Annotated in this window: 61 protein-coding genes (1 of these 61 cut by a window edge); 46 read left to right on the forward strand and 15 right to left on the reverse strand. The window is 44.0% G+C overall.

Annotation, left to right across the window (positions count from 1 at the left end):
* Positions 1 to 602 precede the first annotated feature (602 nt).
* Positions 603 to 830 carry a hypothetical protein gene (locus tag FTU90_RS08180; protein WP_074383544.1) on the forward strand — a complete coding sequence of 76 codons (228 nt, stop codon included), beginning with the start codon at positions 603 to 605 and terminating at the stop codon, positions 828 to 830.
* 34 nt (positions 831 to 864) lie between these two features.
* Here the strand turns inward: FTU90_RS08180 and bioB are convergent, their stop codons facing one another.
* The 3 genes from bioB to queG all read right to left on the reverse strand — a co-directional run bounded on the left by bioB (position 865) and on the right by queG (position 3415).
* Positions 865 to 1866 (reverse strand): biotin synthase BioB, encoded by a 1002-nt coding sequence (bioB, locus tag FTU90_RS08185; RefSeq protein WP_180072291.1) that lies wholly within the window; start codon positions 1864 to 1866, stop codon positions 865 to 867.
* A 144-nt stretch (positions 1867 to 2010) separates the two neighbouring features.
* Positions 2011 to 2211, reverse strand: coding sequence for a hypothetical protein (locus tag FTU90_RS08190; RefSeq protein ID WP_180072294.1), 201 nt, complete (start codon positions 2209 to 2211; stop codon positions 2011 to 2013).
* Positions 2212 to 2320: 109 nt separating this feature from the next.
* Complete coding sequence (gene queG / locus FTU90_RS08195; RefSeq protein ID WP_180072344.1) at positions 2321 to 3415, reverse strand: tRNA epoxyqueuosine(34) reductase QueG; 1095 nt, start codon at positions 3413 to 3415, stop codon at positions 2321 to 2323.
* A 23-nt stretch (positions 3416 to 3438) separates the two neighbouring features.
* On the opposite strand from queG, the gene FTU90_RS08200 reads away from it, so the two are divergent.
* Positions 3439 to 4920: an NAD(P)H-hydrate dehydratase gene (locus tag FTU90_RS08200; RefSeq protein ID WP_180072296.1), complete on the forward strand. Its 1482-nt coding sequence runs from the start codon at positions 3439 to 3441 to the stop codon at positions 4918 to 4920.
* A 277-nt stretch (positions 4921 to 5197) separates the two neighbouring features.
* Here FTU90_RS08200 and ruvC read toward each other — a convergent pair whose 3' ends face one another.
* The gene (gene ruvC, locus FTU90_RS08205; RefSeq protein WP_004278925.1) at positions 5198 to 5743 is read right to left on the reverse strand and encodes a crossover junction endodeoxyribonuclease RuvC; all 546 of its coding nucleotides are present in this window, start codon (positions 5741 to 5743) and stop codon (positions 5198 to 5200) included.
* 125 nt (positions 5744 to 5868) lie between these two features.
* Here ruvC and FTU90_RS08210 point away from each other — a divergent pair, with 125 nt between their 5' ends.
* Together FTU90_RS08210 and FTU90_RS08215 are read left to right on the forward strand one after the other, a co-directional pair.
* Positions 5869 to 6435 carry an FxsA family protein gene (locus tag FTU90_RS08210; RefSeq protein WP_005170309.1) on the forward strand — a complete coding sequence of 189 codons (567 nt, stop codon included), beginning with the start codon at positions 5869 to 5871 and terminating at the stop codon, positions 6433 to 6435.
* 126 nt (positions 6436 to 6561) lie between these two features.
* Positions 6562 to 7200, forward strand: coding sequence for a LysE family transporter (locus FTU90_RS08215; RefSeq protein WP_180072298.1), 639 nt, complete (start codon positions 6562 to 6564; stop codon positions 7198 to 7200).
* Here the strand turns inward: FTU90_RS08215 and FTU90_RS08220 are convergent.
* The 3 genes from FTU90_RS08220 to ahpF all read right to left on the reverse strand — a co-directional run bounded on the left by FTU90_RS08220 (position 7184) and on the right by ahpF (position 9616).
* The gene (locus FTU90_RS08220; RefSeq protein WP_005170312.1) at positions 7184 to 7384 is read right to left on the reverse strand and encodes a hypothetical protein; all 201 of its coding nucleotides are present in this window, start codon (positions 7382 to 7384) and stop codon (positions 7184 to 7186) included. The genes FTU90_RS08215 and FTU90_RS08220 overlap by 17 nt on opposite strands.
* Before the next feature lie 146 nt (positions 7385 to 7530).
* Positions 7531 to 7779 (reverse strand): hypothetical protein, encoded by a 249-nt coding sequence (locus FTU90_RS08225; RefSeq protein WP_005097376.1) that lies wholly within the window; start codon positions 7777 to 7779, stop codon positions 7531 to 7533.
* Between the two features lie 271 nt (positions 7780 to 8050).
* Positions 8051 to 9616, reverse strand: coding sequence for an alkyl hydroperoxide reductase subunit F (gene ahpF / locus FTU90_RS08230; protein WP_100357747.1), 1566 nt, complete (start codon positions 9614 to 9616; stop codon positions 8051 to 8053).
* A gap of 234 nt (positions 9617 to 9850) precedes the next feature.
* Between ahpF and FTU90_RS08235 the strand changes: the two genes are divergently transcribed.
* Positions 9851 to 10069 (forward strand): DUF1653 domain-containing protein, encoded by a 219-nt coding sequence (locus FTU90_RS08235; RefSeq protein WP_005097373.1) that lies wholly within the window; start codon positions 9851 to 9853, stop codon positions 10067 to 10069.
* Between the two features lie 23 nt (positions 10070 to 10092).
* Complete coding sequence (locus FTU90_RS08240; RefSeq protein ID WP_180072300.1) at positions 10093 to 10698, forward strand: O-methyltransferase; 606 nt, start codon at positions 10093 to 10095, stop codon at positions 10696 to 10698.
* Here FTU90_RS08240 and FTU90_RS08245 read toward each other — a convergent pair.
* Together FTU90_RS08245 and ahpC are read right to left on the reverse strand one after the other, a co-directional pair.
* Positions 10695 to 10901, reverse strand: coding sequence for a KTSC domain-containing protein (locus FTU90_RS08245; RefSeq protein WP_159516031.1), 207 nt, complete (start codon positions 10899 to 10901; stop codon positions 10695 to 10697). The two genes, FTU90_RS08240 and FTU90_RS08245, sit on opposite strands and share 4 nt — an antisense overlap.
* Before the next feature lie 305 nt (positions 10902 to 11206).
* Positions 11207 to 11770, reverse strand: coding sequence for an alkyl hydroperoxide reductase subunit C (ahpC, locus tag FTU90_RS08250; protein ID WP_005097370.1), 564 nt, complete (start codon positions 11768 to 11770; stop codon positions 11207 to 11209).
* A gap of 489 nt (positions 11771 to 12259) precedes the next feature.
* Here ahpC and hrpA point away from each other — a divergent pair, with 489 nt between their 5' ends.
* The 6 genes from hrpA to FTU90_RS08280 all read left to right on the forward strand — a co-directional run bounded on the left by hrpA (position 12260) and on the right by FTU90_RS08280 (position 22482).
* Positions 12260 to 16210, forward strand: coding sequence for an ATP-dependent RNA helicase HrpA (gene hrpA, locus FTU90_RS08255; RefSeq protein WP_180072302.1), 3951 nt, complete (start codon positions 12260 to 12262; stop codon positions 16208 to 16210).
* 30 nt (positions 16211 to 16240) lie between these two features.
* Positions 16241 to 17350 carry a beta-ketoacyl-ACP synthase III gene (locus tag FTU90_RS08260; RefSeq protein ID WP_005170328.1) on the forward strand — a complete coding sequence of 370 codons (1110 nt, stop codon included), beginning with the start codon at positions 16241 to 16243 and terminating at the stop codon, positions 17348 to 17350.
* A 26-nt stretch (positions 17351 to 17376) separates the two neighbouring features.
* Positions 17377 to 18153 carry a 1-acyl-sn-glycerol-3-phosphate acyltransferase gene (locus FTU90_RS08265; RefSeq protein ID WP_159138341.1) on the forward strand — a complete coding sequence of 259 codons (777 nt, stop codon included), beginning with the start codon at positions 17377 to 17379 and terminating at the stop codon, positions 18151 to 18153.
* Between the two features lie 160 nt (positions 18154 to 18313).
* A complete protein-coding gene (locus FTU90_RS08270; RefSeq protein ID WP_180072304.1) occupies positions 18314 to 20320 on the forward strand; it encodes a hypothetical protein in 2007 nt (668 codons plus the stop codon).
* Positions 20321 to 20409: 89 nt separating this feature from the next.
* Positions 20410 to 22125, forward strand: a complete 1716-nt coding sequence (locus FTU90_RS08275) for an AAA family ATPase (protein ID WP_159138339.1) — start codon at positions 20410 to 20412, stop codon at positions 22123 to 22125.
* 30 nt (positions 22126 to 22155) lie between these two features.
* A complete protein-coding gene (locus tag FTU90_RS08280; protein ID WP_005097359.1) occupies positions 22156 to 22482 on the forward strand; it encodes a gamma-glutamylcyclotransferase family protein in 327 nt (108 codons plus the stop codon).
* A gap of 272 nt (positions 22483 to 22754) precedes the next feature.
* On the opposite strand, the gene FTU90_RS08285 is transcribed toward FTU90_RS08280, so the two are convergent.
* A complete protein-coding gene (locus tag FTU90_RS08285) occupies positions 22755 to 23207 on the reverse strand; it encodes a DUF441 domain-containing protein (RefSeq protein ID WP_005097358.1) in 453 nt (150 codons plus the stop codon).
* Positions 23208 to 23346: 139 nt separating this feature from the next.
* Here FTU90_RS08285 and FTU90_RS08290 point away from each other — a divergent pair, with 139 nt between their 5' ends.
* Complete coding sequence (locus FTU90_RS08290) at positions 23347 to 24057, forward strand: pseudouridine synthase (protein ID WP_005097357.1); 711 nt, start codon at positions 23347 to 23349, stop codon at positions 24055 to 24057.
* 39 nt (positions 24058 to 24096) lie between these two features.
* On the opposite strand, the gene FTU90_RS08295 is transcribed toward FTU90_RS08290, so the two are convergent.
* From FTU90_RS08295 to FTU90_RS08305, 3 genes are all read right to left on the reverse strand, one after another.
* Positions 24097 to 24540 (reverse strand): N-acetyltransferase, encoded by a 444-nt coding sequence (locus FTU90_RS08295; protein WP_159516028.1) that lies wholly within the window; start codon positions 24538 to 24540, stop codon positions 24097 to 24099.
* A 97-nt stretch (positions 24541 to 24637) separates the two neighbouring features.
* Positions 24638 to 24985: a type II toxin-antitoxin system RelB/DinJ family antitoxin gene (locus FTU90_RS08300; RefSeq protein WP_005097354.1), complete on the reverse strand. Its 348-nt coding sequence runs from the start codon at positions 24983 to 24985 to the stop codon at positions 24638 to 24640.
* A 114-nt stretch (positions 24986 to 25099) separates the two neighbouring features.
* Complete coding sequence (locus FTU90_RS08305) at positions 25100 to 26008, reverse strand: pseudouridine synthase (protein WP_005097353.1); 909 nt, start codon at positions 26006 to 26008, stop codon at positions 25100 to 25102.
* A gap of 125 nt (positions 26009 to 26133) precedes the next feature.
* On the opposite strand from FTU90_RS08305, the gene tsaE reads away from it, so the two are divergent.
* The 4 genes from tsaE to hfq all read left to right on the forward strand — a co-directional run bounded on the left by tsaE (position 26134) and on the right by hfq (position 30157).
* The gene (gene tsaE, locus FTU90_RS08310) at positions 26134 to 26613 is read left to right on the forward strand and encodes a tRNA (adenosine(37)-N6)-threonylcarbamoyltransferase complex ATPase subunit type 1 TsaE (RefSeq protein WP_005097351.1); all 480 of its coding nucleotides are present in this window, start codon (positions 26134 to 26136) and stop codon (positions 26611 to 26613) included.
* Positions 26603 to 28579 carry a DNA mismatch repair endonuclease MutL gene (mutL, locus tag FTU90_RS08315; protein WP_005170358.1) on the forward strand — a complete coding sequence of 659 codons (1977 nt, stop codon included), beginning with the start codon at positions 26603 to 26605 and terminating at the stop codon, positions 28577 to 28579. Before tsaE ends, mutL begins: the two co-directional genes overlap by 11 nt.
* 6 nt (positions 28580 to 28585) lie before the next feature.
* A complete protein-coding gene (miaA, locus tag FTU90_RS08320; protein ID WP_005097348.1) occupies positions 28586 to 29530 on the forward strand; it encodes a tRNA (adenosine(37)-N6)-dimethylallyltransferase MiaA in 945 nt (314 codons plus the stop codon).
* Between the two features lie 93 nt (positions 29531 to 29623).
* Positions 29624 to 30157: an RNA chaperone Hfq gene (gene hfq, locus FTU90_RS08325; RefSeq protein ID WP_074383259.1), complete on the forward strand. Its 534-nt coding sequence runs from the start codon at positions 29624 to 29626 to the stop codon at positions 30155 to 30157.
* Positions 30158 to 30276: 119 nt separating this feature from the next.
* On the opposite strand, the gene FTU90_RS08330 is transcribed toward hfq, so the two are convergent.
* Both FTU90_RS08330 and FTU90_RS08335 read right to left on the reverse strand, forming a co-directional pair.
* Positions 30277 to 31584: a peptidylprolyl isomerase gene (locus tag FTU90_RS08330; protein ID WP_180001292.1), complete on the reverse strand. Its 1308-nt coding sequence runs from the start codon at positions 31582 to 31584 to the stop codon at positions 30277 to 30279.
* The gene (locus FTU90_RS08335; protein ID WP_180072306.1) at positions 31584 to 34037 is read right to left on the reverse strand and encodes an LPS-assembly protein LptD; all 2454 of its coding nucleotides are present in this window, start codon (positions 34035 to 34037) and stop codon (positions 31584 to 31586) included. Before FTU90_RS08335 ends, FTU90_RS08330 begins: the two co-directional genes overlap by 1 nt.
* A 121-nt stretch (positions 34038 to 34158) precedes the next feature.
* Between FTU90_RS08335 and FTU90_RS08340 the strand changes: the two genes are divergently transcribed.
* The 29 genes from FTU90_RS08340 to FTU90_RS08480 all read left to right on the forward strand — a co-directional run.
* Complete coding sequence (locus FTU90_RS08340) at positions 34159 to 35172, forward strand: aminoglycoside phosphotransferase family protein (RefSeq protein ID WP_005170371.1); 1014 nt, start codon at positions 34159 to 34161, stop codon at positions 35170 to 35172.
* A complete protein-coding gene (murU, locus tag FTU90_RS08345) occupies positions 35173 to 35862 on the forward strand; it encodes an N-acetylmuramate alpha-1-phosphate uridylyltransferase MurU (protein ID WP_180072308.1) in 690 nt (229 codons plus the stop codon).
* A gap of 85 nt (positions 35863 to 35947) precedes the next feature.
* Complete coding sequence (rsmG, locus tag FTU90_RS08350; protein ID WP_180072310.1) at positions 35948 to 36580, forward strand: 16S rRNA (guanine(527)-N(7))-methyltransferase RsmG; 633 nt, start codon at positions 35948 to 35950, stop codon at positions 36578 to 36580.
* Positions 36581 to 36605: 25 nt separating this feature from the next.
* Entirely contained in the window at positions 36606 to 37388 is a 783-nt protein-coding gene (locus FTU90_RS08355; protein ID WP_005170377.1) for a ParA family protein, read from the forward strand.
* Positions 37385 to 38272, forward strand: coding sequence for a ParB/RepB/Spo0J family partition protein (locus FTU90_RS08360; RefSeq protein WP_005097335.1), 888 nt, complete (start codon positions 37385 to 37387; stop codon positions 38270 to 38272). The genes FTU90_RS08355 and FTU90_RS08360 overlap by 4 nt, the downstream gene beginning before the upstream one ends.
* Positions 38273 to 38305: 33 nt before the next feature.
* The gene (locus tag FTU90_RS08365; RefSeq protein ID WP_005097334.1) at positions 38306 to 38944 is read left to right on the forward strand and encodes a MotA/TolQ/ExbB proton channel family protein; all 639 of its coding nucleotides are present in this window, start codon (positions 38306 to 38308) and stop codon (positions 38942 to 38944) included.
* 10 nt (positions 38945 to 38954) lie between these two features.
* A complete protein-coding gene (locus FTU90_RS08370) occupies positions 38955 to 39377 on the forward strand; it encodes a biopolymer transporter ExbD (protein WP_004278885.1) in 423 nt (140 codons plus the stop codon).
* The gene (msbA, locus tag FTU90_RS08375) at positions 39377 to 41104 is read left to right on the forward strand and encodes a lipid A export permease/ATP-binding protein MsbA (RefSeq protein WP_159138335.1); all 1728 of its coding nucleotides are present in this window, start codon (positions 39377 to 39379) and stop codon (positions 41102 to 41104) included. The genes FTU90_RS08370 and msbA overlap by 1 nt, the downstream gene beginning before the upstream one ends.
* 3 nt (positions 41105 to 41107) lie before the next feature.
* The gene (gene lpxK / locus FTU90_RS08380; RefSeq protein WP_180049101.1) at positions 41108 to 42112 is read left to right on the forward strand and encodes a tetraacyldisaccharide 4'-kinase; all 1005 of its coding nucleotides are present in this window, start codon (positions 41108 to 41110) and stop codon (positions 42110 to 42112) included.
* Positions 42113 to 42124: 12 nt separating this feature from the next.
* Complete coding sequence (kdsB, locus tag FTU90_RS08385; RefSeq protein WP_180040967.1) at positions 42125 to 42886, forward strand: 3-deoxy-manno-octulosonate cytidylyltransferase; 762 nt, start codon at positions 42125 to 42127, stop codon at positions 42884 to 42886.
* 14 nt (positions 42887 to 42900) lie between these two features.
* Positions 42901 to 43881: a DNA polymerase III subunit delta' C-terminal domain-containing protein gene (locus FTU90_RS08390; RefSeq protein WP_100358126.1), complete on the forward strand. Its 981-nt coding sequence runs from the start codon at positions 42901 to 42903 to the stop codon at positions 43879 to 43881.
* A gap of 15 nt (positions 43882 to 43896) precedes the next feature.
* Positions 43897 to 44238, forward strand: coding sequence for a PilZ domain-containing protein (locus tag FTU90_RS08395; protein WP_005170399.1), 342 nt, complete (start codon positions 43897 to 43899; stop codon positions 44236 to 44238).
* A 27-nt stretch (positions 44239 to 44265) separates the two neighbouring features.
* Positions 44266 to 45039 (forward strand): TatD family hydrolase, encoded by a 774-nt coding sequence (locus FTU90_RS08400; RefSeq protein ID WP_100535277.1) that lies wholly within the window; start codon positions 44266 to 44268, stop codon positions 45037 to 45039.
* Between the two features lie 40 nt (positions 45040 to 45079).
* Positions 45080 to 45694, forward strand: coding sequence for a TetR/AcrR family transcriptional regulator (locus tag FTU90_RS08405; RefSeq protein WP_004645466.1), 615 nt, complete (start codon positions 45080 to 45082; stop codon positions 45692 to 45694).
* A gap of 14 nt (positions 45695 to 45708) precedes the next feature.
* The gene (locus tag FTU90_RS08410) at positions 45709 to 46260 is read left to right on the forward strand and encodes a type II secretion system protein (RefSeq protein WP_100329620.1); all 552 of its coding nucleotides are present in this window, start codon (positions 45709 to 45711) and stop codon (positions 46258 to 46260) included.
* Positions 46250 to 46768, forward strand: a complete 519-nt coding sequence (gene gspI, locus FTU90_RS08415; protein WP_257222400.1) for a type II secretion system minor pseudopilin GspI — start codon at positions 46250 to 46252, stop codon at positions 46766 to 46768. The genes FTU90_RS08410 and gspI overlap by 11 nt, the downstream gene beginning before the upstream one ends.
* Positions 46765 to 47400, forward strand: coding sequence for a type II secretion system minor pseudopilin GspJ (gene gspJ / locus FTU90_RS08420; RefSeq protein WP_180072312.1), 636 nt, complete (start codon positions 46765 to 46767; stop codon positions 47398 to 47400). Before gspI ends, gspJ begins: the two co-directional genes overlap by 4 nt.
* 12 nt (positions 47401 to 47412) lie before the next feature.
* Positions 47413 to 48381 (forward strand): type II secretion system minor pseudopilin GspK, encoded by a 969-nt coding sequence (gspK, locus tag FTU90_RS08425; protein ID WP_005097322.1) that lies wholly within the window; start codon positions 47413 to 47415, stop codon positions 48379 to 48381.
* A gap of 153 nt (positions 48382 to 48534) precedes the next feature.
* Positions 48535 to 49131, forward strand: a complete 597-nt coding sequence (locus FTU90_RS08430) for a 6-carboxytetrahydropterin synthase (protein WP_005097321.1) — start codon at positions 48535 to 48537, stop codon at positions 49129 to 49131.
* A gap of 46 nt (positions 49132 to 49177) precedes the next feature.
* Positions 49178 to 49891 carry a uracil-DNA glycosylase gene (gene ung, locus FTU90_RS08435; protein WP_005097319.1) on the forward strand — a complete coding sequence of 238 codons (714 nt, stop codon included), beginning with the start codon at positions 49178 to 49180 and terminating at the stop codon, positions 49889 to 49891.
* Positions 49888 to 51009, forward strand: coding sequence for an enoyl-CoA hydratase/isomerase family protein (locus FTU90_RS08440; RefSeq protein ID WP_005097318.1), 1122 nt, complete (start codon positions 49888 to 49890; stop codon positions 51007 to 51009). The genes ung and FTU90_RS08440 overlap by 4 nt, the downstream gene beginning before the upstream one ends.
* Before the next feature lie 7 nt (positions 51010 to 51016).
* Entirely contained in the window at positions 51017 to 51532 is a 516-nt protein-coding gene (gene tadA / locus FTU90_RS08445) for a tRNA adenosine(34) deaminase TadA (RefSeq protein ID WP_100358124.1), read from the forward strand.
* A 55-nt stretch (positions 51533 to 51587) separates the two neighbouring features.
* Positions 51588 to 52019: an SRPBCC family protein gene (locus FTU90_RS08450; RefSeq protein WP_005097315.1), complete on the forward strand. Its 432-nt coding sequence runs from the start codon at positions 51588 to 51590 to the stop codon at positions 52017 to 52019.
* A 17-nt stretch (positions 52020 to 52036) separates the two neighbouring features.
* Entirely contained in the window at positions 52037 to 52720 is a 684-nt protein-coding gene (gene cmk / locus FTU90_RS08455; protein ID WP_005170422.1) for a (d)CMP kinase, read from the forward strand.
* 110 nt (positions 52721 to 52830) lie between these two features.
* A complete protein-coding gene (gene rpsA / locus FTU90_RS08460; RefSeq protein WP_005097313.1) occupies positions 52831 to 54510 on the forward strand; it encodes a 30S ribosomal protein S1 in 1680 nt (559 codons plus the stop codon).
* 163 nt (positions 54511 to 54673) lie between these two features.
* Positions 54674 to 54979 (forward strand): integration host factor subunit beta, encoded by a 306-nt coding sequence (locus tag FTU90_RS08465; RefSeq protein WP_005097312.1) that lies wholly within the window; start codon positions 54674 to 54676, stop codon positions 54977 to 54979.
* 23 nt (positions 54980 to 55002) lie between these two features.
* On the forward strand, positions 55003 to 55362 hold the full coding sequence (locus tag FTU90_RS08470) for a lipopolysaccharide assembly protein LapA domain-containing protein (RefSeq protein ID WP_074383247.1): 360 nt from the start codon (positions 55003 to 55005) through the stop codon (positions 55360 to 55362).
* Positions 55363 to 55398: 36 nt separating this feature from the next.
* Positions 55399 to 56079, forward strand: a complete 681-nt coding sequence (pyrF, locus tag FTU90_RS08475; RefSeq protein ID WP_005097309.1) for an orotidine-5'-phosphate decarboxylase — start codon at positions 55399 to 55401, stop codon at positions 56077 to 56079.
* A gap of 405 nt (positions 56080 to 56484) precedes the next feature.
* Positions 56485 to 56704, forward strand: partial view of a hypothetical protein gene (locus FTU90_RS08480; RefSeq protein ID WP_180072314.1) — the 5' portion only. The gene runs 17 nt beyond the window's last position; 220 of the gene's 237 nt are visible here — the first part of the coding sequence; its start codon is at positions 56485 to 56487; its stop codon lies beyond the right edge, outside the window.

A 56704-nucleotide genomic window follows, 5' to 3' on the forward strand; every position in this document is an offset into this window, starting at 1 on the left:
TGTACATAGTGCACTAGGTTATGTATCACCTTTTGATTTTGAAGCAATGTACTATGATAAGATTAACCCGTTAGGTCAGGTGGCCTAACTTAAATAAAAAACTCTCCGACAAACCCGGTACGGTTCAATAGATGAGTTTTATGAGCCATTCTTGAGGATTTTTTATCTAGAAGAATTTTACCTCAGGAAAAAAGTTTATATTTATGAATGGACTGTGATGCACTTCAAAAAATATCAGGAAATAAGATGAAAAGTAGATGAAATGCATTTTACAACTGAGAAAATTATGCTAATAAATAAGAGATGATTTTTTAGTCAGAAATCATGATGTTTCAGGAAGGAATATCTTAAGAAGCGTATTAAAAAAATGATTAAACAGGAGTTTCAAGATGCTTCAGCTATTAAGAAAATTATTTTGCTTGCATATCTATGAGTACGAGCAAATGCAGGAAATCGGGGAACACAGGGAGTGTCGTAAGTGTGGGATCAATAAGGACTGATGTTTTACAAAAAAAAGTGAGCGAGGGCTCACTTTTTTTATGCTTATACTTGGCTAATTTCCGTTAAAATTAGAGTGAAATTCCAAGCTGATGATCGGGCATATGAGCAAAAATTTTCATGCAGATACCTATATCGTAGACAGCAATCTGGCAGATACGCTGCATTGGCTTAGTCTGCATCAAGACAGTTATGAGTCTTTTAGCTATGATGCAATCACTCAGGAGTTGGTGGTGCATCATGCCAATGGAATGGATCAAATCAGAGTTGGAGATTATCTGAATGCCCGCTATGGCATACTGATTACTGCACATAACTTTTCAGCGACTTAATTCACTCCTATGACTTAATTCACTCCTATATTGCTTAGCCTGCCATCGCATCGGTCGCCAATGCACGTACACTTGGTTTAGGCTGCTCTGCAACCAGACCTAATTTCTCAAATAGCTGCTGGTCACGACCTTGGGCAGTATTTGGGGTGGTCAAAAGTTTTTCACCCGAGAAAATGGAATTGGCACCGGCCATAAATGCCAGAGCCTGATCTGAATCGGTTAACGATTCACGGCCCGCAGAGAGGCGGATGTAGCTTTTTGGCATCAAGAGGCGCGCCACTGCAATGGTACGAATCCATTCAATGACATCCAGTTTTTCTACATCTGCCATTGGTGTGCCTTCAATTGGAACCAGCATATTGATCGGGACAGATTCAGGGTGAATGACCAGCGTGGCAAGTTCATATAATAAACCAATCCGGTCATTACGGCTTTCGCCCAGTCCGACAATACCGCCACTACATACTTTTAAACCGGCTTGACGCACATAATCCAAAGTATCGAGACGGTCATCAAAGCTTCGGGTGCTGATAATATGTGAATAATATTCACGAGAAGTATCCAGATTGTGGTTGTAGTAATCCAGACCGGCATCTTTCAAACGTTCTGCTTGGGATGCATTCAACATGCCCAGTGTCATACAGGTTTCCAGACCGAGTGCTTTAACTTCCTGCACCATTTCCAGAACATAAGGCATATCGCGCTCATGCGGGTTACGCCATGCAGCGCCCATACAGAAACGAGAGCTTCCAGAAGCCAGTGCCTGTTTAGCCTCCTGAATGACTTTATCGACCGCGATACGTTTTTCAGCTTCTAGCTTGGAATCATAATGCGCAGATTGTGAACAGTATTTGCAGTCTTCAGGGCATTTGCCTGTTTTGATCGAGAGGAGGGTGCTGACCTGAACTGTATTGGCAGTGAAGTGCTCACGATGAACCTGTTGCGCCTGAAACAATAAATCCATTAAAGGCTGCTGATACAGTGCCTGTATTTCTTCACGTGACCAATCATTGCGTACTGCATTACTCGTGTTCATATATCTGTCCTTGTTTGTGCTTATTTATCATTCACCTCATCTTAATAAAAATGTGTGTCTGCCTCACTAGCAAAATATGACCTTCTATAACAAACAAAGCCCACACGGGGTGGACTTTGTCATTATATTTAATCCTGAAATTTTTTATTTACGATGACCCCCATGAATATTCTGATTTTGCAGATCGTCACGATGCTGCTTGTTCAGCACTCGTTCATCCTGCTCATGCTGATTGTTCTTAGGAGAATCGATTGGCCCATGTTGGGGCTGCTGCTGTTGTTGCTTCTGCTGTTTAAGCTGATCTAGCTGTTCGTGCTGTTGCTGCTTTTTATCTTGCTCTTGCATCTTCAATCCCTCTCGTCATTTTTTCATCTCTTTCTTTATGACATAAAGTGATCAAATATTGTGTAAGCCTTATAAGAGATCGAGTGAGCCGAAGTAATAAATTGAAAATTTATGCTGTTTTGGTCAACTGTTCCTGAATCGCCCAATCAATATGCACCTGCACAATCTCGTCATGTAACGCCCGTTGATGTTGTAAAGCGTGAACAATCTTTTCATCAAAAGGTGCATTGCCCAGACCAATGGCGATATTGCGCATGAAGCTTTGATAACCTGTACGGCGCATTGGACTGCCTTCGGTCGCACTTAAGAAGGTGGTTTCATCCCATTGCCATAAATCTAGCAAGCTGACCTGATCCAGACCATGTCGTGGATGAAAATCTTCTACGGAAGTCGTTCGAGCGAAGCTATTCCAGGGGCAAATTAACTGGCAATCATCACAACCAAAAACCCGGTTACCAATTCCGCGGCGCAAATCTTCTGGAATAATACCTTTATATTCAATGGTTAAGTAGGCTATGCATCGCCGTGCATCCAGCATATAGGGCTCGACAATGGCCTGAGTTGGACAGATGTCGATACAGGCCGTACAGGAACCACAATGTTTACTGGCAGGCGCATCAAAAGGGAGGTCCAGAGAAGTAAATAGCTCTCCAAGCACAAAGAAAGAACCAGACTTTTTATGAATCAGCAGGGTATGTTTACCTGTCCAGCCCATGCCAGCACTTTCAGCCAGTGATTTTTCAAAAATGGGTGCAGAATCGGCAAAAGGGCGTGATTCAAAATCGCCAACTTTTTCCCGGATTTTTGTCGCCAAGGTTTTGAGCCGACCGCGCATGATCTTGTGGTAATCCCGACCACGGGCATAACGCGCAATAATCGCGGAATTGGGTGCATACGGAACGTAACGTGGCTTTGGAGTCTCGACCAGATAATCCATACGCACGCAGATAATGCTGCGCGTGCCGGGGACAAGTAAGGCAGGATTGGCACGTTTTTCCAGATTTTCTTCCAGAAATTTCATGTCGCCATGATAGCCACGATCCAGATATTCCTGTAAGCGCGCTAATTCTGCTTGAGCATCTGGTTTGGCAATGACACAATCAGAAAACCCCAATTCTAGCGCCTGCGCTTTAATCCAGGCTTTTAGCTCGGCTGGATCTTGTTGATAGACTTGAATTTGTGCGTAAGAATCGGGAATTGTCATAAACCAAAGACAGGGAATAAAAAATGCAGCAACAAGTTTACCATAGCCCTGTTTATCATAGCCAAAGTATTCAAGCATGGGAGCAGCGTTGGTTTCAGCAGCAAAATAGTTCCTATGGTTTGATGCAGCAGGTGGCTTGGTCAGTCACACAGCGTCTGAGTGTGCTATTTAAAGAAAAAAATATACAGAAAATAGCGGTGTGTTGTGGTCAGGGCAATAATGCTGGCGATGGTTATCTGATTGCAAAATATTTAAAACAGGCCGGTTTCGATGTAGATATTTATGCGGCTGAAAAAGGTCAATCAGTGGACTTGGCCAAAGCTTGGCAAGAAGCGCTGGATGCTGGATTGAAAGTAGGGCCGCATTTTCAGTTTAAGCATGAATATGACGCTTATATCGATGCCTTATTTGGCATTGGTTTAAATCGTGAGCTGGATGCGAACTGGCAATCCATCATCCAATTGATCAATGACCAGAAAGGTCTCAAAATCGCGGTTGATATACCGAGTGGACTGCATGCCAATACCGGTCAGCCTTTGCCTATTGCGGTTAAAGCGGATTTTACGTATACGGTTTTGGGCTTAAAGGCAGGACTGTTTACCGGACAAGCTAAGGAATATGCCGCTAAGGTTGAACTGATTTCTGCCATTCCAGTTGATGCCGAACTGCAACCAGTTGCCAAACTTTCCTCACAGCAGATTAAATTACCGAAACGTGAAGCCTTTGGTCATAAAGGCAGTTATGGTCATGTGCTGGTGGTGGGGGGGCATGCTGAAATGGGCGGAGCAGTGATTATGGCAGCAGAAGCGGCATTTGCTGCCGGAGCAGGTAAGGTCACCATTGTCTGTGATGCGAAACACCATACCGCCATTTTGTCTCGTGCGCCGAATATTATGCTGCGTGATATTAATGCTCTCAACATAGAGCAGCGCACAGCCTTAATTCAGCAGGTCGATGCAGTCTGTTTTGGTATGGGCATGGGACGTGATCAATGGGCAAAAGAGCAATATCAGGCATGGTTTGATTTAATTCGAAATTCAGACTTAGACATTGTTTTAGATGCAGATGCATTGTGGTTTTTAGCCAAACAGCCGCAACAATTAAATTCTAAAACTTACAGTACACCGCATCCGGGTGAAGCGGCAACTTTACTTGATTGTAAAACCTTGGACATTGAAACAGATCGGATTCAAGCGATTCATGCCTTAAGGCAGAAGTATGGTGGGCAATGGGTGCTGAAAGGTTCAGGCAGTCTGATTCTGGAACAACAGCTGTATATTTGCACTGCCGGGAATGCGGGTATGGGAACAGGCGGCATGGGGGATGTGCTGGCCGGGATGATTGCCAGTCTAAAGGCACAATTTGCTCAATCCATTCATTTGCATGAAATTGTGACGCTGCATGCACTGGCAGGGGATGAACTGGCCAAAAACGGCGAACGTGGTTTGCAGGCGCAGGACATGAAACATGCAATTTATCAGGTGGTTAATCGTGAAGGCGGCTAATCTGTCTGCAATCAAGCTGAAAATTTCAGGCCAAGTGCGAGGTGTGGGTTAGCGCTACTGGTTTGCTGAGCAGGCTGTGGCACTCGATTTAAAAGGCTAGGTGAAAAATTTAAGTAGTGGCGAAGTGGAGGCTGTTATTGTTGGCGCAGATTCACCGCTTCAGGAAATCATTGCACAAAGTTGACAAGGGCCTGCTTGTGCAATCGGACAAGCAATTATTCCAGAGCCTCTGCAATCCGATTTAGGTATTCAAGGCTTTAAAATACGGCGCTAAACATTAACGACGACGGCTGCTGACCCGACTGCGGCCACGTGCCATGCCGCCCAAAGCATTGAGTACCGCCATTTTACTCATACTACCTGAGGCATGTGCATGACAAATGGCAGCCGCCAGTGCATCGGCGGCATCCTGTTGCGGTTTGATGCTGAGTTTTAAAATATTCATCACCATCATCTGTACCTGCTCTTTATCGGCAGCGCCATAACCCACTACAGACTGCTTGATCTGGCGCGCCGTATATTCAGCAACTTTTAAATCCAGATTGACCAGCGCGGCAACAGCAGCACCACGGGCCTGACCCAGTTTCAAGGCAGAGTCCGGGTTTTGTGCCATAAAGACCTGTTCTACCGCGGCTTCTGTTGGTCCATAAAATTTTACAATCCGCTCTACACCGGCAAAAATTCGTTTTAAACGTTCAGGCATTTCCGTGGTTTCGGTGCGGATCGTACCGGCATCGACAAAAGTCAGTTTGGAGCCGTCTTTTTCGATAATTCCGTAACCGGTTAAACGAGAACCGGGGTCAATCCCAATAATTAATGACATGCCTGCACTTTAAAAATAGAATAATGCCCATATTGTTACATAAGCGTATCAAAAAAGCTTGATCCTGATGAAGCAGTTGATTACATCATCCTATTATTTATTTTACTGAGATTAGATTAATTTTCATGAAATTATTTCTTATTATCCTTGCAGGCTTAATCCTAGAAGTATTTGTCTGGATTGGCGTGGGTGACCTCGTCGGGAGCATGTGGTACGTATTTTTCTGGTTTGTGGCTGCATTTTTTATTGGTATGAACCTGATCCGTAAATATTCGGCCGGTGTGATGCCACAGATGCAGCAAATGCAAATGGGGCAGATGAATGCAGATCCTGCATTAACAGGAAATTTACCTAAAATTTTAGCAGGCTTCTTCCTGCTTCTTCCTGGCTTAATTAGCGATGTACTGGCGGTATTAATGCTGATTCCAGCCGTGCAGCAGGTATTTAAAGCTGCCATGATGAAGGCGATGATGAAACGTCAGCAGGCCATGATGGAAAAAATGATGGGTGGCATGATGGGCGATATGGGGGGTGCGCAAGGCCAGAACCCCTTTGCCGAGATGATGCGTCAAATGCAGGATATGCAAAACCAGCAAGCAGGTCGTGGTGATTCAACCATCATTGATGGTGAAGCGCGTGAAGTGAAGCCTGAAGCGAAAAAAATTGAAATGAAAGATATCAATCCAAAATAAGATATCCATCTGCAAAGTTCAAAAGGTTATATTTAAGCCGAATCTGATGATTCGGTTTTTTATTGGAATATTCTCATTAGTTTGAACAAACGTTATAATCATTTTTTATAATTTAACGCTATTTTAATGTCTCTGCTTTTTACCATCTGCCTTCTGCATTTTGTTGCTCAACTAAGTCCTGGCCCTGATATTCTACTGATCGCCAAAAGTGCTGCATCTACCACACGCCAAAATGCCCTGAAAATTATTGCAGGTATTTCGGCCGGTATTGTCGTGTGGGTGGTACTGACACTGGCCGGATTTACCGTTTTAATCGAGCAGTTTCCATGGGTCCAGCAGGTCTTGATGCTGCTCGGTGGAATATTCCTGGCAAAAATGGGCTGGGCAATGCTCAAGGGTGGTGTGCACAGTTTTAAGAATAAACATCAGCCCGAAGATGATTCCAATGAACTGGCACAACCCGAAAATTACTTTATGTTGGGTCTATGGACCAACCTCTCTAATCCTAAAACGCTGATCTATTTTAGCAGCGTATTTTCACTGGCACTGAGTTCATCAGCCTCGGAATATCTGAAAGCACAACTCGCGGTGATTATTCCCTTGCAGACTTTTATCACTTTCGCTTTACTCATGTTGCTGATTTCACAGCCGAAAATTAAAGCTCTGTATCAGCGTTCAGGGAGTTATATTGATATCGTTTCAGGCGGGCTATTTTTACTCTTTGCGTTATGGTTATGGTATGACGCGCTTATTTTGATGAATTAACTGGATGATCATCCAAAGTGGATTCGGTGGGTTTAAGTGAAGAAGACACTAAATTTTCTTGTGTTTTAATCGCTGTTTGATAGCGGTTGGGTCTTAAGCTGGTTTCGGTATTTTCAGAACCCTGATAGCTAAGGCTACGGTTGGCACGCTCGCGTAATCCACCTTTTTTAATTAACTGAACCATTGCATATCTCCCATTCCAAGAATTGCTATTGTAAATCAAATCTGGCAGCTATGAAGCTGTTTTTCTGCATAGCGATATTGGTATTAAAGCACCATAAAAAAAGACCTGTTTTTCGGAACAGGTCTCTCAATCAGAGCTAAATAAAATTAACGAAGGCCTTTATTTTCTTCTTGTAAAACATCGAGTATAGAGTGTTGTACGGGAACTTCTTGTTGTTGTGATTGCACATAGACGTGCACCACTTTAAATACGATCGCTGTAGCAAGACAGGCCACCAGACACAAAATCCAGAAGCCAAAAGGACTGCGAATATGATGCGAACCGCAATCTGGACATGATTTTTCTGTAGATTCCACTACTTTTTCGCAGCAGGCACATTGATATTGGTAGTGCATTGTTCTTCTCCCAGGATGTTATCCTTTTTTATTCTTCGATCATGAAAGATGATTTATCACCCTATCATAGGAGAGCTTTCACAGGCTTGCAATACGAGATTATCGACAGTTACAGACCATCTATACAGAATCAAAATTAATGACATGCTTATGGCAAGATTAGCAAGAAGATGAATGGACGCAGTGCTTATAAAATATACTGAATCTAAACCGGTAGTTATTGAAAAATAAAGCCCGCTTCAAGCGGGCTTTATTAGGGTTTTGTTAAGGATTACTGACCTGAACGGATGATATAATCAAATGCAGACAGTGATGCTTTCGCACCTTCACCGGTCGCAATGATGATCTGCTTGTACGGCACGGTGGTACAGTCACCGGCAGCAAATACACCTTTCACATTGGTTTCGTTACGCTCATTAATCAGGATCTCGCCACGATTTGACAATTCAACCGCTGTTGCTTTTAAGAAATCGGTATTCGGCAACAAACCAATCTGTACGAAGATACCAGCCAATTCAACAGTGTGCTCTTCATCTGTTACACGGTCTTTGTATTTCAGTGCAGTCACTTGTGAACCGTCACCCACCACTTCAGTCGACAAAGCATTTTTAATCACCGTGGTGTTTGGCAAGCTTGTTAATTTGTCTTGCAATACCTGATCCGCACGCAGTTTGCTATCAAACTCAACCAAAGTCACATGCTCTACAATCCCTGCAAGGTCAATCGCAGCTTCTACACCAGAGTTACCCCCACCGATTACCGCAACACGTTTGCCTTTGAACAATGGACCATCACAGTGTGGGCAGTAGGCCACACCACGGGTTTTGTATTCCTGCTCACCCGGAACGTTCATTTCTCTCCAGCGTGCACCTGTAGACAGGATGACGGTTTTCGATTCCAGTTTGGCACCATTTTCTAAAGTGACTTCAACCAAGCCATTTGCAGTCTCAGAAGCACCTTTGATGTTGGATACACGTTGCAGGTTCATGATGTCGACACCGTATTCACGTACATGTGCTTCCATTTCAGCAGCAAACTTGGGTCCTTGGGTTTTTTGAATCGATGTATAGTTTTCGATGTCCATGGTGTCCATGACCTGACCGCCCATGCGCTCAGCTACGATACCGGTTTTAATGCCTTTACGTGCAGCATAGATGGCAGAGGTATTCCCGGCAGGGCCACCACCAATCACCAGCACATCAAAGGCGTCTTTAGCATTGAGCTTTTCAGCCTCTTTTGCTGCAGAGTTGGTGTCCAGTTTTGCCACGATTTCTTCCAAAGTCATACGACCTTGACCGATATGCTGGTTGTCCTGGAACACCATCGGCACCGCCATGATTTTGCGTTCTTCCACTTCATCCTGAAAGAATGCCCCATCAATCATAGTAGCTGTTGTGCCCGGGTTGTAAATTGCAATCAGGTTTAAGGCTTGAACCACATCCGGACAGTTATGGCAGCTGAGTGATACAAATACATCAAAATCAGATTTGATTCCTAAGCCTTTAATCGACTCTAAAACTTCAGCAGATACTTTCGGTGCATAACCAGAGCTTTGCAGTAAAGCCAGAATCAGTGAGGTGAATTCATGCCCCATTGGCAGACCTGCGAAGTAGACCCGTGGTTCTTCACCTGCTTTGGCAATACCAAAGCTTGGTGCACGTTGGTTTGTACCGTCAAAGCGTGCAGTGACTAAATCAGATAATGCAGCCACTTCCTCAACCAGTTCTTTGATTTTTGCAGATTTGTCGGAATCATTTAAAGTCGCCACCAGTTCAATCGGGCTTTCCAGACGTTCGAGTAGTGTTTTTAATTGAGCTGAAGTATTTTGGTCTAACATGGCTAACGTCTCCAAAGGAATAAATATTTATTTGATAAAGCGATATTAGTGCATAAATCAAAATAGGTAAAACAGTTTGTTTTTATAGTATCGATCGGAATTACTGATTTATTGAAAAATGCATCATTAATTTCAGATTTTTATATGGCGTTAGAATAAGAATTTTCAAGTAATTTAACTTGATATTTGCTTAATTCAGTTAGTATTAGGCATCTATAACAGGAGGGCTGAATCATGGAATTACAGCGCGGAATTTATCAGCATTATAAAGGGCAGCTTTATCAGGTATTACATGTCGCCACGCACAGTGAAACTGAAGAAAAGCTGGTGGTTTATCAATGTCTCTATGGGGATTATTCGATTTGGGTGCGCCCTTTAACAATGTTCACTGAAACCATTACCACCAACGATGATCGTGAAGTGGAACGCTTTAAATTAATTCAGGCGCTTTAAGCTAAAAGGCTCAGGGAGAGGCTATGCTAAATCCAGATGAATTTGAAAAATTCATGCATGAATTATATGAAAAATTTCATATGCATGATCTCAAGCAGACAGATCGACTGCAACGATATCGCAATATAGAACCAGAATCAGGTCGATTTTTATCCACGTTGATTCGTGCCCAGCAAGCCAAAGATATTTTGGAAATTGGTACATCCACAGGCTATTCGACTTTATGGCTAGCTGAAGCTGCTCAGCATACCCAAGCAGTGATAACCACACTGGAAATAGATAAAGCACGTGTCACTCAAGCGAAACACTATGCAAATACATTGGGTTTTGAACATCTTATTGATTTTCAAGTGATGGATGCGCAGCAATATCTAGAAGCTTCACAGCAACAGTTTGATTTTATTTTAATGGATGCTGAGCGCGATGCCTATCTAGGCTATTGGAAGCATTTGGCTCGATTACTCAAGCCAAAATGTGGGATGCTTGTGGTGGATAATGTCATTTCACATGCAGCAGAAGTGGAAGAGTTTATTCATCTGATTCAGCAAGATCAGCGTTTTATCATCAGCACTGTACCGATCGGTGCGGGTCTGCTGATGGTCGGATATCGTGAATCGCATGAGTTTTAATCCATACAGACTTTATTGAAATGTAAATTATATTCAAGATATTTATGTACGAAAGCAGCTTTATCGTCACGTCTGAGCAGGTTGTCATAAATAAATTCGGGTACAGGATGATAGAGTTCCGTATGGCCATTACTATAAACGATTTTCAGGTGGCGGCTTGAGGGATTATATTTCCATGAAATCACTGTAAGCAGTTTTTGCATATGCGTTCCTCCACTGAATATTTATTTTCTTATCATTTGAACTTATGCCATGCCGTGCTGTAGATGTATAGCTATATTGTAAGAATGGGCAGAGGATTGTAAGAAAATAGCTGCAGCGAGAAATTAAAACTTATTCAGCGCAGTTTGATAGATCGCAAAGAAATAGACGATTCAAGCAATTTCGGGATAAATACACACACTCAATCTGCGTGTAAACATTACTTCTAAAATAAATCAAATCAAAAGTTATAAAAAAACCACGCTAAAGAGCGTGGTTTTTTTGAGTCAGTTTAATCTAATTAAAATTAGATTTTACCCACTAGGTCGATTGAAGGAGCAAGAGTTGCATCGCCTTCTTTCCATTTAGCTGGGCAAACTTCGCCTGGGTGAGCATGTACATACTGAGCTGCTTTAACTTTACGAAGAAGTTCTTGAGCATCACGACCGATACCGCCGGCGTTGATTTCAACGATTTGGATTTTACCTTCTGGATCGATGACGAAAGTACCACGATCAGCAAGGCCGTCAGCTTCGATTAATACGTCAAAGTTTTTAGCAAGCGTCCAGTTTGCATCACCAACCATTACATACTGGATTTTTTTGATTTCTTCTGAAGAATCGTGCCAAGCTTTGTGTGTGAAATGTGTGTCAGTAGAAACTGAGTAGATTTCAACGCCTAATTTTTGGAATTCAGCGTAGTTGTCAGCAAGGTCACCCAGTTCAGTTGGGCAAACGAAAGTGAAGTCAGCTGGGTAGAAGAATACTACAGACCATTTGCCTTTAAGGTCAGCTTCAGTTACTTCAATAAATTGGCCATTTTGGAATGCAGTTGCTTTAAATGGTTTAACTTCAGTATTAATTAAGCTCATCATTGTCTCCATGATTGAGGTTTGTTTTGAATTTCAATTAGCTTATAGAAATTTACTTTATTGGTGAAATGGTATTTTTACATTACAAAAATCGGAAAAACCGAATCATGTAAAAATTCTCCATTTTCACAAAATAGCTTTGTTCATTGAGCAGCATCAAGATGATGGCTTCATGACAAAATTATCTCTTTTTCCTCGTGCTAACAAACATGATGCTGAAACTGAAAAATTCAAGGGCAAATCAGGAAAAAAATCCTGTTTTCCTCAAAATACTCTCGATATCAATTTAAAAATTAGGTTTATGCTTAAACTTAATCATGTGGACAGGTGAGAGTAGCGGGGTAATTTGCTCGATTTACTACGCCGAATTAAGGGAAATGAGACGAGTAAAGCCAATTTGTCCGGCACTTAACAGAACTACGACTATCTGAAAGCTAATGAACCAAGTAAAATAAACTTTTCCGGTTTTTTGATGTGGGTGTTTTCTCTGTGCAGAGTCATTTAAATGTAGATCAATGGATAATGGCGCGTGACCGTCACCGTTTAAATCGACTGAAGAAGGGGAAAGATGCCAATGCCAAGCAGTATCAGGAACTATTTGAAAAATCCAATCTGAAAGTGCGGCAGCGGCTGGAACGTCTTCCAGACATCAAGCTGAATCAAGATTTGCCCGTTACCCAATACGCTGACAAGCTGATAGCCGCGATTCAAAAGCATCAGGTCATTATTGTGGCTGGCGAAACCGGTTCTGGTAAAACCACACAATTACCGCAAATTGCCATGCTGGCTGGACGCGGCCTGACTGGTCTGATTGGACATACCCAGCCACGCCGACTGGCGGCTCGAAGCGTATCACAGCGTATTGCTGAAGAAGTTGGCGAAAAACTCGGGGAATCAATTTCCTTTAAAGTGCGTTTTACTGAACAGGGTTCCCAAGATTCAATTGTACGCTTGATGACTGACGGTATTCTGCTTGCCGAACTGACGCATGACCGCTACCTAAGCAAATATGACACCATTATTATTGATGAAGCACATGAACGTTCGCTGAATATCGACTTCATTATGGGCTATCTGAAGCAGTTACTGCCGCGTCGTCCAGACCTGAAAGTCATCATTACTTCAGCAACCCTGGATGTAAACCGTTTTAGCAGTTACTTTAATGGTGCGCCAATTTTTGAAGTGGAAGGCCGCAGCTTCCCGGTTGAGCTGCGTTATCGCCCGATCTCGGAAATGAGCATTGGCGGTAGTGATGATGACGAGTTTGATGACTTTGAAGAAAATCTGCCTCGCGCTGTGGTCAAAGCAGTCGAAGAATGCTTTCAGGATGCACAGGAAAAAGGCCATCCTGAACACGCCGATATCCTGATTTTTGCCAGTACGGAGCAGGAAATTCGTGAGTTACAGGAAACCCTGATCAAACACGGGCCACGCCATACTGAAGTATTAACTTTATATGCGCGTCTGGCGCTGGCCGAACAGCAGAAAATCTTTAATCCTTCTGGGGGCGGGCGACGTATTATTATTGCCACCAACGTCGCGGAAACGGCTTTAACCGTTCCGAATATCCGGTATGTGATTGATAGCGGTTTTGCCCGTATTTCGCGTTATAACTATCGTTCACGGGTGCAGCGCCTGCCGATTGAAGCCATTTCTCAGGCAGCAGCCAATCAGCGTAAAGGCCGCTGTGGCCGTATTGCACCGGGTGTCTGTATTCGTCTGTATTCTGAGGAAGACTTCCTGAGCCGTCCAGAGTTTACCGAACCGGAAATCAAGCGAACTAACCTGGCATCTGTAATTTTGCAGATGCAAAGTCTGGGGTTGGGTTCACTCGAAGACTTCGACTTCATTGAGCCACCAGATCATCGTCTGGTAAATGATGGCCGCAAGCTCCTGATTGAACTGGGGGCGATGGTGGAGAAGAAAGCGTCTCATTCTAAAGATAATCCCCCTGAAGTTTCAGATGAAAAGCAATCTGAAACTTCTGCCCCCTTTAAGAAAGGGGGGAATGCTAAGGTGGGAGATTCTTTAACCAAAATCGGTCAGCAAATGGCAAAAATGCCGATCGATCCACGTCTGGCCCGTATGATTCTTGGTGGTGCACATTTTGGGGTATTGAATGAAGTGCTGGTCATTGTGGCAGCACTTGCAGTTCAGGACCCGCGTGAGCGTCCGGCGGACAAGCAGATGCAGGCTGATCAGAAACATGCACTATTCCGTGAAGCCGATTCTGATTTCCTGTTCTATATCAAGCTCTGGGAGACGCTGCATAATAACCGCGACAGCATGAGTGAAAATAAGCGTCGTACTTTTGCGCGCAATCACTTCTTGAGCTGGCTGCGTTTACGTGAATGGAAAAAAACCCATGAACAACTGGTGGACTTGGCTCAAGGTCTAAAACTGTCATTTAATGAAAAGAAAGCCAGTTATGAAAATCTGCACCGTGCCTTGTTGACCGGCCTATTATCATTTATCGCCAACAAGACCGATGAGCGTAATGTCTTTATGGCAGTACGTCAGCAAAAAGCACGGATTTTCCCGGCTTCTACCTTACACAAGACCAATACGCCGTGGGTGATGGCCTTTGAAATGGTCGAGACTTCCCAGGTGTATTTACGTACCCTTGCCAAGATTGAACCGGAATGGATTCTGCTGGCCGCACGTGACCTGCTCAAGCATCATTATTTTGAACCGCACTGGTCGAAAAAAGCTGGTGTAGTGAATGCCTATGACCAGATTTCCCTGTTCGGTCTGATCATTGAGCCAAAGCGTCCGATCAATTATGAAAAAGTCGATCAGGCAGCAGCGCATGAAATCTTCTTGCGGGATGCTTTAACCACTGGGCATTTAGGCATTACTCCACCATTTTTAAAACATAACTTGCTGAAACTGGAAGAAGTTGAACGGGTTGAAGACAAGCTACGCCGTCGTGACCTGGTCGTAGATGAAGAAACCATTTACCAATTCTATGCGTCTAAAGTGCCGCCTGAAGTGGCCAGCCGTCGTACTTTTGAAGACTGGCGTGCCACGGTTGAGCCTCAGAATCCGCGTTATTTATTTGTTGATGATGATGCATTATGGCTGAATGACCGTCCAACCACACAGCAATTTCCTGACTATTTACGTAATGGTGAACTTCGTCTGGCAGCGACCTATCGCTTTGACCCGAGTCATGATGAAGATGGCGCGACAGTTAAAATTCCACTGCAAGCCTTGGCTCAGGTAGATGAATCAATCTGGTCCTGGGGAATTCCAGGCTGGCGTCTGGACCTGATTGAAGCATTGCTAAAAGGCTTGCCGAAGGACAAGCGCCGTAATCTGGTGCCAATTCCAGATACTGCACGAAAACTCATGGCAAAAGTCGATGTACAGGATCTGCAGAAACATATCTTTGGTTTCCTGGCGTTCCAGTTACGTGGCGATCAAATCACTGAGAAAGATTTCAGCTTTGACCGGGTCGAACAGTATCTGTTACCGTTTATTAAAGTCACTGATGAAAAAGGTCGTGTCATTGAACAGGGTCGTGATTTGTCAGAGCTGAAAGCACGTTGCCGGGCTGAAACCCATAGTCCGGTCAAGCAGCTGAAAGGTGAATTTAAAACCTTCCCGGAAAGTTTTGTGTTTGAAGCCTCACAAAAAGTCACGGGTGTCGTGGTCAAGCAGTATCAGGCGCTGGTGCCGACCAAAGCCTTTGCTGCACTGGAGCAAAAAGATGAGTCGGGCGTGGTGATTCAGACCTTTAACGATCAGGCGGAAGCGATCAAAAAACATCGTGAAGGGGTGATCCGACTGGTACATATGCAACTGGGAGACCTGATTCGCCAGTTAAAAAAACAGATCTCCAAACCTTTGGCACTGGCTTATTCGCCACTCGGTGACAAGGCCCACCTAGAACAAATGTTAGTTTATGCCACACTACAAATGTCCATGAATGAGCTACCTGTCAATGCGCAAGAGTTCCAAAAACTGGTTGAAGATGTAAAAAAATCTTTCTTAAGTCATGGGCAAGTTACCCTGAAAGAGATCACAGATATTTATATCCAGTGGCAGGAAATCCGCCGGAAATTATTGGTTTTAGACCATTCTGTGTTTGAGAAAAATATCAATGATATTGAAGATCAACTTGATTTAATGAATCTTTCTGACTTTGTATATCTTAAACCATCCGATGTATGGATCGAATTTCCACGTTATTTGAAAGCCTTGATCTTGCGTTTAGACCGCTTGCCCAATAATCTACAAAGGGACAATTCCGCCATTGACCAAATTGATCAATGGATGGAAAAATTGTTCAAGTTTAAAGATGACCCTCGTCTGAAAGAATTGTACTTCATGGTCGAGGAGTTAAGAATCTCATTGTTTTCACAACCGATGAAAACAAAAGCACCCGTGTCTCCAACTCGCTTGCAAAAAGTATGGGATCGTCTTGGAATCAGTTAAGATATAGGTAATTCAGAGAAGGAGTTTTACATGGGCATCCGCATTACGGGTACTGGCTTGTTCCATCCGGAAAATGTCATCACCAATGAAGAATTAGTTGAAAGTTTAAATGCTTATGTGGAACTGTTTAATCACGAAAATGCGGACAAAATCGCTGCAGGCGAAATTGAAGCGCGTCGTGGTTCTAGTGCAGAATTTATTGAAAAGGCATCTGGTGTCCAACGCCGTTATGTTGCGGAAAAAAGCGGTATTCTAGATCCGAAACGTTTACGTCCGAATTTACCTGAACGTGCAGATGATGAAATTTCACTGCAAGCAGAATGGGGTGTAATCGCAGCCAAGCAGGCGATGGAAAATGCAGGCGTAACTGCTGAAGATATTGATATCGTGATTTTGTCATGCTCGAATTTGCAACGTGCTTATCCTGCCGTTGCCATCGAGATTCAAACCGCTTTAGGAATTAAAGGCTATGCCTATGACATGAATGTGGCCTGCTCGGCAGCAACATTTGGTCTGAAACAGGCCTATGATGCGATTAAGGCTGGTGCGCGTCGTGTGTTATTGGTTAATGTGGAAATTACCTCTGCACATACCGATTTTCGTTCACGTGACTGTCACTTTATTTTTGGTGATGTGGCAACCGCTTCAATTATTGAAAACACTGAAAGCAAAACCGGTTTTGAAATTCTGGATTCCGAGCTGTTCACCCAGTTCTCGAATAACATCCGCAATAACTTTGGTTTCTTGAATACCTCTGAAAATGCCGACATTGATGACAAGCGTTTCCGTCAGGATGGCCGTAAGGTCTTTAAAGAAGTCTGCCCACTGGTTGCGAAAATGATTACAGCGCAACTGGAGAAGAATCAGATTGCACCGACTGGCGTGAAACGCTTCTGGCTCCATCAAGCCAATGCCAGTATGAATGAACTGATCCTGAAACTGGTGGTTGGCAAAGAAAATGCCAAACCTGGTCTGGTGCCGATGATTCTGAACGAGTTTGCCAATACTTCTTCTGCAGGCGTGATCATTGCATTACACCGCACTGCCCATGAAGTGGAAGATGGTGAATACGGCGTACTTTGTTCATTCGGTGCTGGTTATTCAGTGGGTTCGATTCTGGTTCAAAAACGTGTGGCATGATCCGCAATAAATAGAGAGTAGACAGATTGCAGGCCAAGCATGACGGGCAGTGGATCAGGCGTTTAAGTGCCTTCTCCAAGTTATATTTTACCCCGACATTTTTAGGGGCTGAGTATATGGATGCCAGTCGACCTGCAATGTATGTCGGTAATCATTCCATGTATGGCATCTTTGATGCGCCGATGCTGATTGATTACCTCTACAACGAACATAAGGTGGCTGTGGTCAGTATTGCAGATCATAGCCATTTTTATGTGCCGCTGTGGCGTGAAGCCGTGAAAAAGTTTGGTGCCATTGATGGAACACAAACCTATGTGCGTGCTGCAATGCAGCAAGGCTATTCCATTCTGGTCTTTCCGGGTGGCGGTCGTGAAGTGCTCAAACGTCAGGGTGAGCAGTATCAGCTGATCTGGAAGCAGCGTTACGGCTTTTTAAAGCTGGCGCAAGAATTCAACTATGATCTTGTCCCTTTTGCCGCTCTCGGTGCGGATGAGGTCTATGAGATTGGCTTTAATGCCAATAAGATTATCCAGCATAAGTATTTTCAAACACTACTTAAAATACCACAACTCAATAAATTACTACGTCAGGGCGATGTGATTCCTTCTCTGCCCAAACACCTGTTGCCAAAACGCTTGCCCTTTTATTTTCAGTTTATGCCACGACTATCGATTGCTCAGGTGCAGACGCAAGAAGAGCTGGTTGAGTTTCGGCATAGCTTGCAACAGCATATTTATACGGGGTTGGCAGCGCTCACTGTGCAGCGTCAGCAAGACCAGCAGGCAACCGAATCCTCGTTGTAAATCCAAGTTGTGACATATTGAGATGCGCTATATTTAGAAGTCATCCTGCAGTGCTGTTTTATTGTGCGAGTACTGCCATAATGTATGGTCAAATAGTCACTGATCGATGGTCGAGGGCTCAACATGATTCAATATAAAAATAAAATAAATAGGTGCGTATATGGAACAGGGTGGTTGGGTAGCGCCGTTAAAATTGCTGGCACAACAATGTTTGCGGATTTCTCCGGAGTTGAACCAGCTTTATCTGGATCAGATGGCGATGATTGGTCATCTGACTGCACAAAATCTATTAAAAATTAAGCAGGGTCAATACCGGATTGAATTGCTGGACGGGTTGTTCTATATCCAGTTTTATACTGCATATGCACTGGACTCCGGAACTGTACCCGTTTTGGTCGAGAGTCATTTTTATTTTCAGCAATACAAAGCAGAAGCGCTAGAAGAATTTTTTTTACAGGATATCTATTTCCTGACTGGGGACTTGAAACCGCAGCATTCGCTGTATTTACGTGACAAAGCCAAGCAATTACGCAAACTGATTCTGAACCAGGTCTATGAAGCGGTAAATGGCCCAGCACGGGTATTGGCATTCCTGCGACAGATGTCGGTGGTTCAGGCTGAGATTATTGATCATCATTTAATAGAGGCCGGGTTGTATACAACACCAGTCATGCAAAACGTTGTTCTGGACGAACAGGATATTCCCCCGCAAATTCTTGAAAGCTTGCAACAGGCTTTTTCTTTGGCATTTCTACAGCAGGATGAGTTCCTGTCCATCCAGTCCTTAATGGACACTCTGGATGAATTCTGTTTTAGTGCCGCACAGTTTTTGCATCCGGCGACGTTTCGGATTATGTCCTTGTCTTTTGAAGAGCGTTTTAATTTACATGAACTGAATGATCACAGCGATGATATTCGGCTGTTGTATCGACATGCCGAGGAGCAGAGCCACCTGCTCGGTTTTGTCCGTTTGATGAACCGTGAGGTCTGGCATCGCGATGACTTATTAGCCAAACGAAATTTTCTGGAAAATCATCCCTATTTATGGCAAAAAAAGGTGGCCCGATTACCACTATTTGACTGTCATCGTGCAGTGAACTGGATTTTCAGGCAACCAGCCGAAGTACTGGACTGGATCAGTAGCAATATTCAGCACAGCAGCGTGCGGGTGGCAGTGACGGCCTTAAGTTTTGTAGACAGCCATCATATTCATCCGCAGATTATTCTGGCGACCTTACAATATTTTCAATATGTCTCAGCGCGACTGTTTATTCATAGCATGCATGAATATGCAATCCAGCATGACTGGTTTCAACATCAGCATAATCAGGCGGTGGTCTTAAAAGGCACACGCCAATCGATGGATGATCAGCGGATTGCCATCACTCCCTCGATTCTGTATCTGGACGAATGGATAGAACTGCTGCGTAACGTGGTCAAAATGGATGATCAGATCACCAAGAAAGTCTATTTGCAACTGAGCCGGGTGATGCAGGCATATATGCAGCATCTATATAAAATTACCACACATCTTCCAGAAGAAGTCTTGACCTATATTCAGCCTCAAAGCCAGCAGAATCGGGATTTCTATCATGTGTTGCAGCGCTATCGGATTCCTTTTGTCGAATTTAGACAGCTGTTTTATTTACACAGTGGACATGTGCGTGAGTCTGTATTTGACAGTTATGTGCGTGACTATCTGGTGGAATATTTTTCCAGTCATAACGAGATTCCGAAAAACCTCAGCTGGAGTGGATTATTCGCTCAGGCCGTGATCTGGCATGATCAGATTCAGAAGCAGGAAATGATGGCCAAGCTGAAAAAAGAGTTTGCGCTCGTAACTTGGTCACCTTTGACGCAGGCCTCATTTTTATTATATTTCAACTGGCGTTTTGAGGAGCTTAAAAATCTGGATCGTATTCTGGAAGAATCCAAGGTTTTCAGGAACTGTCTGGCTGCCAGTTATGCCCAGCAGATTATTGAAGGGCAATATGTGGCCTTTCGCATGTCGCATCCGGATGTGCGTTTACCTTTAATTCTGGGCTGTCGAATCGTCAATGGGCAAGTGATCTTCGATCAGTTGGAATATCCGAACAATCAAAAGGCAGAAGCTGAATATAGCAATATCGCGATGCATTTTATCAACTGGCTCAACTTGCAGGCTTAAGTGCAAGATTAAGTGGTTTTCCGCCATGACGCTTAACTTTTCTGCCAAAAATCGTTAGGCTATAGCCGTTCTTTCACGGTATTGCTCTTATGAAACAGGAAACTGCCCTTAAGTTACTCAAAGCAGGAGAAAATGTCTTTTTAACCGGTTCTGCGGGTGCAGGAAAAACCTATACGCTGAATCAATATATTAATTATTTAAAAGCGCGTAAAGTCGCCGTCGCGATTACAGCATCGACCGGTATTGCAGCCACGCATATGAATGGTATGACCATTCACACCTGGGCCGGCATTGGGATTAAAGACTTTTTGTCCGAAGATGACTTAAAGCGCATGAAAGAGCGTAAATACTTAAAAGAACATCTGGAAAATGCCCAAGTTCTGATTATTGATGAAATTTCCATGCTGCATGCCAAGCAGCTGAATCTGGTCAATCAGGTGCTGAAATATTTTAAGGACAGTGATGAAGCCTTTGGCGGTATTCAGGTAATTGTGGCCGGGGATTTTTTCCAGTTGCCGCCAGTCGGTAAGAATGACGAGCGTAATCGCGATAAATTCTGCTTTATGTCGGAAGCCTGGGTAGAAGCCAAGTTTCGGGTCTGTTATCTGACCGAGCAGCATCGTCAGGGCAATGATTATCTGAATGACATCCTGAATGCGATCCGTGCGCAGGCGATTAGCCATGAACATCGCACGGCTTTACAGGCAACCCGACATCAAGAAATCGGCGATACCTATACGCGTCTGTATACCCATAATATGGATGTGGATAGTCTTAACTTTAAACATCTGAATGAAATTGACAATGATCCGCGCCAGTTTGATGCCCAGTGTGATGGCAATGAAAAGCTGATTGAAACTTTAAAATCTTCAGTACGTGCACCAGAAGCCTTAACCTTGAAAAAGCATGCCAAAGTCATGTTTGTAAAAAATAACTTTGATATGGGCTATATCAACGGCAGTCTGGGTGAAGTGATCAGTTTTGAAGAAGACGATGAATATGGTGTGCTGCCCAAAGTAAAACTGACCGATGGCACGACCTTGGTGGTGGAGCCGGAAACCTGGTCGGTAGACAATGAAGCTGGTAAGACTATTGCCAGTTTCCAGCAAATTCCTTTACGCTTGGCCTGGGCGATTACCATTCATAAATCTCAAGGGATGACCTTGGAAGCAGCAGAAATTGATCTGAGTCATACTTTCGAGAAAGGTCAAGGTTATGTGGCGCTGTCAAGGTTGAAAAGCTTAAATGGCTTACGTTTAAAAGGCTTTAATGAGCAGGCTTTGGAACTTGACAGTTTAGCGATTAAAGCTGATCGTCGTTTTCAGGAACTTTCTGATGAAGCCGAAGCGAATTTTGAAAATGTCGATTTGACTGCGCAGCATAAAGCCTTTATTCGTCACTGCGGTGGCACATTGAATGAAGCAGAAATCCAGCGCAATGAAAAGAAAATTTCCAAGAGTGGCACGAAGCAGAGTTATGCCACTGCCACACTGGATGAAACCCGAGCACTGTTTGAAGAAGGCTATGAAGTTGTGGATATCGCGACTGAACGTGGTCTGACGCCAGCGACAATCATTAATCATCTAGGCCGTTTACACAAAGAGCAGGGACTGGATATTTCGGTGGCTCATCCGGGTGAGGAAGTGGTGGAGCAGGTGCGTAAAATTTATAAACGCTTAACCAAACGTCAAAGTGCTGAGCATTTTAATGATGATGGCTCGATTAAGTTGCGCCCGATTGTAGAACTCACCACGCCTAAAATGGCCTATGACCAAGTCCGTCTGGCACTGTTATTTGTAGAGTAATCCCCGAAATGATCCTTCAGAACTTTTAAGATGCATAGTTTATTCGTATACGGCACGCTTCGTCCGCAGCAACCCAATGCCCATGTCATGGAGCGGATTGGGGGAAGCTGGAAAGCCGCTTATATCCGTGGGCATTTGCAACAGCGTGGCTGGGGGGCTGAATTTGGTAGCCCGGGCATTCAGCTCAGTGATTCGGGCGAGACTGTTCAGGGTTATGTATTTATATCTGAGCATCTTCCCCAATATTGGGAAGAGCTGGATGCGTTTGAAGGTGATGAATATCAACGGATTCCGGTTAAAGTATATTTGGAAAACGGCGAGATGATAGAAAGTTTGGTTTATGCCTTAAAAGATTAGGCTCGGATTTGTCATGCAGTAAATTTCAAATTTTTATCAGGTCACAGCTTGTTAAAGATCATTCTATTTTTTTATATTACCTTTATTTTAGCTTGGAAAGCTTATAACCAAGATGAATCTTCCGTTGATCTGATGACATATCCTGAGCAAGCTTGAAACACTGCTTTAAAGCTTGGTGCAAGGTAATCAATAGATGACCTGCATATTATAGGTCATGTGATGTATTTTTGAGAAATCTTTGCATACTGGTGATGCGTGCTGATGATTTGAATCTATTGTGTACCAATCAATAAAGATAAAATCCCGGCTGCAATCAGCGGCCCAACAGGTACGCCGCGTAACACCGCCACACCTGCTACAGTACCAATCAATAAGCCCGCGACAATATCCGGTTGATTCGACATCAGTTTCACACCGCGGCCACCGAGCCAAGCCACAAAAACACCAATGGCAATGGCCAGTAAAGATTTCCAGCTGAGAAATGACTTGAGAATACTTTCTCCGGCAATTTTGCCACTCGCAATCGGTGCCAATACCCCGATGGTTAAAATAATAATTCCAATATTCAAACCATGTTGTTGTACATAAGGCAACAGGTCGTGTAGCGGGGTAATTTTAAGAACAATCAGTACCGCTGCAGCGATGGTGACAGCACTATTGTGACTGAATATACCACAGGCCAGTAATACCAAAAGAACCATCAAATTTAAATCGAGTTGTGACATGGGCGGGAGAGGAAACATGGAAAATGCCACCATTGTAGAGCGTTTCAGCTGGTGATACGAAGAAAATAAGCGAAGCAATCAATTTAGGTGTGTTTCAGGATAGAATGCACAACTCTTCACGCGATACAGGTTTAAGCAGATGCTATTGGAAAAAATGTTGCAGTCACAAGGTTTCGGTTCCCGCAAGCATTGTCAGCAATTGATTAAAAATGGTGCTGTTTCTATCCAGAATGAAGTGATTGATCATCCTAAACATAAACTGGATTTGAATGATTTAGACTTCGAGGTCTATGGCAAGGCCCATCGCTATCGAGAGAAAGTCTATATCGCTTTAAACAAACCGCAGGACTATGAGTGTTCGCATCAGGCCACGCATCATTTTAGTGTGTTTGATCTGTTTGATGAGATGTTGCTGAATCGTGGCATTCAATGCGTGGGTCGTCTGGATCAGGACACCACCGGACTGTTATTGTTGACTGATGATGGCCAGTTTCTGCAAGCGTTAACACATCCGAAAAAACATGTGGCCAAAGTTTATCAAATGCAAACGGCAGATCCAGTCACTGATGCTCAGCTACAGCAACTGGAACAAGGCGTTGAGCTACGCAATGAAAAAGGTATTTTTGCAGCCACTGAAGTGATACGTCTGTCTGAAAGCCGTCTGCAAATGAGCATTCATCAAGGGGTATATCATCAGGTGAAACGCATGCTGGCAGCCGTCGGAAATAAAGTCGAGCAATTGCATCGTGCTCAAATTGGTGCTTTGGCTCTGCCTGAGCTGGCTGAAGGAGAATGGATCTATTTAAATGCAGAACAGGTGGCTTTGGCAAAATTTCGTTCAGAAGAATAATTGAGTTATTCTTCTCAAGTTTATTTGAACGATCAGATTTTATCTCAGGAAACAATGATAGGTCTGAAACTCATTATCCTTAATAAATCCCATAGATTCATACAATTCATGCGATTGGTAATTGTTCTTTTGGGTTTCCAGGCTAATTCTTAAGGCCTGTTCATGTTTGGCAAATAAAATTGCGGTATCAATCAGTTGTCTGGCTGCACCCTGACGCCGAAATATCGGGGTGATATAGACATCATCCAGAATATAATAGGTCGAGCAGGCCACCGAAGAAAAACCCAGATACAGGATAATAAAGCCGGTAAAAGTATCATCTTTGGTATTAATGAAAATGACGGTCTGTCCATCTTCAAAACGTTGTTTTAAAAATTGGTAGGAGAGTTCGGGGTTAGAGGAGGTGCCATAAAATTGTCGATATTCATCGAATAATATCGCAAGCTGATTCAGGTCTGCTGATTGAGCGCGTCGTACGAGCATTGCATCCTCCATGCTAATTTTTTATTCATTATCAGCATCAAGCATAGCGAAGTTTGTCAGTGGCCGGCTTTAGAAATTGTTCGGAAATGCAACAATGTTAAATTTTGTCGCTTTCACCTAAAATGGCATTCAGTTCTTCAAATAAATCCAGATGATCATCATCGAGCTGGATTTCCTGATCATCCAGAGAATTGAGTGTTGAATTTGGCAAGCTGCTTTGCCCATTCTGGATCTCATTTTGCTTCAGTTTGCGCAGTCGGATCAGTTGTTCCAGATTAATATTCTGGTTTTCAATCGAGAAGGGGATCGATTTGGTAATCACCACCTGTTTGAAAAAAAGACGCACGGCCTGAGCTGGCGTAATCCCCAATTGCTTAAATACCGCAAAGGCTTGTTTCTTCTCTTGCGAGTCCAAGCGAATTTGATAAACTTCAGTTTTTCTCATAATATTTTTAAAGCTTTAAATTACTTAACTTTTCGCCTTTATTCTAATCAATTACGTTTGAAATTCAATCTTAAAGCGAGCGATTTCAGAAAATAATCTGTAATGACAAGCGATTTACAGTGTCAATTCAAGTCTGGAGCTGAAATTCATGCTTTTCTGCGTGATCGGATCGATGAATTGAATATGTTGGGCCAATAAGCTTAAAGGGGCAGAAAAATCATCTTCGGCTTTGTGCGCTATCCGTGGATAAAACGGATCATTCTGAATTGGAATACCGAGATGATTCAAGTGCACGCGTAATTGGTGCTGTTTGCCAGTGTGTGGTTTCAGTTCATATTTGGCCCATTCTTTATTATGTTCTAACAGCTGGATTGCCGTTTCGCTATTGGCTTCGCCGTTGACCACCTGCATGGTATAGAAGGGCTGACCTTTTTCCATTCTTAATCGTGTGATCAATGGAAATTCTAAATCAGCCTTGTATGCTGCAATCGCATGGTAGGTCTTCTGCACTTGCCGTGTGGCAAACATCTGTTGATACAGGCCACGAGATTCTACATATTTTGAAATGAGAACCACGCCGGCCGTTTCACGGTCTAGCCGGTGAATCGGTGTTAAATGTTCATTGCCTGTTTGTTTTTTGAGACGAACCAGCAAGGTTTCCTGTACATACTGACCGGTCGGACTCATGGTCAAAAAGTGCGGTTTATCGATCACCATGAAATGCTCATTTTCAAATAAAATCTGATGTTGAAAAGGAACATGCACTTCATGTGCCAAAAATCGATAATAAAAACAATGACTATTGGCCTGAAATGGACTTTCTGTGCTTAATTGATGGCCCTGCGCATCATAGACCAGACCTTTGGCGAAACGGGCTTGCCATTCATCTGCTGCGATATGCGCAAATTGCGTGCATAAATAAGCAAAAACTGTCGGGGGTGCATCTAGACTATCCTGCAAGAACACTTTACTGGCACTGACCCCATTTAACATGGGCGGATTAAACTCAACAGTCGGATGCATGGCAGGCAGATCAACCTCTCAGAAACAGAAATGGTGAAAAAATACAGTTTCTCACACAGGTGAATAGGCTTTTAAAGCGTGGCGATGCTATCATATTTATTCTTTTGCATCATGTCGTGAGTAATATGCCTTATTCATTTAATGTTACTTTAAATCATGAAGACGATACCCAGAAACTGGCCAAGGTTCTGGCCGAAAATTTCCCTGCGGGAGTCGTATATCTGATCGGTGATTTGGGGGCAGGAAAAACGACCTTAACGCGCTATTATTTGCAACAGCTGGGTCATCAAGGTTCGGTGAAAAGTCCGACTTATACGCTGGTCGAACCGTATCAGATCAATGGGCAGGATATTTTTCACTTTGACCTGTACCGTCTGAATGACCCCTATGAACTCGAATTGATGGGAATCCGGGATTATCTGGAAACTCCGAATGCGCTATTTTTATTTGAATGGCCCTCCAAAGGTGGCGATGAAATTCCGCAAGCTGACCTGATTATTGAAATTTTAAAATCTGAAGATGAACTGACCCGTACTGCAAGCCTGATTTCCTCTAATCTTGCTTTGCGAGAGGCTTTGGAGCGTCAATTTTCACATGTCGAATGATTTAAGCCTACGCCGTATCCGTGCCCTTGATCCTGCGCTGGCCAACCAGATTGCTGCAGGTGAGGTGATTGAACGTCCGGCATCCGTGGTCAAGGAATTACTGGAAAACTCGATTGATGCGGGTGCGACCGAGCTGATCATCCGGGTGGAACAGGGTGGCAGTACCTTAATTGAAATTATGGATAACGGCCGTGGTATTCATGCTGAAGATCTGGCATTGGCCGTCATGCGTCATGCCACCAGCAAAATCCAGAGTGCCGATGAGCTGTATGCGATCAGCAGTTTAGGCTTTCGTGGAGAAGCGCTGGCATCGATTGCAGCAGTCTCACGCCTGACCATGATCAGCAGTCAAAATGAGGATGGCATTGGTTATCAGGTAGAAGTAAACGGTACGGCTTTTGATCATCAGCAGATTCAAGCGGTCGCGGCTTCGAAAGGGACGCATATCCGGGTTCAGGATTTATTTTTTAATGTGCCTGCGCGGCGTAAATTCTTAAAGAAACCGGGCACTGAATTTGGCCACATTGAAGAAATTGTACGCCGTATGGCACTGACGCATTTTGATATCCGGTTTGTGCTGGAACATAATGAAAGCATCAAGCTGAATTTACCCGTGGCGGACAGCGGTGCTTTACGTTTCCAGCGGGTACAGCAGTTATTGGGTCGTCAGTTCACTGAAAATGCTTATTGGATCGATGCTGACAGTATAAACATGCGTTTATCAGGCTGGCTTGGTCATCCCTCAGATGCGCGTGCACAGGCCGACTTGCAATATGTCTATGTCAATGGCCGGATTGTCAAAGACAAAACCATTTCTCATGCCTTGCGGATGGCTTATGATGGCATTTTGCATGGCCATCAACATGCGGCTTATTTGCTGTTTTTAGAAGTTGATCCTGAAAATGTTGATGTCAATGTCCATCCCACTAAGCATGAAATTCGCTTTCTGAATCAGCGTGAAGTACATGAGTTTGTACGGCATTATGCCAAAGAAACTCTGGCACAATTCCAGACGGCAACTGCTGATTTAGCAACTGCGATGAAAGTTGATGATGAACCTGTTGCACTTGTACCGCAACCGCGTTATCAGGAACAGTTTAGCCTGCACCAGACTGCGCATGCGCAGCAGCAATTATCCTCTAACCTACCTGTAGCTGCTAAAGATGAAAATGAGGCATCGGATGTCCTGACCGACTTTGAATCTTCGCGGCCGCAAACGGTACATTATGCGCGAGACTATAATGCGTCTTATGCAGGCTCGCAGCAGCTGAATAATGCCCTGCAAAGCTATCTGGCACCGCTGCGTGATCAAGCGTCTGCCTATGAGCCACAAGTTGCAGAGCAAGCCTTGCAAAGTCATATACAGGCCAAAGTCGATGAACATCCACTCGGGATTGCGATTGCCCAGTTACATGGGATTTATATTCTGGCACAAAATACCGAAGGGCTGATCATTGTGGATATGCATGCAGCACATGAGCGGATTGTCTTGCAGCAAATGAAATCGGCTTGGGATAAACCTGAATTCTGGACATCACAGCAATTGCTGATTCCCAAAGTGGTCAACATCACTCGAATGCAGGCGATGCGGGTCGAAGAACTCAAAGAGCAGTTAATGCGTTTGGGGCTTGAAATTGACCAGTATGGTGATGAACAGGTGATTGTGCGTGGCGTACCTGCCATTTTGCACAAAGCAGATTTTGATGCACTGATTCCCGAGCTGTTAAATGATCTGGATCCGAATGATCAGGTACAGGGTCTATTGCAGAAACGTGACCAGATTCTGGCAGGTATGGCCTGTCATGGTGCAGTACGTGCGCATCGCATTTTAAGCCTGTCTGAAATGAATGCTTTACTGCGTCAGATGGAACACACTGAATTTGCCAGTCAATGTAATCATGGCCGTCCGACTTGGCGCGCTTTTCCATTGAATAAACTAGACAAACTTTTTGCTCGAGGAGAGTAGTTTTACATGTCCAATCAATTGCCGGTCATCAATTTAATGGGGCCAACTGCAAGTGGCAAAACCGCTTTGGCATGTGAACTGTATGAGCAGGGAAAATTCGAGCTGATTTCAGTCGATTCTGCGCTGGTTTATCGGGAAATGGATATTGGAACAGCCAAGCCTTCTAAAGAGGAACTGGCGCGCTATCCGCACCATCTGATCGATATTATCAGTCCGCTTGAAGTCTATTCTGCGGCAAACTTTGTTGAAGATGCTTGCCGGTTAATTGATGATATTCATGCACGTGGTAAAACACCGATATTGGTGGGCGGAACCATGCTGTATTTTAAAGCCTTACTTGAGGGGTTGTCAGATAATCTGCCCAGTGCCGACTATACGATTCGTGCTGAAATTGAAGCCAAAGGCGAGCGAGAAGGTTGGGAGACTGTTTATGCAGAATTAAGTGCCGTAGATCCCGTTGCTGCGGAGAAATTCAAGGTTAGTGACAAGCAGCGTATTATTCGTGCCTTAGAAGTGTTTAAACTGACCGGTGAGCCGATTACAAAACTACAGGCAGAGCAACCTAAAAATTTACCATATCGTTACAGTTTTTATAACTATGCACTTATGCCAGATCGGTTAGAATTACACGGGCGTATTGAACAACGTCTGCAAATGATGTGGAAAAACGGTTTTTTAAATGAAGTTGTTAGTTTGATTGAAAAATACGATTTCAATGAAAATCTACCTTCTATGCGTTCGGTAGGTTACCGTCAAGCTATAGAATTCTTAAAAAATGCTGACAAAACCAAGGAAAAGCAACAGGAAATGGAGGATAAAGCTTTATTTGCGACACGACAACTTGCAAAACGTCAATATACGTGGCTGAGGTCTTTGCAAGAAAAGCATAAATTTACAACATATTTTACGCTACAGCAGGCTCAACAAGACTTGCGAAACTGTCACGGATAAAGCAAAATTTAGGGACTATCTTTTTTATAATTTTTAATTGAAAAATAGAGATAGTTTTTGCGCTGATTTTTAATTTTTTTTTGGAGTTATAACATGTCTAAAGGTCAAACTTTACAAGATCCATTCTTGAATTCTCTCCGTAAGGAACGTATCCCAGTATCTATCTTCCTGGTAAACGGTATTAAATTACAAGGTCATATCGAGTCTTTCGACCAATACGTGGTTTTATTAAAAAATACAGTAAGCCAAATGGTTTATAAGCATGCAATTTCAACTGTAGTGCCTGCACGTAATCCTCGTCCTGCTGGTGCGCCTGCTGGTCCACAAGGTGCTGGCTTTGGCGGTCAAGGTGCTACTGGTGGTTTTGGTGGCGGTCAAGGCGCTGGCTTCGGTGGTCAAGGTGGCTTCGGTGGCGGTCAAGGTGCTGGCTTCGGTGGTCAAGGTGGCTTCGGTGGCGGTCAAGGCGCTGGCTTTGGTGGTCAAGGTGGTGGCTTTGGTGGTCAAGGCGGCTTCGGTGGGGGTCAAGGTGCTGGCTTCGGTGGTCAAGGTGGCTTTGGTGGTCAAGGCGCTGGCTTTGACAACGATACTAAATTTGAAGATACTCAAGACGACGAAAATAATCGTTAATCGAGTCTGAAAATTAAAAAAACCTCTCATCGAGAGGTTTTTTTATGCCTGTAAGTTTTGCATGGATAAAAATTAAAAAGCCAGCAATCTAGCGCTGGCTTTTTAAAATGGATCTGGGCTTAACGATTACGTTTAGGATCCAGTTGTGGATCTTTGATTTCTACATAGGCATTGCTACGTGTTTCACGTAACCAGCTGTCCAGCTCGGCATCAAACTGACGTTCACCAAGTAATTGACGGGCCATACGTTCTTGATATTCCTCTGTCATATCCTGTTGACGTGTTTCGCTGACTTGCAGGATATGCCAGCCAAACTGGGATTGAAACGGTTTACTGAACTGCCCCACTGGGGTGCTTTTCATTTGCTGTTCAAACTCAGGCACCATTACCCCAGGGCTTACCCAGCCAAGACTGCCACCATCACGTGCTGAACCGGTATCATTGGAGAAGGTTGAAGCTAAAACAGTAAAATCTTCGCCTTGTTGCAGGCGGCTATATAAACTGTCAATCATCTGTTTGGCATTTTCCGGACTGACTACTTCAGAGGGTTGAATCAGGATGTGACGGGTCAAGTATTGAGGAACCAGGGCTTTTTGTTCGCCACCTTTACGTTCTAGTAGCTTGAGTACATGTACCCCATCAGCAACCGGAATGAGTTCAGAGGTTTGACCTGGCTGTAGGGTCGTGACACGTGCAGCCAGTTCTGCCGGAATTTCTGACAGGCTTCTCACGCCCATGTCAGCAGCTTCGACTTTAATGCCGCCAGTGCTGTATTTTTTGCTGATCGCCTGAATATCATTGCTGGTATTCAGCTCTTGCTTTACCTGTGTAGCAATCTGTTCCGCATTTTCGCCGCTTACACGTAAATGCAGCACATGTACCTGGCTGCCGAGTAAAGCCTGACCTTGCGGGGTATTTAGGAAGTTTTTAACATCCTGGTCTGTGATTTGAATCCGTGAAGTCACGACTTGTTGACGTAAACGATTCAGCGCTAAATCTTCCGCAATACGGTTGCGTAAAGAAGCATAGGTATTGGGCGCCATGGCATCCAGTTTTTGCTGGAAAGCTTCCAGACTGGTTGAGCCCGAATCACGGGCAACTTTCAGTACTGCGTCATTCAGGGATTTTTCATCGGGACGAATATTGTAGCGTTTAACTTGTTCAAGTTGTGCCTGACGAATAATGAGCTGCTCTAAGGCTTGTTGCTCAAGAAATTGTTGGGGTGGAACTGTCTGATTTTGCTTTTGCAGCTGATGAGAAATCTCGGCCACACCTTGAGCCAGATCACTACGCAGAATGATACTATTGTCGACCACAGCTACAACTTCATCTTTAGGTTGGGCAACAGCAAACGTCGTCATCGCTGAAGAAAGGCATAGCGCAAGTGCAGTCGCTTTAAAAATTTGTTTTAACTGTTTTGTCTTCATTAACGTTCTGTCCAAGTTTGATTGATATTGTTAAAACCTAGAATGCGATTTTCTAGTAATGAGGTGAGTTTGCTGCTTAACCCACCTAAGCCTTTCAGGCTGACCTCGGCCATAATGGCGCGTTTGGCTTTGACGTTTGAATCATTAACGTCGTCTAAGTCATTGTAATATGAACGACCATATACAGAAACTCCCCAACAGCATGACTCATAGTTGACCCCAAGTAAATATTCTCGTGCGACACTATTGTCGAGGTCAAACTGCGCATGTCCTACCAGACGCCAGTTGTTGGCAAGCGGCTGAATAAAGGAGCCGACGATATGATCATAACGGTCTTGACGGTTCGGAATGTCTTTACGATAGAAATAGCCGACGTTGTATAGATTGCCCTGATCGCCAGTATAATAAACCTGCACATCACGCTGCGCATTTTGACCATTCGACATCCAGCTGGAGTTTAAATTGACATGGACATTATTCGATAGCTGACTGGTGAGCTGAATGACAGGCCCTGTATGGCTTTCACGGTCATATTTGTCTGCATCCTGTTCCAGTGTGACACGGCGATCTTCAAAGAAGAAACTTTGACCGACACTCGCACGTAGGCGTTCCAGACCTTCTTCATTAAACAGGCTATAACTCAGGCCTAAAGAGGCAAAGTTGTTGTCTTCCAGGCGGTCGTTGCCATAGAAGCGACGTGCACTGAAAAGCTGATCATAATTAATCGAAGCGACGACTGAGTCAAAGTTAGGTTGATTCTGCTGGTTTTCATAAGGTGAATAGGCATAGAACAGACGAGGCGTTAAGGTCTGTAAATAGGTGCCTTCTTTTTCGAAAATTAAGCCGGTGTCCAGCGTGAATTGTGGCACCACAATGGACTGGCTTTCACTAGAACCACCACGGTCTCGGGTTTTCTCATCATAGAAGGTATTGATGTTGCGTACAGATGCTTCCGGAATAAAAAACGACCACGGGTTATAGTGATTATAACGCACCGAAAAGTCGTTATAGATGCGGGTGCCACTTGGTTGATAAATCTTGTCATCATTTTGAGGGATATCAGCAAAATTTCTCAGGTCCTTCTGGAAATAAGCAGTATCGTTATTAAACTCAAGCTGTAATCCGAGTGGATTGCCAGTTTTATAATTGACTAAAAGCTGCGGCAAACGTGCATAAGGACGATCTTCATCCAGTACAGTGGGATCGAGTGTCTGGAAATCTTCGACTTTGAATTGTGCCTTTAAGCCGGGAATACCATTTTTATAATTGACTTCCCAGGCGCGGCGCAGGTTCAAGTCAGTTTTTGAGTTCGGGTTATTGTCCAGGTCGGCAAAGTAATCTTTGTCTGAGGCGTAATTATATTCCAGATTGGTCGAGAACTGATCGTTGATCTGCCAATTATGCAAGTAATGTAAGCTTTTACGATCCTCATTATCATAACTTTCATCCGAAGGTAGATAGCCACCCCAGATACGACCTTCACCATAATTTTCTGTCAGATAACGGAACTCGCCATCTAGCATGGCACCACGATCACCAATATAGCGCGGAGTGAGGGTAGCATCATACTGTGGGGCCAAATTCAGATAAACAGGAACACCGAGTTCAAGTCCGCCATCATTGGTAAAACCAAAAGTTGGCGTCAGAATGCCGGTAGTACGGCGGTCATCAATCGGGAAGTTGAAATAAGGGATTGCCAATACCGGAACGTCTTTGACATACAGTTTGGTATTGCGGGTTTCACCACGTCCGGTTTCCTGATTCAGCTTGATCTTTTCTGCCTGTATTTTCCAGGTCGGCTTTTGCTCAGGCGGGCAGGTAGAGTAAGTGGCATTTTCCAGTTCTATGGTATCAGTCGATGTTTTGGCAATCTTTTCTGCACGACCGTGGGCATGTTGCTGCTCTGCAATATAGAAACTGTTGTTTAAATCGCCCTGTTGGGTTTTTAAATTATAATTAATATCATCACTTTGTGAGATCAGACCGCCTTGTGCTAACTGTACCTGACCTGCTGCTTTGGCATAGGTCTGGGTCTGATCAATGGTCACTCGTTCGGCACGGATTTGACGACCTTGCTGATCAATAACCACATTGCCTTCCAGATAGGAGTCGCCTGCCGGATTGTAATGTCCATAATCGGCGGTAATGGTTGAGGTGGCTTGGTCTGGCGCAATAGTCGCTGCATCTGGGGCGATCGGGGTAACCCAGGCACCTTCACAATAAGCCGAACTTAAATACTGTCCCTGGCGTTGCTGCGCTTCAGCCGAGGATTTATCGACATAGTATTGTGAAAAGAAGGCTTCACCTGGATAGGTCTCATTAATGCGCTGTTTGAGTTGTTCTGCATTTACATCGGATGAGACAGTTGATGCAGCATAGCTTGAGGCTGAGCTGCCACATAAAAGGGTTAAGATCGCAGTCGCTAGAGGGTTGATTTTAAAGTGATGCTTCATTTGTCTCATTAACCAATCATGCTTTTATCGCAATTAATTATTGTCGCATCATAGAGAAAAAGTTGATAAGTAGCTACACTTAGCACTTTAAAAACTCAGCCTGTATTAGAATTAATTGCAAATGAATACACAACGCGAACAATTGATACAATCTTGGATTGCCTCTGTACTCGGTTCAGATCAATTTGAAACTCATTTTTTAGCAGGTGATGCCAGCTTCCGTCGTTATGCACGAATCAAACTGAATAATAAAACATTTATGCTGATGGATGCACCACCAGAAAAAGAAGATTGTGTGCCTTTTGTGACGATTGATGAATTTTTTGATGCGCATGGCGTGCGTGTTCCGCATATTGTCGCCAAAGATCTGGAAAATGGTTTTTTGCTGCTCGAAGATTTTGGCGATGTCCTGCTTTCCAATCTGCTGAATGAAGAGACGGTGGATGCTTATTATGAGCAAAGCTTTAAGCAGCTGATTCAACTGCAATCAATTGCTGGAGAAGGACATTTTCCGGAATACTCTTATGAAAAACTGATCTCGGAAATGCAGCTGCTGACTGACTGGATGTTGCCAGCCTTAAAGATCCAGCCGACTGAATCAGAAAGTGCCTTGATCAAACGTAGCTTTGCGATTCTGGCCAATGCAGCGCTGGCGCAGCCACAAGTGATTGTGCATCGTGATTTTCATAGCCGTAATCTGATGAAAATTGACAATGAAACCGAACTCGGTGTGATTGATTTTCAGGATGCGGTGATTGGTGCGGATACCTACGATCTGATCTCGATTACCCGTGATGCTTATGTGCAATGGAATGCTGATCGTGTCTATCGCTGGTTTGAAGCCTTTTATAATTTATTGCCAGCCTCAGCCAAAGAAGACCGTGATTTTGAGCAGTTCAAGAAAGATGCCGATATGATGGCGATTCAACGTCATATCAAAATTCTGGGTATTTTTGTGCGTCTGTTTGAACGTGATGGTAAGTCCGGTTATTTAAAAGATTTACCACGGGTGATGTGGTATTTATTAGAAGAATCTAAACCTTATCCAGAATTGCAGCCTTTTATGCAGTTTATGCATGAAAAAGTGATGCCGGCTTTTGAAGCAAAATATGGTTCATATGAGGTGGCTGCCTAAATGAAAGCGATGATTTTAGCCGCAGGCCTCGGTAATCGTATGCGGCCTTTAACGCTGCATACCCCAAAGCCTTTGCTTGAAGTCGGTGGCAAGCCGCTGATTGTCTGGCATATCGAGAAACTGGCTGCGATTGGCGTCACTGAAATCGTGATCAATACTGCATGGCTCGGTGAAAAACTGGCACAAGCCCTGGGTGATGGCTCACAGTTTGGTGTCAAGATTCTGTGGTCACATGAAGGTGAAGGTCTGGAAACGGCAGGCGGGATCATTCATGCCTTGCCGCTTTTGGGTAATCAGCCTTTTATCCTATTAAATGGTGATGTCTGGACCACAATGGATTTTGCACCTTTATTAGATGTTGATCTGAACGATAATTTGGCACATCTGGTCTTGGTCGAAAATCCGCAGCAACATCCAGAGGGTGATTTCACCCTTGCAGAAGGGAAGGCTTATACCTTTGATCGGCAGGTCGAGGGTGAAAACCTGACTTTTAGCGGTGTATCCGTCATCAGTCCAAAAATATTTGAAGGCTTAGAGGCTGGAAAGCGTCCTTTGGCACCTTTATTGAAGGCAGCGATGCTGAATCATCAAGTGGTTGCCTCTAAACTGGCAGGTATTTGGGTAGATGTCGGCACGCCTGAACGTTTAACGGCACTAGATTTGGCAATCCGTGAAGCTAAGTCTGTTTAAGTGAATATTCACTAAGCACTGCCTACTATGACAAGATATAGAAAACGGTATACTTCCACCTAACTTTTTCGAGCGTAGATTGTTTATGCACATGTTTTTTCAAGAACTAAAGCAGGGTAGCCAAGCTTTGGGTTTAGAGTTATCTCAAGAAGCTTTGAATTTATTACTCAAGTATCAGGACGCTTTGGTGCTGTGGAACAAAGCATATAATTTAACTGCAATCCGTGATCCGAAAGAAATGCTGGTCAAGCATCTGCTGGACAGTCTCAGCATTCTAAAAGATCTGCCAGCGGGCCGTCTGCTCGATATCGGTACGGGTGGCGGTATGCCGGGCATGATCATTGCTTTATGTCAGCCCGAGCGTGAATGTGTATTACTCGATTCAAACGGTAAAAAAATTCGTTTCCTGAAGCAGTTTATTGCCGATCTGAAACTTAAAAATGTCATTGCGGTGCAAACGCGTGTAGAAAATGAAGACAGCATTAACGAGCTGGGTCAATTTGATGTGATTACCAGTCGTGCGTTTGCATCTCTGACTGACTTTGTGGATGCCTCTAAACCGTATATGCATGAACAGACCATTATTGCCTCAATGAAAGGCTTAATTCCTGAAGATGAAGTCACTGCTTTAAAAAATGAATTTAGTTGTGAGATTATTGAACTTAAAGTTCCGCGCTTAGACGAACAGCGTCATTTACTGCTATTAAAACGTATTTAAGAATTTTAAAGGGATTGGGGGCAACATGGCACAAATTATTGCGATTGCAAACCAAAAAGGTGGTGTTGGTAAAACCACAACCGCAGTAAATTTGGCGGCATCTTTAGCTGTGTTAAAAAAGCGCGTTTTGCTGGTCGATATGGATTCGCAAGGCAATGCAACCATGGGGTCGGGCATTCAAAAGAATGACTTGCTCTATTCGGTCACCGATGTATTGCTGGGTGAAGTGCCGATTGAAACGGCGATCGCCAAGGCAGAGGTCGGTTATAAGGTTCTGGGTGCCAACCGTGATCTGGCTGGGGTTGAGCTGGCAATTGCAGATCAAGAAGGACGTGAATTCATCCTGCGTGATGCATTGCAAGAAGTCGAAAAGTCATTTGATTATATTATTGTTGATTGTGCGCCAAGTCTGAGCCTGATTACAGTGAATGCTTTGGCAGCGGTTGATGGTGTGCTGATTCCGATGCAGTGTGAATATTATGCACTGGAAGGTCTGGCTGATTTGACCCAGACCATCGATCGGATTCAGCAAGCATTGAATCCAGACCTGCAAATAGTCGGTGTATTACGTACCATGTATGATGCGCGTAATGCCTTGACCCGTGATGTCTCTGAAGAATTAGAACAATATTTCGGTAAAAAACTGTATGACACCGTGATTCCACGCAATATTCGTCTGGCTGAAGCACCAGCACACGGTTTGCCGGTGATTTATTTTGAAAAAAGCTCAAAGGGTGCAGTTGCTTACTTAAATCTGGCAGCTGAAGTATTAAAGAAAAGCAAAGTGAAAAAAGGAAGTAAAGCATGACCGTCAAGAAACGTGGACTCGCTAAAGGTCGTGGCTTGGATGCCTTGCTAGGCTCAATTCAAAAAGAAAAATTACAGATGGAAGCCCAAGGTCTTGATCATGGTCAGCTCAAACAGATTGATGTGAACCTGCTCAAGCGCGGTGAATACCAGCCGCGCCGTTATATCAACGAGCAAGACTTGCAAGAGCTGGCGGCATCGATTGAAAAACACGGCATTATGCAGCCGATTGTGATTCGTCCGGTCGATGACGAACGCTATCCTTATGAAATTATTGCCGGTGAACGTCGTTGGCGTGCAGCGCAGTTGGCAGGTCTGACTGAAATTCCTGCGATTGTGCGCGAACTTCAGGATCAGGTCGCGATTGCATTGGCTCTGATTGAAAACATCCAACGTCAGGATCTGAATCCGATTGATCAGGCCATGGCTCTGCAACGTTTCCATGAGGAATTTGGTCTAAGCCATCAGGAAATTGCAGACACAGTCGGCAAGGCACGTACTACGGTCAGTAATTTACTTCGCCTGCTCAGTCTGGCTGAAGAAGTGAAAGACTTTATGCAGCAAGGCCTGCTGGATATGGGGCATGCGCGTGCGATTCTAACGCTGAAGGCAAAAGACCAGCTCAAAGTCGCTGATATCGTGATTGAAAAAAGCTTGTCTGTTCGTCAAACCGAGCAGTTAGTCCGTGATTTTAATGCACCTAAACAAGAAAAAGTAAAACAAGCGCTTGCACCGGATATTCAGCAATTGACCCAGCGCCTTTCAGAGCGTTTCAGTGCTGATGTGAAAATTGACTATAACAAACAAGGTAAAGGAAAATTAGTCATTAGTTATCATTCTTTAGAAGAGCTGGATGGCATTCTTTCTATTTTAGAAGATGAATAATTTATATATTTTTTTTATTGGGGAATAAATTAGATGTGGGAATTGGTTAAAGCGGGTGGCTGGCTCATGCTGCCACTGGTCTTGTGTTCTATCTTTATGTTGGCGATTTCGATCGAGCGCCTGATTCGCCTGAAGAGGAAAGCGGTACTTCCGTCTACACTTCTGATGAGTCCAGTGCAAAATGCATCACAAGTCATGCAAAAAATTCAACAAAGTACAGAATTGAAGCACAGTACTTTAGGCCGGGTATTTGCAGCAGGCTATGCCAGCAAGCCGCAGGGCGAACAGTATGCCCGTGCACAAATGGAAGTGATGGCATCGCAGGAAATTGGTTATCTGGAAAAGAATATTAACTTTCTGGGAACCTTAAGTGCTGTGGCGCCATTGCTGGGTTTGTTGGGGACTGTGCTTGGGATTATCGAATCTTTTCTGATGATCGATGTGGGGACTGGGAGTGATCCGGTATTGATGATGCCAGGTATTTCCAAAGCCTTGATTACCACAGCAGCCGGGATGCTGATTGCGATTCCGGCACTTTTTGCCCATCGTTACTTCCAGCGACTGGTTCAGGAATATGTGGCCGAGCTTGAACAGCAGGCGACCTTGTTTCATGCGGATCTTTTTTATCGCAATATTGCAGATATAGACCAAGATATGCAAAAAGCCAGCTAGGAGGCGGATGATGAAATTCAAACGCAACCAAGTAGAAGATGTGCATATTAATCTGACCCCTATGATTGATTGTTTGCTGTTTATTCTGGTCTTTTTACTGTTATCGACAACATTTAGCCAAATGAGCCGTATGAACTTGACCTTACCAGATGCGCAGGGTGTTCCGCCTAAAAGTTATGATCAGAAAGTTGAAGTGATTGTAGATGCCAATGGTCATTATGCAGTCAATGGTCAATCCTTGGCCAGTAAAGAAGTCGCAGATTTAAATACTGCAATTAAACAGATTTCTAATGAACGCCGTGATTTAATGTTCGTCATTGCCGCTGACGCGAAAGCCAGCCATCAGGACGTGATTCGCGTTATGGATGTGGCCGGGCAGCTCGGCTTTGTCAATATTAATATCAGTACCAAAGTACCCACCCGAGGTTATTAGTGAAGCACGATTTTAAGGTCTATCTTCGCCTTTTAAGTTATTTAAAACCCTTTTGGGGCATCGGATTGCTTGTCCTGCTCGGTTTTTCTATTAATGCGGCTACAGAAGTCTCTGTGGCTAAATTACTGGAATATATCATTGAGGCCATTCAAGACAAAGACCAGAGTTTCACTTCACTTTTCCCATTTTTAGTGGTTGTCCTGATGTTCTTTCGTGGGCTGGGATTATTCATGGGGGGTTATTTTACTGCGGTGATTTCCCGTAATCTGGTGTTCAATATCCGTCAGGAAGTTTTTGCAAAACTGCTGCGTTTACCGTCTCAGTATTATCTGGACAATACCAGCGGGCATATTACTGCCAAGATCATGTATAACGTGGAACAACTGACCGCTGCCTCAACAGAAGCGTTAAGAACCCTGTTGCAACAAGGTTTGATTACGATTGCGCTATTAGGCTATCTGCTATATAGCAACTGGCGTCTGACCATGTGTATCCTGATTTTTGCACCCGTTATTGGCTTTGTGATCAGTAAGGCGGCTAGACGGATGCGTAAACTGTCACAGCAAGTGCAAGACACCATGGGGGATGTCAACCATGTGGTTCAGGAAACGGTCAATGCCAACCTGATCGTCAAGGGTTTTGGCGGCCAAAGTTATGAGCAGGAACGCTTTAAACAGAACTCGCTGGAAAACTTGCGTCGTGGCTTGAAAATGGTCGCTGTGCAACAGTTGAATAGCCCTGTGGTTCAGCTGATCATGTCTATTTCACTCAGTATTGTCATGTTTATTGCCTTGCGTCCACAGATCCTTGGCGATACCTCTGCCGGTGAATTTGTGGCTTATATTACGGCTGCGGGCATGTTGGCAAGACCGATCAAAGCTTTAACAGATATCAATGAAAAAATTCAACGGGGTATGGCCGCAGCGCATTCGGTATTTGAATTGCTGGACATGCCCGAAGAAAAAAATACCGGGACTTTAAGCGATAGCTTAAAAGGTAATATTCAGTTTAAAGATGTCAACCTGTTTTATGATGATGGTCATCATGCCATTCGTGATTTTAATTTAGAGGTAAAAGCTGGTGAAACGGTTGCTCTGGTTGGGCGTTCCGGTGCCGGTAAAAGCTCACTGGTGAACCTGCTGGTACGTTATCAGGATACAAGTTCAGGTCAACTTCTACTGGATCAGAAACCGATTGAAGACTTTGAGCTGACTGCCTTGCGTACCCAGATTGCGATGGTGAATCAGCAAGTGGTGCTGTTTAATCGGACTGTGCGGGAAAATATTGCCTATGGTCAGCTCGAAGGTGCGACTGATGAAGATATTATTGCAGCAGCAAAAGCCGCTTATGCACATGATTTTATTATGGCTCTGCCAAAAGGTTATGATACCCAACTGGGTGCTCAAGGTTTAAATCTGTCTGGTGGTCAGCGTCAGCGCATCGCGATTGCACGTGCGATTTTGAAAAATGCCTCTATTCTGATTCTGGATGAAGCAACCAGTGCCCTGGATAATGAATCCGAATACTTTATTCAGCGTGCCTTTGATCAGGCCATGCAAGATCGTACAACCATTGTGATTGCACACCGTTTATCGACGATTGAAAATGCGGATCGTATTGTGGTCATGGATCAGGGGTGTATTGTCGAGCAAGGGACTCATGCAGAACTGATTGCATTGCATGGGGCTTATTATCAGCTGCATCAACGTAATTTTGAGGAACAATAAGTTATGGCATTGGCGCAAATCATTCAGGATGCTTGGAATGCACAGGCAAAGTGGCTGGTGGTGCTGCGTCCTTTGTCATGCTTGTATCGTTTAGGTTTTGTCAGCAATCGCTGGCTGTACCAGAAAGGGATCAAGACAAGCTATAGTGCTCCGGTTCCGGTCATGGTGATTGGCAATATCACTGTCGGTGGTAGTGGTAAAACCCCTTTGCTGATTCATCTGGTTGATTATTTAACTCAACAAGGTGTAAAAGTTGGGGTGATTAGCCGTGGTTATGGCGGCAAAGGTCCATTTCCGGCTTATGTGGATTTTAATACCTTGCCTGAGGTCGTCGGTGATGAGCCTGCCTTGATTGTACAGGCGACGGGCGTGCCGATGGCCGTAGGGCCAAACCGGCAAAAAAGTATTGAACTGTTACTGCAAAGACATCAGTTGGATCTGATTATTTGTGATGATGGTTTGCAGCACTGGGCTTTAAATCGTCAGATTGAATGGATTGTACTGGACAATAATCGCGGTCTGGGCAACCAAAAACTGCTTCCGGAAGGCTATCTGCGTGAACCGGTGACACGCTTGGAAACAGGAACGGTAATTGAACATTCGGCAAGTCCAAGTTCTGAGCTGTATATGCATCTGGCTGCATCACAGCCTTATCTACTCAATCAAGACAACAATAAAATCTTCGATTCTCAGTCGGCTTTTTATGCCGTGGTGGGAATCGGTTTTCCGCAACGCTTTTATCAGACCCTGAAAAATCTGGGCATAGAACAATTCCAGTGTCATGAATTTCCCGATCATCATGATTATGACATTGAGGATCTACAGTTTGATGATGCCAATCCGATCATTACCACGGAAAAAGACGCAGTCAAGATTATGGCATTACTGAAACAATATCCCGATTTTAAGCAGGATATCTGGGTGGTGCCAGTCGATGCAGTATTATCGCCAGCCTGCTATACGGTCTTGCAGCAACAGTTACAACAATACGGTATTCAAATTTCTTAAGGCTTATTCAGTATGAAACACATTGTTATTCCTGCACGTTTTGCCAGTTCACGTTTGCCGGGTAAACCCTTGCTGGACATTCATGGTCGTCCCATGATTCTGCGTGTGGTGGATCAAGCCAAAAAAGTACAAGGTTTTGATGATTTGTGTGTGGCGACCGATGATCAGCGTATTGCTGAGGTTTGTCGTGCCGAAGGTGTTGATGTGGTGATGACTTCGGTGGATCATCCTTCTGGGACAGACCGCCTCAGTGAAGTAGCGCGGATCAAAGGCTGGGACAGTCACGATATTATTGTCAATGTGCAGGGTGATGAGCCTTTATTGCCGGCACAACTGGTGAAACAGGTGGCACAACTTCTAGAAGATCAACCGGATTCTTCGATGTCGACGCTATGTGAGCCGATTCATCAACTAGACGAATTTAAGCGTGACAGCATTGTTAAAGTGGTGATGTCCAAACATAATCAAGCTTTGTATTTTAGCCGTGCCACCATTCCTTATGACCGTGATGGCGCGAAACTGGCTGAAGCAAAACTGCATAATCAGGCCTATCGTCATTTAGGTTTATATGCTTACCGTGTAAAACTGCTTCAAGAATATGTCACTTGGGAGATGGGGGGTCTGGAAAAACTGGAATCCCTAGAGCAATTGCGGGTACTGGAAAATGGTCACCGTATTGCGATTGCCGTGGCTGAAGCCAATTTGCCACCGGGTGTGGATACTCAAGAAGATCTGGATCGATTGAATCAAATGGATCTTTCTCATTTTGCTTAAGAAGAGTTGAATACATGCCTTTTGATGTCAATGCACAGATTTATCCATGGCAGCAACAGGTTTGGGAAACGCTGACCGGACGTTTTCCCAAGCTTGGGCATGGTTTATTGTTTTATGGCAAACAAGGCTGTGGCAAGGAGGCATTTAGCCAGCAGTTTCTGGCTTGGGTCTTGTGTCTGAATCGGCAGTCTTCTGGTGCATGTGGCGAATGTGGCAGTTGCCAATGGCTCAAGGCTGATACGCATCCCAATTATGTGCATATCAGCACTGACGAAGACAATAAAAAACAGAATGCCAAAATCAAGATTGAAAAGATTCGTGATCTGTTGCCTTTTGTGCAGCAGACCGTCGATGGCTGGCGAGTGATTGTAATTGAACCTGCGGAAGCCTTAAATATCTCCTCTGCCAATGCATTATTGAAAACGCTAGAAGAACCCGGTGACAATACGGTCATTATTTTGCTGGCAGATCATTATTTAAAATTGCCTGCAACGATACGGAGTCGCTTGCAGCATTTTGCCTTAGACCGGATTTCTGCAGAACAATTTAGTGATTATGTTCAGGCACAGTTGCCGGATGCAGGTTCTAGCCAGCAACAGTTATTGATGAACCTGTCCAATCAGATGCCCTTGCAAGCACTCGAGGTTGCACAAAGTGCCTGGCTGCCACTGCGTCAGGAATTCCTGCAAGACTGGCAAAAACTGGTGATGCAAAAAAATATGCCGCTTGCAATTGCGACCAAATGGAACAAAAGCCTGAGCTTTGGTGAATTTGCTCCCATGTTTGAATACTTGTTGTCCGATTTAATTTGTGTCAAGCTCAATCAAACGGTGAAAAACATTGATCTTGAGTTTAATGTGCTTGCCGAACAATATTCATTAGCAGCACTTTTTAAAATTTATGAAGATTTTCAGCGTTCCAAGCAATATCTCGAGCAGAATGTTCAAAGCAATCTGGTGATCGATGAGCTGTTTATCAAGCTGATGAATCTTTAATTAAGGGGAAATCACATGCAACCACGTATGGGCGGTATTATTCAGGCCAATATTCCTGATATTGAAACACTGTTTGCCAGCTATATGCCTTATGTATGGGGTGGTGGACTGTTTATTCCGTCCAAGCAGCCGGTCAAGCTGGGTGAAGAAGTTTTTGTATTGACCACTTTGCCTGAACAGACCCAGAAAATTCCTTTAACCGGTAAAGTGATCTGGGTCTCGCAAAAGCAGAATGGCATCAAGCCACAAGGCTTTGGCATCCAGTTAAGCGGTGAAAAGGGTGTTTATTTCAAAAATGAAGCAGATCGTCTGGTTGCAGGTCTTAAATCTGAAGGGCGTAAAAGTTACACTATGTAGTTCATTTAGCTGTGGTAGGAACGCATTGTGTTTGTAGATACCCATTGTCATTTAACGATGCTGGATTTAACGCCGTATAACGGTGATCTGGATCAGGCACTCGCACAGGCCCGTGAAGCGGGTGTATCCAGATTCATGAGTATCTCGGTCGATCTGGATGATCATATCGCGCTGGCGAAAATTGCCGCGCGTCACCCGGATGTCGGTTATACCGTCGGGGTACATCCTTGCGAAGATGCTGCAACTATGGCGCGTGCCACGACTGAATATCTGGTCGAGCTGGCACAACCAGAAAAAGTCTGGGCGCTCGGTGAAACCGGTCTGGATTATTATCACAGTACAGATTTTGTCGAAGAACAAAAAGCCTGCTTTGCCCGTCATATCCATGCTTCGCAAATCACTAAGAAACCGGTGGTGGTACATACCCGTGCTGCCAAGCATGATACCGTGGATATTATCCGTGCGGAAAAATCCACGCATGGCATCTTGCATTGCTTTACTGAAGATTGGGAAACTGCCAAAGCGGTTTTAGACTGCGGTTATTATGTCTCATTTTCCGGGATTATCTCGTTTAAAAATGCCCAGGATCTGCGTGATGTGGCCAAACAGGTTCCGCTGGATCGTGTACTGATTGAAACCGATAGTCCTTATCTTGCGCCGATGCCATATCGTGGTAAATCTAACGAACCTAAATACGTTCCTTATGTAGCCAAAGCGCTTTGTGATGTATATGATAAGTCGCTAGAAGAAATGGCTTCTATCACAAAGCAGAACTTTGAAAATCTTCTAAATTTAAAGTAAATAAAGTTATATAAAGTACAAGAGAGTTTATAGGGTGAAGATGGATCGTCAGGCTCAGTTTCGAGCAAGAGAAACCTTGATTTTTCAAGTCGCAGAGCAGCTCCTGCTGGAAAATGGTGAAGCAGGAATGACGCTAGATGCGCTTGCTGCTGAACTTGATCTGGCCAAAGGGACACTCTATAAACATTTTCAGAGTAAAGATGAACTGTATATGTTGCTGATTATCCGTAATGAGCGCATGTTGCTGGAAATGATTCAGGATAGTGATAAAGCTTTTCCTGAACATCTGGCCTTCTTTATGTTGCACCATTTACATCATCCGGAACGTACGGTGCTGTTCCATCAGATTGAAGAACGTCTGTCGACGACTGGCGTGGGAATTCAGCATCTATTCAGTGAACTGTATCAGGTACGCAAACAGCGTTTACGCCTGATCATCCGCATGACGGAAAGTTATCTGGTTTCAATTCATAGCCGCATGTCGGTGCGTGACTATCTGGCGTCGATCTGGTCACTGACCCATGGCGCCGCTGCAATTCTCAATTCCAGTTTTTATCAGCGTTATCTGGGTTCACGCGATACCTTGCGCGTGGCCTATATCGATCAAGCACTGGCTTTGCCAAAGCAGGTGCATTCTGCCGAGCAGTTTGCCTAAGGTTAGAGCTTAGTATGATCAGATCATCTCACAGCGCAGTTCGTGGCTTTACCCTCATCGAATTGATGGTGGTGATTGTGATTATGGGAATCATGGCCTCACTGGTATTGCTGAATACCAGTGGTGTCGATCAGCGTAAGGCCATGCAGGCACGCGAGATTTTGTTATTAGACTTGCAGCGGGTCATGCGTGAGGCGAATGACCAGTCCAGAATACTGGCGCTTGATATGCAACCCGCGACCGATGTCTCGCCATTTCGTTATGGGATTGTAGAATATCGTTCAGCAGCGCAGACTGAACAGAACCTGCAAAATGAAAAATGGCAGAGTTATACAGAATTTAAATTACGTAAGCTGCCGGATCATGTGTCTTTTCGGATTCAGGGGCTAGAACAACAGCGTTATGCCCGTGCGCAAAATCGTGATCTGACGCAGGTGAATTCTCCTCAATTGATCTGGCTGGGGAATGGTGAGGTCAAGCCGGTACGGATTCAGTTCTTTTTAGAAGATCGCGAAGTCGGCTCTGCGATTGAGGTGGATCATCTGGGTAAAATCAATGAAATCTAGATCTTTCAAGCAGAATACTGGATTTGGTGCGATCATAAAGCTTAAGTCTGGTATTGATCGACTTCATCGTGTGTACTCCAAACAGAGTTCGTCATCTTGCGCTCGGACGAAACGTTGTTTCGTTTATCCTCGCTCAGGTTTTACCTTATTGGAAGTTATGGTGGCCTTGGCAATTTTCGCCACCGCAGCCATGACGCTGACCAAAGTCGCGATGCAATATACCCAGTCAACCTCGAATGCCATTCTGCGCACCAAAGCACAGTTTGTTGCCCTGAACGAAGTGGCTCAAATGGAAATCAATCAGCAATGGATGGATGGTACGGCCTCCAAACAGCTGACCCAGCAAGGCGAAACCTGGCAAATTGACAAGCGCAGTGAACCGACGATCAGTCCCAATGTGCAACGTATTGAACTACAGGTCAGTCTGGTCAATCAGGAGACTGGTCAAGTTGCATCCGGGATCAGCAGCTTGATGTTCTTTAATCATCGCATGAACAATACGCCATGAAGCCTAAAGGATTTACCCTGGTCGAATTATTGGTTGCCATTGCAATCTTTGCGGTACTGTCTGCTTTGGGCTGGAAAGTTTTTGATTATATTGTCAAAACCAAAGATCAAAATGCAGTACATGAACAGCGTTTAGGTCAGTTACAGCAAACCTATCAGCAAATTTTACGGGATACGGTACAGGCAGTCCCTTTAACGGCCAATATCAATGGTGATATTCAACCGGCTCTGGTTTTGCAAAATGGCCGTTTTAATTTTAGTAAAACTGGCGTGACTGATCCTCTGGAGGAGGGTATTTCGCCAGATGAACGCATTGAATATCAGTATCGGGCCGATGAACAAAAACTGTATCGACTGAAATATCGCAACCTGAATCAGACCGGTCGTGATCAACCTGAATCCAGTATTTTATTATCGGACGTTGAGCAATTTCAGGTTGTGGTGCTGAATCCAAATGAACTCACACAGTGGCCTGATTCTTCTATGGATTTAAATCAGCGAGAGCAGAAACAGCGCTTGCCCAAAGGCATTAAAATCAATTTAACCGTGAATGGCGTCAGCTATGAGTGGCTGTTTAGTTTATTAAATACGGACTTTTTGCTTGATAATCAGAATACAGGTCAACCCGGCTAAGAATCATAAAAAATGAAAATGAATAAACAGAGGCTGAAGCAGCAGCAGGGCATTGCACTGATTACCATTCTGGTGATGGTGGCATTGGCGACTATTCTGGCAGCCACGATTGCCCAGCGTCAGGCTGCAACTGCTGAAAGTACCGCCTATCTGATGCGGCAAAATCAGTCGCTGATGTATGCCAAAAGTGCCGAAGCCTTTTTTTCTGAATTACTGGTGGATGATGCTGAAAATGCCGCAGAGGTTGATCATCTACAGGAAACCTGGGCGCAGCCGATGCCGGCTTTTCCGGTCGATGACGGCTATGTTTCCGGAATCATCCAGGATGAATCGGGCAAGTTTAATTTAAATAGCCTGATCACTGCTGAAGATAGCGTCAATGAAAATGCCAAAGCATGGTTCGAGCTGATTTTAAAACGTGCAGGTTTGCCAGCGCAGCTCAGTGAAGCCGTAATTGACTGGCAGGATGAAAACGAGCTGGTGAGTGGAGGTATGGGTGCCGAATCTAATTATTATCAAGGCTTACCGAATGCCGCTTTACCACCGAATGCAAAATTTCATAGCGTAGAGGAATTAAAGCTGGTACGTGGTTTTGAAGAAAATAAGTACAAACTGATAGCACCTTATCTGAGTGCTGCACCGATGCAGGAAAGTCCGGTCAATATTAATACAGCATCTGCTTTTCTTTTAGCCAGTATGGATGAAAAACTGGATGTGAATGCGGTACAGCAATTGCTGGATCAGCGACAGGCCAATTTGGAACACTTTTCTAATGTGTCTGAGTTATGGTCACTCGAACCGTTTGCGCAAGTCGATGCTGCCAAGCGTAATCTGTTTAATAGCCTGCTCGGAGTGCAATCCAATTATTTTAAAGCTCAGATCGAAGTGGTCTTGAGTGAACGCAAGCGCCAGTTCAGTAGTGATCTGGTTCGTCAGGACAAACAGGTATATGTGGCTTATCGCAGTATGGAACCCTTTTAGTCAGGGCTTATTCAGTTATACCGTTAGTCTAAATCTGAACAGCAGCTTGATCCCTTTTCCCTATCAGGCTGAACAGCAAAATTAATCCTCAAAGCTGTAGTTTTGCTTTATAATCAAAATCAATTCACCTATTTTTTGACGACATTACGGCATATGTTAATTCGTAAGTTATTTAAGTTTGAGAATGCTCATATTGTGCGTAACTGCACGTCAGATCGCTGTAAGCGTTCAATCCATGGCCATAGTTATAAAGTCGAGCTACTGTTAAAAGCCTCGAAGTTAGATCATGGGCAAATGGTCTATGACTTTGGTCTGCTTAAAGGTGTGATTAAGGATTTCTTTGATTCTTTCGATCATGCGATCTGTTTCTGGCAAAATGACGACCCGGAATATATTCAGGCTTGCAAAACTTTCAGTGCGCGGTGGGTGTCGTTACCGGTATCACCATCGGCAGAGCAGTTTTCACGTATCTTTTTCTTTCTGGCGCAACAAGTGCTGGCATCGACCGTGACTCAAAATGGCGAAGGTGATGTCGAAGTCTATTCTGTGATTATGCATGAAACCGATACCGGTTATGCACAAAGCTTTTTAGAAGATATTCAAAATGAACAGATGGGCATTCTGAGTCTGGATCAAATTGAGTTTTCTGAACAGGTGCAAGCTGAATGGACCGATCCGGACATGTTGAACAAGCTGAAACAGGGCACAGCATTTCATAACCCGACTGTAGATTTACAGGTACAGATTTAAAGTCTGCGTGACTTGAAATCCATTGACATAGATTTAGGATTGAAGAATGTCTTTAAATGAACAGCAACTGGCCAAACTGAATAAGGTTCAGTTGGATGAAAGCTGGAAATATGGATTGAGTGAGTTTTTACTCAGTCCGAAAATGGACGAATTAAAAGCTTTTCTGGTTGAAGAAAAAAAAGCAGATAAAACAATTTATCCTCCCAATCATCTGATTTTTAATGCCTTGAATACCACGCCGCTCGATCGGGTTAAAGTAGTCATTTTAGGGCAAGATCCTTATCATGGCCCGAATCAGGCGCATGGATTAAGCTTTTCGGTGCAAAAAGGGGTTGCATTGCCGCCATCTTTGCGTAATATTTTCCACGAGTTACATGCGGATGTCGGGGTTGAACGACCAAAGCATGGTGACTTGACGCATTGGGCGGAGCAGGGTGTGCTTCTGTTAAATGCAGTACTGACCGTAGAAGCAGGTCAGCCGACTTCGCATCAAAAGCGCGGTTGGGAAGAATTCACCGATCACGTCATTGATGTTTTAAATGAGCAGCGTGAACATATTGTCTTTATTCTTTGGGGCGCATACGCACAGCGTAAAGGACAGCGCATCAATCAGGACAAGCATCTTGTGTTAAAGGCCGCACATCCATCGCCTTTGGCCGCAAACCGTGGTGGTTTTTTTGGTTGTAAAGTATTTTCAAAATCGAATAACTATCTCAAACAACATGGCATTGAGCCTATAGATTGGCAGCTGGACGCATGACATATTCTCCCCTTAATAAAACTTATCATCCGGATTTGATCGTTGAAGAAGCGCATAATGGCTGGCGTATCGTTCGTTTAAATCGTCCAAAGTCTTTGCATGCTCTGGATGAATCGATTGCTTCTGCACTTTTGGAAGTATTTCAGGATTTTCATACGGATGACAGCGTAAAAGCGATCTGGTTAGATTCAACCACACCGAAAGCATTCTGTGCCGGCGGCGATGTGCGTAAATTACGTCAACTGGTCATTAACGATGAAGTGGCGGCTGCCAATAAGTTTTTTGAACAGGAATATGCGCTGGATCTGTTATTGCATAATTATGCCAAACCGGTTTTGGTCTGGGGTGAAGGTTATGTGATGGGTGGGGGCCTTGGTCTGTTTATGGCGGCACCTTTCCGTTTAGTGACGCCGTATTCGCGTTTGGCGATGCCTGAAATCAATATCGGTTTATATCCCGATGTGGGTGCAACTCGCTTCCTGGCCGATCGGGGCGCGATTGGTTTATTTACCGGCTTGACCGGTTCAATCATGACCGCTGCAGGTGCTTATGGGATTGGCTGGGCAACACATATTTGTGATGCACAGCGTGATTCAGTTTTAGATAAAGTGATTAATATTGACTGGGATCATTATCCTGCCGGTGACTTCCGTGCCATTGATGACACTTTAAATAGTATGCATCGTCCGGTAGGGCCAGGACCACTGCAAAACTCTCTGGATGTGATTCATAGTGTTTGTCGTGGTGTCAACTTCGAGCATGATTATGAATCGATTATCGGTCTGAGTGATGCGCGCAGTGACTGGTTGCGTCAAGCCAGTGAAAATCTGCAAAAAGGTTCACCAACTACAGCTGCATTGACCTGGTTGCTCTGGCAATGGGGTAAACAGGTACATTCCTGGAATGAAATTTTTGAACTGGAAACCCAGATTTCTGACTGGAAAATCCGTCATCATGATTTCGTTGAGGGGGTACGCGCGCGTCTGGTGGATAAAGACCTTTCTCCTGCATGGAAAAAGGGTGCAGATATGAGCTTAAAAGGTATTTTGTCTGCAAACCCTCCGGTGACCAATATTGAAAGCTGGAATGCCTTGTTAAAACAGTATGGTGTGATTTAAGTCTTACATGTCCGAAACACAATTGAGTCATGAATACTGGATGCAGCTTGCCTATGCGCAGGCTGCACTTGCTGCCGCACAGGGCGAAATTCCGGTGGGTGCGATTATTGTTAGTCAGAATCAGATCATTGGTCAGGGCTTTAATGCGCCGATTTCCTTAAATGATCCGACCGCGCATGCCGAGATTGTGGCGCTGCGTGATGCCTGTCAAAATATCCAGAATTATCGACTACCTGACGATGCAGTGCTGTATGTAACCCTTGAGCCGTGCACCATGTGTGTTGGTGCTTTGGTACATTCACGGGTTTCACGGGTAGTATTTGGCGCATTTGAAGCGAAAGCGGGTTCACTGGTCAGTGCACGTCAATTATTTGAAACGGGCTATTATAATCATGTATTTTCCTTTGAAGCAGGCTGCATGCAGCAGCAATGCTCCGAACAGCTTAGTGCATTTTTCAAGTTGCGTCGTGAGCAGAAGCGGCAACTCAGGTTACAAGAAAAATTATTAAATACGCAGAAATAAATCTACTTTATCGCTAAAATTCCTTAGTTTCGAATCTATAATTTCAGGAAAAATAATGCATAGCATTCAAGTAAAAAAAGAATTTCCGGCATCGATTGATGAAGTCTTTGATTTAATGTCTAAGCATGCCACCTATAATATTGCCTTTGCGCCGATGCAGGTTGAACGAATCAAGGATTCTGCAGATGCTGAACATCCGGATGGACTAGGTTCGGTGCGTGCTATGGGGGTGGGGCCGCTCAAGCCGCTGAAAGAACAGATTACATTGTTTGAGCCGAATGCTCGTATTGAATATCAGATTATTAAAAATCCATTGATCAAGCATCATCTGGGGATTATCGAATTTGAAGCGCTGGCCGATGATAAAACCCTGGTCACCTATACGATTGAATTACAGGCGCGTGCGCCTTTTGTGAGTAAATTAATTCTTGCACAGTTACAGGCAGCGATTAAACTAGGCCTGACGAAACTCGCAAAATCTGTTTAAACAACAACGGGAAAGCAATGACAGTTCAAATTATTACCATTGATGGTCCAAGTGGGTCTGGCAAAGGCACGTTGGCAGCAAAACTGGCTGCACATTATCAGTTTCACTTATTGGATTCTGGCGCGCTCTACCGACTTTTGGGTTTGTCATTGCATCACCATGATTTACTGGATTTAATGGATATTAAGTTGCCAGAATGCGTACAAATCGCAACAAATCTGGATATCCAGTTTGTCAGTAGCGAAACCGGGGTGCAGGTGTACTTGGATGGCGAAGATGTTTCCCAGACCATTCGAACTGAACGCGTCGGAGAATTTGCTTCAAAAGTTGCTGCAATTCCTGAGCTTAGAATGGCAATGGTTTCACGTCAACATGCTTTTGCACAGGCACCTGGTCTGGTGGCAGATGGCCGCGATATGGCCACAAGTATCTTCCCGCAAGCTCAGGCTAAAATATATTTGACTGCATCGGCTGAATCGCGCGCGCAAAGACGTGTAAAGCAGTTGCAGGGTATGGGGCTGGATGTTAAAATAAACGATATTTTAGCTAATATCATCGCGCGTGATAAACGAGATATGGAACGCACTGTCGCTCCACTCAAGCCTGCCGACGATGCTTACATTATCGATAGTTCAAATTTGAACATTGATGAGGTATTCCAGTTGATGACCACTTATGTGGACCAGCAGTTAGCCAATTAACCTGATTTTATCAGCAAACGCATAGCTTGATCAGTTTTATATGGACTATGTAGATGCTTAATTAAACCGGCCTTGTCTGATCCAAGACCGCTGACTTTATCGGAAATATCATGACCGAATCTTTTGCAGCCCTCTTTGAAGCAAGTGAATTAAACCTCAACGTTGAAAAGGGTGCAGTTATCCAGGGCGTTGTAGTAAGCATTGACTCTGATTGGGTAACTGTTGACACTGGCCTTAAATCTGAAGGCGTTGTTGACCGTGCTGAGTTCTTAAATGAACAGCGCGAACTTGAAGTTCAAGTTGGCGACACTGTAGACGTAGTTGTTGAAGCGCTTGACAACGGTATGGGTCAAACTGTTCTTTCTCGCGAAAAAGCTAAACGCGCTGAGACTTGGACTAAACTTGAAAAAATCTTTGAAGACGGCGAAATCGTTACTGGTGTTATCTCTGGTAAAGTTAAAGGCGGTTTCACTGTTGACATCGGTCCAGTACGTGCGTTCCTTCCAGGTTCTTTAGTTGATACTCGTCCTATTCGTGATACGACTCACCTAGAAGGCAAAGAGTTAGAATTTAAAGTAATCAAACTTGACGCTAAACGTAACAACGTTGTTGTTTCACGTCGTGCTGTTATGGAAGCTGAATCTTCAGCTGACCGTGAAGCTCTTCTTGCTCAGCTTGAAGAAGGTCAAACTGTTACTGGTACGATCAAAAACCTTACTGACTACGGTGCATTCGTTGACCTTGGCGGTATTGACGGTCTTCTTCACATCACTGATATGGCTTGGAAACGCATCAAGCATCCTTCAGAAGTTGTTGAAGTGGGTCAAGAAGTTACTGTTAAAGTACTTAAGTTCGACCGCGAGCGTAACCGTGTTTCTCTAGGTCTTAAACAACTTGGCGAAGATCCATGGTTAGCGATCATGAACCGTTACCCTAAAGGTTCAATCGTTAAAGCGCGCGTAACTAACCTGACTGACTACGGTTGTTTCGCTGAAATTGCTGAAGGCGTTGAAGGTTTAGTACACGTTTCAGAAATGGATCACACGAACAAAAACATCCACCCATCTAAAGTTGTTCAGATCGGTGATGAAGTTGATGTTATGGTTCTTGAAGTTGATGAAGAGCGTCGTCGTATTTCTCTTGGTATCAAACAAACTCGTGCTAACCCATGGGAAGAGTTTGCTAAAGACCACGACAAAGGCGAAAAAGTTTCTGGTACGATCAAATCTATCACTGACTTTGGTATCTTCATCGGTTTACCAGGCGGTATCGACGGTCTAGTTCACTTGTCTGATATTTCTTGGAACGAACAAGGCGAAGAAGCGATTCGTCGTTACAAGAAAGGCGACACTGTTGAAGCGGTTATCCTTTCTGTAGACGCTGAAGGCAACCGTATCAGCCTTGGCATCAAGCAAATGAACAACGATCCGTTCAATGACTTCCTTGCTGCTAACGAACGCGGTGCGTTGGTTAAAGGTACTGTAACTGCAGTTGATGCGAAAGGCGCGACTGTTAAGTTGGCTGACGAAGTTGAAGCGACTCTGAAAGCATCTGAAATCAACCGCGATCGCGTTGAAGATGCAACTAAGTTCCTTGAAGTTGGTCAAGAAGTGGAAGCGAAGATCATCAACGTTGATCGTAAATCTCGCGCAATCAACTTGTCTATCAAAGCGAAAGACGAAGCTGAAGAGAAAGAAGCAGTTGCTAACTTGAAAACAGCGCCAGCTGCTGGTCAAGACAATGGTCCTAAGACGATTGGTGACCTGATCAAAGCTCAAATGGGCAACTAAGTAGACGTTTGAATTGTATTGTTAATGTAAGTTAACTAATACTTTTTATACAAATACTGTAAACGGTAGCGTAGTATTTAATTATTGCGCTACCGTTTTGTATTTAAACAGGTTATTATCGGGAAATAGATCCCAAGTAGCTTGATAATTAAAGAGGTCGCAGATGACTACTGAAGCACTTAATAAGTCTGACTTAATAGAGCGCATTGCATTAAAAAATCCGCATTTGGCCGAGCCTTTAGTGGAAGAAGCGGTTAAAATTATGATTGATCAAATGATAGAAGCTTTATCATCTGACAATCGTATCGAGATTCGCGGATTTGGTAGTTTTGCATTGCATCATCGTGAGCCACGCGTGGGTCGTAACCCTAAAACTGGTAAATCTGTAGAAGTGGCTGCAAAAGCAGTTCCGCACTTTAAGCCAGGTAAGGCCCTTCGGGATGCTGTAAACGAATCTGCAAATAAATAATTGTAAATATTTACGGGGTGTTCATGCGTTACGTTCTGGTCGTTCTTTTATTGGTGCTGTTTGGCTATTCATTGGCTTTGGTTTTGCAAAATGGTACCGAATTGTCCGTGGACTTGTTATTTACTCAAGTTCCTGCAATGCGTCTAGGATTATTGCTGCTCCTTACCCTATCTCTAGGCGTCGTGTTAGGCCTGTTATTGGGCGTTCAAATCTTCCGGGTTTTCCAGACCAATTGGGAAATCAAGCGATTACGTAAAGACATTGAACATCTGCGTAAGGAACAGTTGAATACAGCCAAGTTAATGGCCGCTGAAGCAGCAGCCCATACCCGGCATGAAAAAACTGTATTAGATATTACCAATGAAAATCAAAGCCCATTATAATGGGCTTATTTTTTGCCTATTTGAAGGGATAATCTCTTGAGTATCATTGTTGCACTAGATGCCAAAAGCCAATTTGATGCCTTAGCCATTGCAGAACAGCTAGATCCTGCCTTGTGTCGACTAAAAGTGGGCAAAGAGTTATTTACCCATGAAGGTCCAATCATTGTCAGAGCACTTCAAGACAAAGGTTTTGATGTATTTCTGGATCTGAAATTTCATGATATTCCAAATACGACTGCACAGGCAGTCTGCGCGGCAGCTGATTTGGGTGTATGGATGGTGAATGTACATGCGTCTGGTGGCCGAAAAATGATGGAAACCTGTGTGGAGCGTTTACAAGCAGGCAACTATAAAACTCAACTCATTGCTGTGACAGTGCTGACTTCAATGGGTCGTGAAGACCTCAAAGATATTGGTCTGGATATTGAGCCAAATGAACATGTCAAGCGTCTGGCTCAACTGACCAAAAACAGTGGCCTGGACGGGGTGGTGTGTTCAGCTCAAGAAGCAAAAATGTTACGTGAAACATTAGGCCAAGACTTTGCTTTGGTAACACCCGGTATTCGTCCTGAAGGTTCAAATGCCGATGATCAGAAGCGTATTGTGACACCGAAACAGGCGATGCTGGATGGTTCGACTCATCTGGTGATTGGCCGTCCCATTACCCAGTCTAAGAATATGCGTCAGACTTTAAAAGATATTTTGGCAACGCTTTAATATGGTTTGAATGACAAAAAGCCTTTCAGTCGAAATAATGCTGATCAGTTAAGGAGTTTAGAAATAGACTCTTTAATTTTTTAGTCATTCACGTCGGAGTATTAATGTTATAAATCAAATTCTTGTAAATTATTTGTTACTTTGGTTTCGCCCAAAGTAACCAAAGGCATTTGTCATCCGCAAAACTCGTCAGCCACCATCGACTAGTAAATTTGTCGCAGAAACAATCATTTTTAAATGTAGTCCTGCCTCAAACAGTTGCGGATGACTTTTCTATCTATCAGATATAATCATGAATTTGAAAAAGAAAATGCTAATCAATTCCTTAACTGATTGGCATTATTTCAGTCGAAAGGCTTTTTTTATATATTGAAAAAAATGGTTATAAAATAAAAAGGAAAAATGATGACTTCATCTGAACCACAATTAGAAAAAGAACATAATGACGTGATTCAACATGTTCAACATGTTCAACAGGCGGAACAGCTTAGGCAACAAGAACAGCAACAACAGCAGGCAAGCTCAGCAGATTGGACAACGGGGATCGATGTGGTCAGTTTGGCATCTGATGCCATCAGCCTTGCTTCGGATGTTATTGAAACAGTAGGCGATGCCTTAAGTGATA

The organism is Acinetobacter sp. YH12200, assembly GCF_013418175.1.
In the GTDB taxonomy this organism is placed as follows: Bacteria; Pseudomonadota; Gammaproteobacteria; order Pseudomonadales; family Moraxellaceae; genus Acinetobacter; species Acinetobacter pseudolwoffii.

What these genes read in the sequence shown, in the direction of transcription:
- FTU90_RS08180 (WP_074383544.1), top strand. Translation starts at nt 603, where the DNA reads ATGAGCAAAAATTTTCATGCAGATACCTATATCGTAGACAGCAATCTG.
- bioB (WP_180072291.1), bottom strand. Translation starts at nt 1,866, where the DNA reads ATGAACACGAGTAATGCAGTACGCAATGATTGGTCACGTGAAGAAATA.
- FTU90_RS08190 (WP_180072294.1), bottom strand. Translation starts at nt 2,211, where the DNA reads ATGCAAGAGCAAGATAAAAAGCAGCAACAGCACGAACAGCTAGATCAG.
- queG (WP_180072344.1), bottom strand. Translation starts at nt 3,415, where the DNA reads ATGACAATTCCCGATTCTTACGCACAAATTCAAGTCTATCAACAAGAT.
- FTU90_RS08200 (WP_180072296.1), top strand. Translation starts at nt 3,439, where the DNA reads ATGCAGCAACAAGTTTACCATAGCCCTGTTTATCATAGCCAAAGTATT.
- ruvC (WP_004278925.1), bottom strand. Translation starts at nt 5,743, where the DNA reads ATGTCATTAATTATTGGGATTGACCCCGGTTCTCGTTTAACCGGTTAC.
- FTU90_RS08210 (WP_005170309.1), top strand. Translation starts at nt 5,869, where the DNA reads ATGAAATTATTTCTTATTATCCTTGCAGGCTTAATCCTAGAAGTATTT.
- FTU90_RS08215 (WP_180072298.1), top strand. Translation starts at nt 6,562, where the DNA reads ATGTCTCTGCTTTTTACCATCTGCCTTCTGCATTTTGTTGCTCAACTA.
- FTU90_RS08220 (WP_005170312.1), bottom strand. Translation starts at nt 7,384, where the DNA reads ATGGTTCAGTTAATTAAAAAAGGTGGATTACGCGAGCGTGCCAACCGT.
- FTU90_RS08225 (WP_005097376.1), bottom strand. Translation starts at nt 7,779, where the DNA reads ATGCACTACCAATATCAATGTGCCTGCTGCGAAAAAGTAGTGGAATCT.
- ahpF (WP_100357747.1), bottom strand. Translation starts at nt 9,616, where the DNA reads ATGTTAGACCAAAATACTTCAGCTCAATTAAAAACACTACTCGAACGT.
- FTU90_RS08235 (WP_005097373.1), top strand. Translation starts at nt 9,851, where the DNA reads ATGGAATTACAGCGCGGAATTTATCAGCATTATAAAGGGCAGCTTTAT.
- FTU90_RS08240 (WP_180072300.1), top strand. Translation starts at nt 10,093, where the DNA reads ATGCTAAATCCAGATGAATTTGAAAAATTCATGCATGAATTATATGAA.
- FTU90_RS08245 (WP_159516031.1), bottom strand. Translation starts at nt 10,901, where the DNA reads ATGCAAAAACTGCTTACAGTGATTTCATGGAAATATAATCCCTCAAGC.
- ahpC (WP_005097370.1), bottom strand. Translation starts at nt 11,770, where the DNA reads ATGAGCTTAATTAATACTGAAGTTAAACCATTTAAAGCAACTGCATTC.
- FTU90_RS08260 (WP_005170328.1), top strand. Translation starts at nt 16,241, where the DNA reads ATGGGCATCCGCATTACGGGTACTGGCTTGTTCCATCCGGAAAATGTC.
- FTU90_RS08270 (WP_180072304.1), top strand. Translation starts at nt 18,314, where the DNA reads ATGGAACAGGGTGGTTGGGTAGCGCCGTTAAAATTGCTGGCACAACAA.
- FTU90_RS08275 (WP_159138339.1), top strand. Translation starts at nt 20,410, where the DNA reads ATGAAACAGGAAACTGCCCTTAAGTTACTCAAAGCAGGAGAAAATGTC.
- FTU90_RS08280 (WP_005097359.1), top strand. Translation starts at nt 22,156, where the DNA reads ATGCATAGTTTATTCGTATACGGCACGCTTCGTCCGCAGCAACCCAAT.
- FTU90_RS08285 (WP_005097358.1), bottom strand. Translation starts at nt 23,207, where the DNA reads ATGTCACAACTCGATTTAAATTTGATGGTTCTTTTGGTATTACTGGCC.
- FTU90_RS08290 (WP_005097357.1), top strand. Translation starts at nt 23,347, where the DNA reads ATGCTATTGGAAAAAATGTTGCAGTCACAAGGTTTCGGTTCCCGCAAG.
- FTU90_RS08295 (WP_159516028.1), bottom strand. Translation starts at nt 24,540, where the DNA reads ATGCTCGTACGACGCGCTCAATCAGCAGACCTGAATCAGCTTGCGATA.
- FTU90_RS08300 (WP_005097354.1), bottom strand. Translation starts at nt 24,985, where the DNA reads ATGAGAAAAACTGAAGTTTATCAAATTCGCTTGGACTCGCAAGAGAAG.
- FTU90_RS08305 (WP_005097353.1), bottom strand. Translation starts at nt 26,008, where the DNA reads ATGCATCCGACTGTTGAGTTTAATCCGCCCATGTTAAATGGGGTCAGT.
- tsaE (WP_005097351.1), top strand. Translation starts at nt 26,134, where the DNA reads ATGCCTTATTCATTTAATGTTACTTTAAATCATGAAGACGATACCCAG.
- mutL (WP_005170358.1), top strand. Translation starts at nt 26,603, where the DNA reads ATGTCGAATGATTTAAGCCTACGCCGTATCCGTGCCCTTGATCCTGCG.
- miaA (WP_005097348.1), top strand. Translation starts at nt 28,586, where the DNA reads ATGTCCAATCAATTGCCGGTCATCAATTTAATGGGGCCAACTGCAAGT.
- hfq (WP_074383259.1), top strand. Translation starts at nt 29,624, where the DNA reads ATGTCTAAAGGTCAAACTTTACAAGATCCATTCTTGAATTCTCTCCGT.
- FTU90_RS08330 (WP_180001292.1), bottom strand. Translation starts at nt 31,584, where the DNA reads ATGAAGACAAAACAGTTAAAACAAATTTTTAAAGCGACTGCACTTGCG.
- FTU90_RS08335 (WP_180072306.1), bottom strand. Translation starts at nt 34,037, where the DNA reads ATGAAGCATCACTTTAAAATCAACCCTCTAGCGACTGCGATCTTAACC.
- FTU90_RS08340 (WP_005170371.1), top strand. Translation starts at nt 34,159, where the DNA reads ATGAATACACAACGCGAACAATTGATACAATCTTGGATTGCCTCTGTA.
- murU (WP_180072308.1), top strand. Translation starts at nt 35,173, where the DNA reads ATGAAAGCGATGATTTTAGCCGCAGGCCTCGGTAATCGTATGCGGCCT.
- rsmG (WP_180072310.1), top strand. Translation starts at nt 35,948, where the DNA reads ATGCACATGTTTTTTCAAGAACTAAAGCAGGGTAGCCAAGCTTTGGGT.
- FTU90_RS08355 (WP_005170377.1), top strand. Translation starts at nt 36,606, where the DNA reads ATGGCACAAATTATTGCGATTGCAAACCAAAAAGGTGGTGTTGGTAAA.
- FTU90_RS08360 (WP_005097335.1), top strand. Translation starts at nt 37,385, where the DNA reads ATGACCGTCAAGAAACGTGGACTCGCTAAAGGTCGTGGCTTGGATGCC.
- FTU90_RS08365 (WP_005097334.1), top strand. Translation starts at nt 38,306, where the DNA reads ATGTGGGAATTGGTTAAAGCGGGTGGCTGGCTCATGCTGCCACTGGTC.
- FTU90_RS08370 (WP_004278885.1), top strand. Translation starts at nt 38,955, where the DNA reads ATGAAATTCAAACGCAACCAAGTAGAAGATGTGCATATTAATCTGACC.
- lpxK (WP_180049101.1), top strand. Translation starts at nt 41,108, where the DNA reads ATGGCATTGGCGCAAATCATTCAGGATGCTTGGAATGCACAGGCAAAG.
- kdsB (WP_180040967.1), top strand. Translation starts at nt 42,125, where the DNA reads ATGAAACACATTGTTATTCCTGCACGTTTTGCCAGTTCACGTTTGCCG.
- FTU90_RS08390 (WP_100358126.1), top strand. Translation starts at nt 42,901, where the DNA reads ATGCCTTTTGATGTCAATGCACAGATTTATCCATGGCAGCAACAGGTT.
- FTU90_RS08395 (WP_005170399.1), top strand. Translation starts at nt 43,897, where the DNA reads ATGCAACCACGTATGGGCGGTATTATTCAGGCCAATATTCCTGATATT.
- FTU90_RS08405 (WP_004645466.1), top strand. Translation starts at nt 45,080, where the DNA reads ATGGATCGTCAGGCTCAGTTTCGAGCAAGAGAAACCTTGATTTTTCAA.
- FTU90_RS08410 (WP_100329620.1), top strand. Translation starts at nt 45,709, where the DNA reads ATGATCAGATCATCTCACAGCGCAGTTCGTGGCTTTACCCTCATCGAA.
- gspI (WP_257222400.1), top strand. Translation starts at nt 46,250, where the DNA reads ATGAAATCTAGATCTTTCAAGCAGAATACTGGATTTGGTGCGATCATA.
- gspJ (WP_180072312.1), top strand. Translation starts at nt 46,765, where the DNA reads ATGAAGCCTAAAGGATTTACCCTGGTCGAATTATTGGTTGCCATTGCA.
- gspK (WP_005097322.1), top strand. Translation starts at nt 47,413, where the DNA reads ATGAAAATGAATAAACAGAGGCTGAAGCAGCAGCAGGGCATTGCACTG.
- FTU90_RS08430 (WP_005097321.1), top strand. Translation starts at nt 48,535, where the DNA reads ATGTTAATTCGTAAGTTATTTAAGTTTGAGAATGCTCATATTGTGCGT.
- ung (WP_005097319.1), top strand. Translation starts at nt 49,178, where the DNA reads ATGTCTTTAAATGAACAGCAACTGGCCAAACTGAATAAGGTTCAGTTG.
- FTU90_RS08440 (WP_005097318.1), top strand. Translation starts at nt 49,888, where the DNA reads ATGACATATTCTCCCCTTAATAAAACTTATCATCCGGATTTGATCGTT.
- tadA (WP_100358124.1), top strand. Translation starts at nt 51,017, where the DNA reads ATGTCCGAAACACAATTGAGTCATGAATACTGGATGCAGCTTGCCTAT.
- FTU90_RS08450 (WP_005097315.1), top strand. Translation starts at nt 51,588, where the DNA reads ATGCATAGCATTCAAGTAAAAAAAGAATTTCCGGCATCGATTGATGAA.
- cmk (WP_005170422.1), top strand. Translation starts at nt 52,037, where the DNA reads ATGACAGTTCAAATTATTACCATTGATGGTCCAAGTGGGTCTGGCAAA.
- rpsA (WP_005097313.1), top strand. Translation starts at nt 52,831, where the DNA reads ATGACCGAATCTTTTGCAGCCCTCTTTGAAGCAAGTGAATTAAACCTC.
- FTU90_RS08465 (WP_005097312.1), top strand. Translation starts at nt 54,674, where the DNA reads ATGACTACTGAAGCACTTAATAAGTCTGACTTAATAGAGCGCATTGCA.
- FTU90_RS08470 (WP_074383247.1), top strand. Translation starts at nt 55,003, where the DNA reads ATGCGTTACGTTCTGGTCGTTCTTTTATTGGTGCTGTTTGGCTATTCA.